46 protein-coding genes, 2 tRNA genes and 4 pseudogenes (2 of these 52 running past the window's edge) are annotated in these 57671 nt (G+C 66.3%); 27 read left to right on the top strand and 25 right to left on the bottom strand.

What is annotated here, in order from left to right; genetic code table 11:
• The 5 genes and pseudogenes from ABZX12_RS04360 to ABZX12_RS04340 all read left to right on the top strand — a co-directional run.
• A protein-coding gene (locus ABZX12_RS04360) for a LamG-like jellyroll fold domain-containing protein (protein WP_355689678.1) crosses the window boundary here: on the top strand, positions 1–1881 show its end. The gene continues 2139 nt to the left of window position 1, outside the view; 1881 of the gene's 4020 nt are visible here — the last part of the coding sequence; its start codon lies beyond the left edge, outside the window; the stop codon is at positions 1879–1881.
• A gap of 54 nt (positions 1882–1935) precedes the next feature.
• Entirely contained in the window at positions 1936–7920 is a 5985-nt protein-coding gene (locus ABZX12_RS04355) for an RHS repeat-associated core domain-containing protein (protein ID WP_355689676.1), read from the top strand.
• 50 nt (positions 7921–7970) lie between these two features.
• Entirely contained in the window at positions 7971–8669 is a 699-nt protein-coding gene (locus ABZX12_RS04350) for a DUF6624 domain-containing protein (RefSeq protein WP_355689674.1), read from the top strand.
• A 565-nt stretch (positions 8670–9234) separates the two neighbouring features.
• Positions 9235–10567, top strand: a pseudogene (locus ABZX12_RS04345) (IS1380 family transposase).
• 77 nt (positions 10568–10644) lie between these two features.
• Positions 10645–10809, top strand: a pseudogene (locus ABZX12_RS04340) (IS1634 family transposase); the annotation flags it as partial.
• A 601-nt stretch (positions 10810–11410) separates the two neighbouring features.
• Here the strand turns inward: ABZX12_RS04340 and ABZX12_RS04335 are convergent.
• From ABZX12_RS04335 to ABZX12_RS04305, 7 genes are all read right to left on the bottom strand, one after another.
• Entirely contained in the window at positions 11411–11707 is a 297-nt protein-coding gene (locus tag ABZX12_RS04335; RefSeq protein WP_355689672.1) for a hypothetical protein, read from the bottom strand.
• Positions 11708–12650: 943 nt separating this feature from the next.
• Complete coding sequence (locus ABZX12_RS04330) at positions 12651–13346, bottom strand: hypothetical protein (protein ID WP_355689671.1); 696 nt, start codon at positions 13344–13346, stop codon at positions 12651–12653.
• Positions 13347–13413: 67 nt separating this feature from the next.
• A complete protein-coding gene (locus ABZX12_RS04325; RefSeq protein ID WP_355689670.1) occupies positions 13414–13650 on the bottom strand; it encodes a hypothetical protein in 237 nt (78 codons plus the stop codon).
• Positions 13651–13731: 81 nt separating this feature from the next.
• Positions 13732–13878, bottom strand: coding sequence for a hypothetical protein (locus tag ABZX12_RS04320; protein ID WP_355689668.1), 147 nt, complete (start codon positions 13876–13878; stop codon positions 13732–13734).
• A gap of 50 nt (positions 13879–13928) precedes the next feature.
• Positions 13929–14570: a methyltransferase gene (locus ABZX12_RS04315; RefSeq protein WP_355689666.1), complete on the bottom strand. Its 642-nt coding sequence runs from the start codon at positions 14568–14570 to the stop codon at positions 13929–13931.
• A gap of 55 nt (positions 14571–14625) precedes the next feature.
• The gene (locus tag ABZX12_RS04310) at positions 14626–15069 is read right to left on the bottom strand and encodes a nuclear transport factor 2 family protein (RefSeq protein WP_355689664.1); all 444 of its coding nucleotides are present in this window, start codon (positions 15067–15069) and stop codon (positions 14626–14628) included.
• A 425-nt stretch (positions 15070–15494) separates the two neighbouring features.
• Entirely contained in the window at positions 15495–15788 is a 294-nt protein-coding gene (locus tag ABZX12_RS04305; RefSeq protein WP_355689663.1) for a hypothetical protein, read from the bottom strand.
• Between the two features lie 119 nt (positions 15789–15907).
• On the opposite strand from ABZX12_RS04305, the gene ABZX12_RS04300 reads away from it, so the two are divergent.
• From ABZX12_RS04300 to ABZX12_RS04290, 3 genes are all read left to right on the top strand, one after another.
• Positions 15908–16936 (top strand): response regulator transcription factor, encoded by a 1029-nt coding sequence (locus ABZX12_RS04300; protein ID WP_355689743.1) that lies wholly within the window; start codon positions 15908–15910, stop codon positions 16934–16936.
• 874 nt (positions 16937–17810) lie between these two features.
• Positions 17811–18185 carry a hypothetical protein gene (locus ABZX12_RS04295; protein ID WP_355689661.1) on the top strand — a complete coding sequence of 125 codons (375 nt, stop codon included), beginning with the start codon at positions 17811–17813 and terminating at the stop codon, positions 18183–18185.
• Positions 18186–20200: 2015 nt separating this feature from the next.
• A complete protein-coding gene (locus ABZX12_RS04290; RefSeq protein ID WP_355689660.1) occupies positions 20201–20710 on the top strand; it encodes a hypothetical protein in 510 nt (169 codons plus the stop codon).
• Between the two features lie 1455 nt (positions 20711–22165).
• On the opposite strand, the gene ABZX12_RS04285 is transcribed toward ABZX12_RS04290, so the two are convergent.
• Positions 22166–22402 (bottom strand): DUF4913 domain-containing protein, encoded by a 237-nt coding sequence (locus ABZX12_RS04285; protein WP_355689741.1) that lies wholly within the window; start codon positions 22400–22402, stop codon positions 22166–22168.
• Positions 22403–23845: 1443 nt separating this feature from the next.
• On the opposite strand from ABZX12_RS04285, the gene ABZX12_RS04280 reads away from it, so the two are divergent.
• The 5 genes from ABZX12_RS04280 (at position 23846) to ABZX12_RS04260 (ending at position 30257) form a co-directional block, all read left to right on the top strand.
• Positions 23846–25030 carry a histidine kinase gene (locus ABZX12_RS04280; RefSeq protein WP_355689659.1) on the top strand — a complete coding sequence of 395 codons (1185 nt, stop codon included), beginning with the start codon at positions 23846–23848 and terminating at the stop codon, positions 25028–25030.
• Complete coding sequence (locus ABZX12_RS04275) at positions 25027–25677, top strand: response regulator transcription factor (protein ID WP_355689657.1); 651 nt, start codon at positions 25027–25029, stop codon at positions 25675–25677. Before ABZX12_RS04280 ends, ABZX12_RS04275 begins: the two co-directional genes overlap by 4 nt.
• A 65-nt stretch (positions 25678–25742) precedes the next feature.
• Positions 25743–26318: a hypothetical protein gene (locus tag ABZX12_RS04270; RefSeq protein WP_355689656.1), complete on the top strand. Its 576-nt coding sequence runs from the start codon at positions 25743–25745 to the stop codon at positions 26316–26318.
• A gap of 84 nt (positions 26319–26402) precedes the next feature.
• Positions 26403–27848, top strand: coding sequence for a glycosyltransferase family 39 protein (locus tag ABZX12_RS04265; RefSeq protein ID WP_355689654.1), 1446 nt, complete (start codon positions 26403–26405; stop codon positions 27846–27848).
• Between the two features lie 1155 nt (positions 27849–29003).
• Positions 29004–30257, top strand: a complete 1254-nt coding sequence (locus ABZX12_RS04260) for an IS30 family transposase (protein WP_355689739.1) — start codon at positions 29004–29006, stop codon at positions 30255–30257.
• Positions 30258–30902: 645 nt separating this feature from the next.
• Here ABZX12_RS04260 and ABZX12_RS04255 read toward each other — a convergent pair.
• Complete coding sequence (locus ABZX12_RS04255) at positions 30903–31559, bottom strand: class I SAM-dependent methyltransferase (RefSeq protein WP_355689652.1); 657 nt, start codon at positions 31557–31559, stop codon at positions 30903–30905.
• Between the two features lie 791 nt (positions 31560–32350).
• Between ABZX12_RS04255 and ABZX12_RS04250 the strand changes: the two are divergent.
• The 6 genes and pseudogenes from ABZX12_RS04250 to ABZX12_RS04225 form a co-directional block, all read left to right on the top strand.
• A pseudogene (locus ABZX12_RS04250) lies at positions 32351–32788 on the top strand (transposase); the annotation flags it as partial.
• Positions 32789–32960: 172 nt separating this feature from the next.
• Positions 32961–33554 carry an IS110 family transposase gene (locus ABZX12_RS04245; protein ID WP_355689738.1) on the top strand — a complete coding sequence of 198 codons (594 nt, stop codon included), beginning with the start codon at positions 32961–32963 and terminating at the stop codon, positions 33552–33554.
• A gap of 180 nt (positions 33555–33734) precedes the next feature.
• The gene (locus ABZX12_RS04240; RefSeq protein ID WP_355689650.1) at positions 33735–34577 is read left to right on the top strand and encodes an EamA family transporter; all 843 of its coding nucleotides are present in this window, start codon (positions 33735–33737) and stop codon (positions 34575–34577) included.
• Positions 34578–35709: 1132 nt separating this feature from the next.
• Positions 35710–36168, top strand: a complete 459-nt coding sequence (locus ABZX12_RS04235) for a DUF296 domain-containing protein (protein ID WP_355689648.1) — start codon at positions 35710–35712, stop codon at positions 36166–36168.
• A gap of 96 nt (positions 36169–36264) precedes the next feature.
• Positions 36265–36702, top strand: coding sequence for a hypothetical protein (locus ABZX12_RS04230; protein ID WP_355689647.1), 438 nt, complete (start codon positions 36265–36267; stop codon positions 36700–36702).
• Between the two features lie 848 nt (positions 36703–37550).
• On the top strand, positions 37551–37703 hold the full coding sequence (locus ABZX12_RS04225) for a hypothetical protein (RefSeq protein WP_355689645.1): 153 nt from the start codon (positions 37551–37553) through the stop codon (positions 37701–37703).
• A gap of 486 nt (positions 37704–38189) precedes the next feature.
• On the opposite strand, the gene ABZX12_RS04220 is transcribed toward ABZX12_RS04225, so the two are convergent.
• Positions 38190–39269 carry a pentapeptide repeat-containing protein gene (locus ABZX12_RS04220; protein WP_355689643.1) on the bottom strand — a complete coding sequence of 360 codons (1080 nt, stop codon included), beginning with the start codon at positions 39267–39269 and terminating at the stop codon, positions 38190–38192.
• 379 nt (positions 39270–39648) lie between these two features.
• Between ABZX12_RS04220 and ABZX12_RS04215 the strand changes: the two genes are divergently transcribed.
• From ABZX12_RS04215 to ABZX12_RS04200, 4 genes are all read left to right on the top strand, one after another.
• Complete coding sequence (locus ABZX12_RS04215) at positions 39649–40449, top strand: SOS response-associated peptidase (protein ID WP_355689642.1); 801 nt, start codon at positions 39649–39651, stop codon at positions 40447–40449.
• A gap of 273 nt (positions 40450–40722) precedes the next feature.
• On the top strand, positions 40723–41115 hold the full coding sequence (locus tag ABZX12_RS04210) for a hypothetical protein (RefSeq protein ID WP_355689641.1): 393 nt from the start codon (positions 40723–40725) through the stop codon (positions 41113–41115).
• Positions 41051–41434, top strand: a complete 384-nt coding sequence (locus ABZX12_RS04205; RefSeq protein WP_355689639.1) for a hypothetical protein — start codon at positions 41051–41053, stop codon at positions 41432–41434. Before ABZX12_RS04210 ends, ABZX12_RS04205 begins: the two co-directional genes overlap by 65 nt.
• The gene (locus ABZX12_RS04200) at positions 41421–41804 is read left to right on the top strand and encodes a hypothetical protein (RefSeq protein WP_355689637.1); all 384 of its coding nucleotides are present in this window, start codon (positions 41421–41423) and stop codon (positions 41802–41804) included. The genes ABZX12_RS04205 and ABZX12_RS04200 overlap by 14 nt, the downstream gene beginning before the upstream one ends.
• 17 nt (positions 41805–41821) lie before the next feature.
• Here ABZX12_RS04200 and ABZX12_RS04195 read toward each other — a convergent pair whose 3' ends face one another.
• The 7 genes and pseudogenes from ABZX12_RS04195 to tenA form a co-directional block, all read right to left on the bottom strand.
• The gene (locus ABZX12_RS04195; RefSeq protein ID WP_355689736.1) at positions 41822–41950 is read right to left on the bottom strand and encodes a hypothetical protein; all 129 of its coding nucleotides are present in this window, start codon (positions 41948–41950) and stop codon (positions 41822–41824) included.
• Positions 41944–42189, bottom strand: a pseudogene (locus ABZX12_RS04190) (recombinase family protein); the annotation flags it as partial. The pseudogene ABZX12_RS04190 and the gene ABZX12_RS04195, both read right to left, overlap by 7 nt.
• A gap of 144 nt (positions 42190–42333) precedes the next feature.
• Positions 42334–42588: a DUF4913 domain-containing protein gene (locus ABZX12_RS04185; RefSeq protein WP_355689635.1), complete on the bottom strand. Its 255-nt coding sequence runs from the start codon at positions 42586–42588 to the stop codon at positions 42334–42336.
• Positions 42589–42816: 228 nt separating this feature from the next.
• Positions 42817–43611 (bottom strand): helix-turn-helix domain-containing protein, encoded by a 795-nt coding sequence (locus ABZX12_RS04180; protein WP_355689633.1) that lies wholly within the window; start codon positions 43609–43611, stop codon positions 42817–42819.
• Positions 43612–44489: 878 nt separating this feature from the next.
• Positions 44490–44562: transfer RNA gene (locus ABZX12_RS04175), tRNA-Lys, on the bottom strand.
• Positions 44563–44622: 60 nt separating this feature from the next.
• Positions 44623–46170, bottom strand: coding sequence for an NAD(P)/FAD-dependent oxidoreductase (locus ABZX12_RS04170; protein WP_355689631.1), 1548 nt, complete (start codon positions 46168–46170; stop codon positions 44623–44625).
• Positions 46167–46829 carry a thiaminase II gene (gene tenA, locus ABZX12_RS04165; RefSeq protein ID WP_355689629.1) on the bottom strand — a complete coding sequence of 221 codons (663 nt, stop codon included), beginning with the start codon at positions 46827–46829 and terminating at the stop codon, positions 46167–46169. Before tenA ends, ABZX12_RS04170 begins: the two co-directional genes overlap by 4 nt.
• Positions 46830–46921: 92 nt before the next feature.
• On the opposite strand from tenA, the gene ABZX12_RS04160 reads away from it, so the two are divergent.
• Complete coding sequence (locus tag ABZX12_RS04160; protein ID WP_355689628.1) at positions 46922–48646, top strand: aminotransferase class V-fold PLP-dependent enzyme; 1725 nt, start codon at positions 46922–46924, stop codon at positions 48644–48646.
• Here the strand turns inward: ABZX12_RS04160 and ABZX12_RS04155 are convergent, their stop codons facing one another.
• Together ABZX12_RS04155 and ABZX12_RS04150 are read right to left on the bottom strand one after the other, a co-directional pair.
• On the bottom strand, positions 48647–49735 hold the full coding sequence (locus ABZX12_RS04155; RefSeq protein WP_355689627.1) for an ankyrin repeat domain-containing protein: 1089 nt from the start codon (positions 49733–49735) through the stop codon (positions 48647–48649).
• Positions 49736–49848: 113 nt separating this feature from the next.
• Positions 49849–50814, bottom strand: coding sequence for a gluconolaconase (locus ABZX12_RS04150; RefSeq protein WP_355689625.1), 966 nt, complete (start codon positions 50812–50814; stop codon positions 49849–49851).
• Between the two features lie 143 nt (positions 50815–50957).
• On the opposite strand from ABZX12_RS04150, the gene ABZX12_RS04145 reads away from it, so the two are divergent.
• Genes ABZX12_RS04145 through ABZX12_RS04135 form a run of 3 tightly spaced genes read left to right on the top strand, consistent with a single transcriptional unit; the run spans position 50958 to position 53777 of the window.
• A complete protein-coding gene (locus ABZX12_RS04145; RefSeq protein WP_355689623.1) occupies positions 50958–52130 on the top strand; it encodes a sensor histidine kinase in 1173 nt (390 codons plus the stop codon).
• Positions 52127–52771, top strand: coding sequence for a response regulator transcription factor (locus ABZX12_RS04140; RefSeq protein ID WP_355689622.1), 645 nt, complete (start codon positions 52127–52129; stop codon positions 52769–52771). Before ABZX12_RS04145 ends, ABZX12_RS04140 begins: the two co-directional genes overlap by 4 nt.
• A gap of 13 nt (positions 52772–52784) precedes the next feature.
• The gene (locus tag ABZX12_RS04135) at positions 52785–53777 is read left to right on the top strand and encodes a cation diffusion facilitator family transporter (protein WP_355689620.1); all 993 of its coding nucleotides are present in this window, start codon (positions 52785–52787) and stop codon (positions 53775–53777) included.
• On the opposite strand, the gene ABZX12_RS04130 is transcribed toward ABZX12_RS04135, so the two are convergent.
• The 6 genes from ABZX12_RS04130 to ABZX12_RS04105 all read right to left on the bottom strand — a co-directional run.
• Positions 53774–54124: a hotdog domain-containing protein gene (locus tag ABZX12_RS04130; protein ID WP_355689618.1), complete on the bottom strand. Its 351-nt coding sequence runs from the start codon at positions 54122–54124 to the stop codon at positions 53774–53776. The genes ABZX12_RS04135 and ABZX12_RS04130 overlap by 4 nt on opposite strands.
• A 241-nt stretch (positions 54125–54365) precedes the next feature.
• Positions 54366–55142, bottom strand: coding sequence for a hypothetical protein (locus ABZX12_RS04125; RefSeq protein WP_355689616.1), 777 nt, complete (start codon positions 55140–55142; stop codon positions 54366–54368).
• Positions 55143–55157: 15 nt separating this feature from the next.
• Positions 55158–55646, bottom strand: a complete 489-nt coding sequence (locus ABZX12_RS04120) for a SigE family RNA polymerase sigma factor (protein ID WP_355689614.1) — start codon at positions 55644–55646, stop codon at positions 55158–55160.
• A 663-nt stretch (positions 55647–56309) separates the two neighbouring features.
• Positions 56310–56382, bottom strand: a tRNA-His gene (locus tag ABZX12_RS04115).
• Between the two features lie 79 nt (positions 56383–56461).
• Entirely contained in the window at positions 56462–57085 is a 624-nt protein-coding gene (gene orn / locus ABZX12_RS04110) for an oligoribonuclease (protein ID WP_355689612.1), read from the bottom strand.
• A 51-nt stretch (positions 57086–57136) separates the two neighbouring features.
• On the bottom strand, positions 57137–57671 hold the 3' portion of the coding sequence (locus ABZX12_RS04105; protein WP_355689610.1) for a class I SAM-dependent methyltransferase. Its footprint extends 383 nt past the window's final position; the window shows 535 of its 918 coding nt (coding positions 384–918); its start codon lies off the right edge, out of view; it ends in the stop codon at positions 57137–57139.

The following is a 57671-nucleotide window of genomic DNA, read 5'->3' as shown; positions in this document are numbered from 1 at the left end:
ACCAACGGCCCCGCGGTGCGGACAACCGACTCGTTCACGGTGGCTGCCTGGGTCAAGATTGACAGATATGACGGTGGCACTGACACAGCCATCAGCCAGAGTGGGACCACCACCAGTGGGTTCGCGCTGCAGCACCTATCGAGCGCAAAGCAGTGGACCTTCTGCCTGGCCAACGCGGACAGCGCGACGGCCTCGAGTATCTGCGCATCCGCTGGGACGACACCATCGATCACCGGTCGCTGGACCCATCTGATCGGCGTGTACGACGCGGGCCTGCGTCAAAGCAGGCTGTACGTCGACGGCGCGTTGGCCTCGACGGCCAACGTGACGATGCTGTGGGATGCGGCCGGCACGGTGGAGTTCGGCCGCGCCAAGCGGGCGGGGATCTTTACTGACTATTGGCCGGGATCGATCGACGAGGCGCGCATTTACGACCGCACTCTGTCGGCCGAGGAGATCCACGACCTGGCCGTCTCCCCGGCGTCGGAGGAAGCGTTTTTCCCGCTCGACGACGTGGCTGGTACCACTGTGGTGGCCGAGGTCTCCGGTAATCATCGGGTCGGTGTCGCAAATGGGGTGACCTCGGTGACCGGCAAGGTCGGGCCGCTGGCGCTCCGGTTCAATGGGACGAGCAGCTCGATCCAGACCAGCGGACCGGCGGTGCGGACGGACAGCAGCTTCACAGCCTCTGCCTGGGTAAAGCCCGATGCGCTCGGCCCTGGTGCCAGGACGGTGCTTAGCCAGGACGGTGTGAAGAACAGCGGATTCTACCTGCAGTACCGCGGTGACACCAATCGTTGGACCTTCCTGATGCTTGCCAACGACAACGGCCCGGCCTCTGGGGTGTCGGCGGCCTCACCGACGACACCCACCACGGACGAGTGGGTCCACCTCGGCGCCGTGTACGACGCTGCCGCGAAGCGGTTGCGGATGTACGTGAACGGCGCCCTTAGTGGCGAGACCGCTGCGGCCACCCCTTGGAATGCAGCTGGTCCACTGGTGATCGGCCGCGGGAAGTACAACGGGGTGAACACCGACTTCTGGAGCGGCACGATCGACGACGTCCATGTCTGGGCCGGTGTCCGCACCGCGGACCAGATTCGGGCAGAGTACAGGCGGCCGGTCACCTTTCGTACCAACTCCTACACAGGTCAGATCAGCCGCTACTGGAATCTGAGCGGCCACCATGTGGTGACCACCGCACCGGTCTCGCTGACAGGTGCGCACTACGAGGGGTCGCTGGGCCTCCCGGCACCCTCCGGTGCCACCGGAACCGTGGTGATCAATTCCTGCCGCAACGGCGAGACGGACTATTTCCTGTCCAGCCTGCCGGACTGCGCCGGGGCGACCAAACTCGGCCCGTCCTGGTCGATGTATAGCCAATGGCAGAAGGGCAGGGTCGCAGTGTTTTCCTGCCTGAACTCCGTCGGCGGCAACCACTTCGCATCGGTCAGCCCGTCCTGCGACGGCAAGATCGTCGAGGGCCTACTCGGGTACGCCCGTGACCTGACGTATCTCATTCGCAGTGTCTCGAGAGGCCGCGGCGACCGGATCAGCAGCAACCTCCGGACCGCCAGTGACTACGATCCCGATGTCGGCCTGGGCATGGTGCCGATGATGTCCGGTACCGGCCGGGTCGCGCTGCGGATTTGCCAGGACGGCGATGACGCGTTCAGCTCGACCGACCAGGCCTGCGAGGGTAAGACGTTCGTTCGGATCACTGGGTACGTCTGGACCGCGCCACCGACCGACCTGCCTTCGAGCGCCGAACTCTTCCGTTGCCGGACCGGTCCGGCCGGGGATCGGTTCGACTCGCTTGACCCGGACTGCGAGGGCCAAATCATGGAACGCTCGCTCGGTTTCGTAGCGACTGGCGTCTGAGTTTCGCACAGGGCAAACCTCGAGCACTTTCGTTTCACCTTTGAAGGGACATCTATGCGCACGCAGCGACTCACCGGTCGGGCAGCAACCGTCGCGATCACGGGCGTGTTGTCGATCGCCCTGCTAGTTACCGTCGGCGCAACATCCGTGGCAGCATTGCCACCCGCCGTAGTGGCAGGCGAGCGGGATACGGAGCCGCAGGAGGTTAAGTCCGTGCCCGGCCACGACGCGAGGCTGGTGATGCCGGCGAGCAAGTCCTTTCCGGAACGCGGGCCGGCCAAGGTGGATTGGCCAGCCGCGGAGACGGCCGAGGTGACGATCCCGGCCGGTCAGACGCGATCGGCGATCGGCACCCAGGCCGGCAACCTGCCGGTCTGGCTCGCGGCTGGCGGTGAGCGGCCGGCCGAGAAGGCCATGAACGTGACTGTAGAGCTCCTGAGCCGGGCAGAATCGGAACGCCGGGGCGTTGATGGGGTGGTATTGAAACTTCGGCGCGGCGATGGCCTCACCTCGCCGGTGCCGGTGCGGATGACAGTTGGCTACAACTCATTCCGCGACGCGTACGGCGGTGACTGGTCCTCCCGTCTGCGGCTGCGCCCCGCGGACAAGGCGGACACCCTCCCGGTCACCGCCGTACGCAATGACCTAGCCACCGGTCGGCTGACCGCCGACGTGATGGTCGGTCAGACCGACCGGATGGTGGTGCTCGCCGCGGCGTCCGAAGGCTCGGCCGGTGACTACAAAGCGACCTCATTGTCTCCTGCGGGCAGATGGGCGGGCTCCATCCAAGGCGGTGAGCTGGCCTGGAACCAGGAATTCCGTACGCCTCCGGTGCCGGGCGGGCTCAAGCCGAGCGTCGCTGCCTCCTACTCGTCGTCTGCCATCGACGGCAAGGTTGCCACGACCAACAACCAGCCATCGTGGATTGGTGAAGGGTGGGGGATGTCCACCGGATTCCTCGAGCGCGCCTACAAGCGCTGCGCCGACGACCTCGGCGGCAACAACGGGCAGAACACCGAGATCGGCGATCTGTGCTGGGAGACCGACAACGCGACTCTCTCGCTCGGCGAGCACTCCAGCCAGCTCGTGTTCGAGAATGGCACCTGGCGGCTCAAGAATGACGACGGAACCCGGATCGATCGGCTCGAGGGGGCCGAGAACGGTGGCAAGAACGGTCAGTACTGGAGGGTGACGACGACTGACGGGACGCAGTACTTCTTCGGCCTGAACCGGCTGCCGAACTGGACAGAGGGCAAGCCGACGACGAACTCGGCCTGGAACGTCCCGGTGTTCGGGAATGACCCTGGGGAGCCCTGCTACGAGAGCACGTTCGACGCCTCACAGTGCACCCAGACCTATCGATGGAACCTCGACTACGTCGTCGACCCGCAGCAGAACGCGATGGCCTACTTCTACACCCCCGAAACCAACCGGTACGGCGTCAACCTCGCCGTGCGAGGCGTGTTCTACACGCGCGGCGGCACGCTGGCCCGGATCGAGTACGGATTCCGGCGTGGCGCGGAGTACGCCGCGCCGGCTCCGGCACGAGTGGTATTTGAGTCCGACGACCGATGTAAGGCAGGAACGACGTGCACCATTCACAACGCCGAGTCCTGGCCTGACGTCCCCTGGGACACCGAATGCACCACGGGGACATGCCCAGGCAAGTACTCACCGACGTTCTGGTCGACGAAACGGTTGTCGAAGATCACAACGCAGATCTCGACCGGCGGCGGATACCGTGGCGTGGACCAGTGGACGTTCGCCCACGCGTGGCCCGAGCCAGGCGACGGTACCACCGCGGGGCTTTACCTGACGGGGATTACTCACACTGGCCTGGCCGCGGGGTCGGTAGTTCTGCCGGCCACAACCTTCGAAGGCATCATGATGGCCAACCGGGTGTACATGGCCAATGGTGACAACCTGCCGGCGTTGAACAAGTACAGGATCACCACGATCAAGACCGAGACAGGTGCCGCAATCAACGTCAACTACCTCGCGCCGGATTGTACGCAGCAGTCGCTGCCGGCCTCAGCCGACCAGAACACGAAGCGCTGCTTCCCGGTCCGCTGGAATTTCCCGCCGGCAACCACTCCCATGAACGACTGGTTCCACAAGTATGCCGTTGCCCAGGTAGTCGAGGACGACCTGGTCGGCGGCAACAAGGACATGGTCACGAACTACGAGTACCTCGGCGGCGCGGCCTGGGCCTACGACGACGATCCACTGGTCAAGGCCGAGAACCGCACCTGGTCACAGTGGCGCGGATTCGAGAAGGTTGCCGTTCGCAAGGGAGATCCAACCAACGATGCCAACAAACCGGAGTCGAGGGTGCTCTACCAGCATTTCCGAGGGATGAACGGCGACCGCACCGCCATGGGCGGAACCAAGACCGTGAACATCATCGACTCTGCCGGGACGGTGCTGCCCGATGCCGAGCCGTTGAGTGGATTTCTCCGCGAGCAGATCGCCTACGACGGTACCGATGGCGGGGAACAGACCGGGACGATCAACGATCCCTGGTACCGGCTCACGGCGACGCAGGGCAGCGTCAAGGCTTACCAGGTGGAGACCGGCCGGACGACGGAACGAGTCCGGCTGACTGGTGGCAACTATCGCCGTACGCAGGTGGACACGACGTACGACGCACACGGGAACGCGACCCAGGTGAAGGACTTGGGCGACCTGGCCGACGTCACGGACGACCGTTGCACAACGAGCACCTACGTGAAGAACGAAGACGCCTGGATCATGAATCTGGCCAGCAGGGTCCAGACTGTCGCCGTACCCTGTGGAACGACTCCAAACTACCCCCAAGACGCGATCACCGACACCCGGCTGCACTACGACGACCAGCCATGGGGGAGTGCGCCCGTGCGTGGCTCCGTCACCAAAACCGAGACGGCCAAGGACTACTCTGCAGGGCAGGCCGTCTACCTGGCCACCTCGCAGCGCAGCTACGACGACTACGGCCGGATCACGGCGACGGTCGATGCCAAGGATCGCCGCACCACTACCGAGTACGTTGAGATGAACGGTCTCACCACCACGACGAGGCTCACCAACCCGCTCGGTCACACGACCACCACGACGTTGGACCCGGCCTGGTCGCTGCCGACCTCCACGGAGGACGCCAACGGGCGCACAACGACGATGACGTACGACGGTCTTGGCCGACTCCTGGCGGTCTGGAAGCCGGACCGCAGCAAGGCCGGTGGCGACGGCCCGAACATCCGCCACACCTACTCTGTCAGGCGCGACGGGCCGACCTGGGTCCGGACCGAGCGCCTGCGAGCCAACGGCAACATGGTCGGGAGCTACGTCCTGTACGACGGATTCCTGCGCGAGCGCCAGACCCAGCAGCCGAGCCCTCAGCCCGGTCGCGTCATCGCTGACACCCTGTACGACTCCCGCGGGCTGGTCAACGTTTCGCGAGCGCCGTACTACAACTCGGACGCCGAACCGGACACTCAGCTCTTTCTGCCGGAGCCCGGCCGCGTGCCGAGCACGACCGTTGCCGTGTACGACGGAACAGAGCGTCAGACCGCCGCAATTCAGCTGGGCACCAACGATGTGGAGCGCTGGCGGACCACCACCAGCTACGGCGGGAACTCCGTCACCGTCACGCCGCCCGCGGGCGGGACAAAGACGACGACGATCAGCGATGCCCGCGGCCGCACCACCGAGCTGCGTCAGTACAAGTCGGACACCGCGTATGACCAAACGACCTATACCTACACCAATCGCGACGAGCAGGCGTCGATCCGGGATGCCGCCGGCAACCAGTGGACGTTTGAGTACGACCTGCTGGGACGCAAGGTTCGAACGGTCGATCCCGACCAGGGGGAGACGCGGATGGCGTACGACGAGGTTGGGCAACTGCTGACGACCACCGATGCCAGGGGCAAGGTCGTGGCCGCAAAGTACGACGACCTGGGCCGCCGGACCGAGACCCGGCAGCAGTCCGAAACGGGTCCACTGATCGCCCGCTGGACCTACGACACCTTAGCGAAGGGACAATTCACCTCCTCGACCCGGTTCGTCAACGGCAACGCTTATACGCGCGCCATCACCGGCTACGACAGAGCGGGTCGGCCGACCGGCGAATCGGTGACGATCCCAGCGTCCGAGCCGGGTCTGAACGGCACGTACACCACCTCGACGATCTACTCGGCCGATGGCAGCCCATCGTCGGTGGCCCTGCCCAAGCTGGGCGACGTGCCTGCCGAGACCCTCAACTACGACTACAACGACCTCGGCGCGCTCGACAGCCTCACCGGTGCCACGACCTACGTGGCGTCGATCTCGTACACCGCGCTCGAAGAGCGGTCACAGGTCGAGTTCGGTATGAGTGGGAAGCGGGTCTGGGAGAAACTGTTCTACGAGGAGGGAACACGGCGGCTGGTTCAGCAGCAGGTGGATCGGGAGTACGCCAGCCAGCGTGTCGTCAACGTTCGTCAGTATGCCTACGACCCGGTCGGCAACGTCATGAAAGTGAGCGACCAGGCGACCGGGACGAGCATCGATATGCAGTGTTTCGGGTACGACTATCTCCGGCGGGTCACCCAGGCGTGGACTGCGTCCGGGGAGTGCTCGGTGCAGCCAACGGCGACCACGATCGGCGGCCCGGCGCCCTACTGGCACCAGTACGAGTACGACCTGTCCGGCAACCGCACCAAGCAGGTCTCGAAGGGCGTCGCGGGCTTAGCCGACGTGGTCAGCACCTACACGTACCCAGGCGCCGGGTCGCCGCGATCGCACTCGGTGCAGTCGATTACCACGGGGGCAAACGTCACCGATTTCAGCTACGACGCGGCCGGTAACACCACCGCCATGCCCGGGCCGGTCGCGCAGCAGTCATTGACCTGGACCGACGATGGGCTGCTCGACTCGATCGGCACCACGGCGGGCGCGACGCAGTACGTCTACGACGCAGACGGGACACAGCTGGTGCGTCGTGATCCAGGACGGGCGACCCTGTTTCTCGGTGGCGGGGAGCTGACGGTGGACACGGCCACGGGCGTAAAGAAGGGCACCAGGCACTACGAGGGTATGGCGATCCGATCGGGCGGAAAACTCAGCTGGATCTCGGCGGACCGGCACGGCACCGCGCAGCTCGCAATCGACCAGTCGACTCTGGCCGTCACCATGAGGCGCCAGGACCTGTTCGGCAATCCGCGCAACTCCGCGACCTGGCCCGGCGGCACCGTCGGCTTCGTCGGCGGTCTGACGAACACGGGCACCGGCCTGACCAGGCTGGGCGCCCGCGAATACTCCGCCCAACTGGGCCGCTTCCTCTCGGCCGACCCGATCCTGGATCCGGAGAACCCGCAGCAGCTCAATGCCTACGCCTACGCCGGCAACAGCCCTGCGACGTGGAGCGATCCCTCCGGCTTGATAGCCGACTATGACGACTGCCGCTGCAACTACAACGGCAACAGGGCCAAGATCGATGCGGCGGCCAAGAAGATAAAGGGAGGCCTGAACAACGCGACCTGGCGAGAGGAGAAGAGGAACGTCAAGGAACATTCCAGGGCGGTCCTGGCCAAGCGTCGCGGGGAGCTGAGGGAGGCGGCCGCAAAGGCTGCACTGCAGCGGGCGATCGATAGGGGGCCAGGGTTCTGGGAGACGATGGGCATCGTGGCCGATGTCGGGTTGACGCTCGGGGCCTGCGCGGCAACTGCAGGTGCAGGATGTGTAGTTCGGGGCTTGGTCTTTGTCGCGGCCACCACTATTGCGTCCGAAGTGCCACCCCGCGCGGTCACGCCGGCCGCAGCGTCGCCGAACTACCGGGTCAATTGGCCTGAGGGGCATGGTCCGGTCGACCTGAGCAAGACTTACAGCGAGGTTGGGATGCCGAGAGAAGGAACCTCCTTCACCGGCGAGATGACGACCTGGTACAAGTACCAGGGCCACGTCCATGACCCATGGGAGACCCGAATCTACGACGCCAACGGCAAGATCGTCGAGTCCAACTCCTTGAGGTGGAGATCACGCGCCCTGGGGGTCTTGCGGGTCTTCGGAAGGATTTTTGGATGACAGAGAGAACCTTCTGGCCGCCTCGTCGGACCCGCATCCCGCTGTGCCTGGTGGCGACGGCCGTCGCGGCTGCTGGATCAATCACTGCGTGCTCCGCCGACGGCGTCTCAGGATCGAGTTCCGGCCGCGATACGCCGGCGATGACCTCTCCCTCCTCGACGCGGAGGGTGTTGGCTCCGGCTCCGGTCAAGATCGACAAGCCTCCGCTCGGCGCATCGGTCGGCAGGCCCGAGTTGCGCGCCGAATTGCTCGCGATGCTTGCGCAGGACCAGGCGGTTCGGACCGGCACGCCGCCTCCGGGTGATAAACGCACGCCGGAGGAGCTCGGCGCGGCGTGGGAGGCGACAGATCGAGCTAACGCTCAGCGGATGGCCAAGATTCTTGATGAGCACGGCTGGCCGGGCTGGAATGCCGTCGGGAGCAACGGTGCGCAGGCGGCGTGGGTCTTGATCCAGCACGCGGACCTCGACCTTCCATTGCAGGAGCGTGGTCTCGCACTGATGAAGGACGCGGTGGCGGCTGACGATGCTGACCCGAGCGACCTCGCGTACCTGGTCGATCGGGTTCGGGTGGCCAAGAACGAACCGCAGGTGTACGGCACCCAGTGGGGCAGGAACCCGGCGGGTAAACTCGAGCCGCGAACGCCGATCGAGGACGAGGTGATGGTCGACATTCGTCGGGCCGCAGTCGGACTGGGCACGATCGACGCCTACCTGAAGGAGCTCGCCGCGGCCTTTGGAGAACGGTAACCGCTCGCGAGCCGATTAAGGCGTCGGGTGGTGGATTGGAAGTGTCAGAAAGCCAACGGCGAACCCAGGTTTCCGGGGGAATCGGGCTCAATAGTCTGAGATCTGCATTTGGCTGACCAGTACGCGCCTCGGCGCGTTTGTCAAGCTGGGGAAATAGCGCCTGCTGGCGGATCCGGCGCCGGTGCGAGCCACGGCGTCAACGCCAGCGCCGCGTTGCCGCCTATGATGCGCGCTGCTAATTCAGCAGCCCGGAGGTACGCACGCAGGCCCGCAAGGCGCTCGGGTGGGAGGTTCCAGTCGAGCGCCTTGTGCGCACCCGGTTACTGTGTAGCTGCGATATTCGGGGTGTGCCGCATCTTAGCCTGGATCCACGGATGGACCAGGGTGAGTTGGGTGGGGTGAGCGTGGCTTGACGCGAGAATACCCTTGCGTGGCGGGAGGATTGGACTTGCTGAAGGTTCAATCTGACCGCGCCGAAAGGGCATCTCGGAGATGCAAACTGTCTCACACTCCCCGGGCCGTTCGTGCGGCGTTCGATGATCCGAGTCTGGTGTCGTCAGGCGGGCTGGTGCCGGCGATGGCGCTGGCGGGGTCGGTGGGCCTGTGTGGCCTGGCGGATGAGCGTTTGAGTGTGTGCCGACGGACATGGGCGCGAACGCGGGGTTGAAGGTGTCGTCGCTGGTGGCGGGGATGGTGGCCGACGCGGGCTCGATCGATGACATGGCGTTGTTGCGGCATGGCCGGACGGGGCGGGTGTTCGGCCGCGCGTATGCGCCGTCGACGCTGGGGGTCGCTCCTGCGCAGGTTCACCTTCGGTCACGTGCGTCGGCTCGACGCGGTGGCGTCGCGGTTCCTGACCGGGCTGGCCAGCCAGACGCCGCTGGTCGGCGGGGCCGGTGGTGTCGCCGACGGCGAGTTCGTGCTGGTCGGTGTCGATGACACGATCGTCGAGGTCCACCGCCGTGCCAAGCAGGGCGCGGGGTTCGGGTACTGCGGGGTGCGTGGGCTGAACGCGCTGCTGGCCACGGTCACCACCACCGGGACCGCGCCGGTGATCGTGGCGCAGCGGCTGCGGAAGGGATCGGCCGGGTCGCTGCGCGGCGCCAAACGCCTGGTCGCCGACGCGTTGAAGACCGTGCGCGGACTCTGGCGTGGACTGTCGGGCGGCGCGCTGCTGGTGCGGGCCGACTCGGCGTTCTACGGACGCGGCCTGGTGCTGGCCGCGGTCCGTGCCGGTGCCGATGTCTCGGCCACCGTCCGCCTCGACAAGCGGGTCAAAGCCGCGATCGCCGCCATCAGCGAAGCGGCGTGGACGCCGATCGAGTACACCGACGCGATCTACGACGAGCAGACCGGTCAGTGGATCTCGCGCGCCGAGGTCGCCGAGGTGCCGTTCACCGCGTCCGCGTCCCGCAAGAAGACAGAGCGGGTGCCGGGCCGGCCTCAACACCGGCAAGAACACATCGTCCGGGCAGATGCGCTGTTCGACGTCTGGCGATTCCACGCCTTCTTCACCACCGTCGACACCGACACCATGGACACCGTCACCGTCGACAAGACCCGCCGCGGGCACGCCATGATCGAACAAGTCAACGCCGACCTGAAGAACTCCGCCCTCGCCCACCTGCCGTCCGGGGTGTTCGCCGCGAACGCCCCTGGCTGGTGCTTGCGTGATGGCGTTCAATCTCACCCGCGCCGCCGCCACCCTCGCCGGCGGTGAACTGGCCAAAGCCACCACCGGCACCATCCGACGCAAACTCATCAACGTCGCCACCCGGACCGCCTCATCAGCCCGGCGCATCACCCTCCACCTGCCCACAGGCTGGTGGCCCTGGGTACACGCCTGGACACGGCTGTTCACCCGCCTATGCGGACCGCCCGCCACCGCCAGGCCCTGACCACCACGCCGACACCGGCCCTGATACCCCTCAGTGGAACACTCCCGCAGCAAAGCGGGACACTCCACCACGCCCACCTGCACTCCAGGCCGATCTATCACCACAAACGCGAGTCCATCGAGGCGCACCTGACCATCATGTTCGCAGCGCTCGCGATCACCCGGCTGATCGAGAACCGCACCGGCTGGTCGATCAAGAAGTTCGTCCGCACCGCCCGAGGCTGCCGCACCGTCCAGATCCGCGGCCGGGCAACAGATCCTCACCGCCGCAGACCCCTCCCACGCGACCTACGCAACGCACTCGCGCGCATCAACTGGCCAGGCCTTGCGCACTAACTTGAGCCAAGTCGGGTTGTCAGGCACGGCCGGCCGGTCGGTCGGCCTCAATGATGTCCTGCGCTTCCGCGACCAGGTCGTCGAGGTTTGAGTAGCCATCGACAACCTCGGCGACGTATGCGCGGCGAGCGCTTCGTCGGCTGACGACGGAACTCACAGCTCTCGCTGTCGCCATGAGCGGACTCACCTGCATGGTCGTGTCCTACTGGCAAAGGTGACCGGTCTCGGAAAGTGAAGCTGCGTGCAACGCCATACCGCGCGTATGGTAGGCCCGGGATGGTGAAATCAATCCTTCTGGGTGATGAACGCGAGAAACCGCTTGCCCAGTTCGGTGGTGTGACCGAACAAGTACTCTCCATCCAAGGACACGACCTCCCCACGGGAGCGCGGTGGGCCATCGATGAGGTGGTGACTCACGAGGTCGGTGATCAGGAGATCGCGAATGCTGCAATGGGCGGCATACTCGGGCGCGCTTCCGTCGAGCGGGTATCCCAAAAACCAGACGCGTTCACACCTCGCTGGTCATCGACCTGCTCGGCTGTACCCCAATGATCGTCAGCCGGCGGAGCAGGAGCAGATGACCCGCCGTGAACCCATCGGCCAGCCGCAAAATCGGGCCTCGCTCGTCAGCGTTCGGGCTGTCAGGAGCGACCGCGTTAGCGACCGCGCTCCGCAGGGCATCTCTCTTCTCCTGCGGGTCTGTTGCTTGGGCCGCCCGCGTCGCCTCCACGAGCGCGGCCAGCAGTACCTCGTCATGAGGAAGTGTGTTGTATCTCTCGACGAGCTCGTTGATGACCTCTGTCATCACCCGAATCCAGTAGTCCTCCTGGTTCCTCTATGGGGCGTCCACATAATGCTCGAACCAGGCCTGTGCGATTCCGCCACCAGGAAACTCGCTGATCAGGCCCGCGACGAGCTTGGCGACAAGTGCCCTCTTTGGTTGTTCCGGTGGCTCGGGGAGGTCGTAATTCGAGTCTAAGTCAGGCGCAATTCATCGGATACAGAATCGCGAACCCCAAAAAAGAGAATCCGGAGCATTTCGCGCCTCCCGTGTTGCTGGCGCCAACTTGGTCGTCCGAGACTTGCTCAGCAACCAAACGCCTGGCCAAGGGCCTTCCTGGCACGGGATTGTAATCCAGCCACGCACGAGGCCATCCGTTGCACGATCTATGGATCGAGTGCGCCGCGGTGCCCCGCCCGGGGGCGTACGCCGGTGCGTTGAGGTCGTCGTTGCGGTGGCCAGGTGTGGGGCGAACAGTTTTGTCGACCTGCCCCGTCAGCGCCTCGAGCCCATACGCCGGGCCGTATCGCTGCAAGTCAGCAGCGCAACTCGCGGGCTCGCAGTGGTCAAAGTGTGCCGCTCTGGTCGATCAAGTGGTAGTGCAAGGTCTCTGACCGGATCTCCATCGACCGTCCGCGAGGGTCTGCGGACGCGGAGGACCCTCCGACCACGTCGGAAAGCCGTTCACCTTCAGCCTCCCGCTCGTGCCCCATGCAGCCACCATTGGGCGACCCGGCCAACGGACACCCCAACGGATGCTGCGGCGCGGCCCGGATCTTGCCGGTATTCCTCGCATCGTGCGCCTGATGCCTGCGCCGGCCCGCGCAGCGCCGTCTTTGATCCACTGAACAGCCAAAAGTAGGAGGTAGCCAATCAGGTGTGACGCGGGGACGATGGTGAAGAACAGGTACGCAGCTGCGCCGGCCTGCCCGAAACAGCGAGGGTCCGTGCAGGCCATCAGGCTGGGTCAGGCGGCCAAAGCGATGATCCAATCCGCGTCGCGGACTATATAGCCGTGCGCATTTCGCAGGTAATCGACGATGCCGGGCATGTGCCGGGCTCCATACACGACGGCCACTGTGATCTGCTCGTCCGATCGATCTCGTACGAGGTCACCAAGCAAGCTGAACAGTCCTGTGTCCCGCTGATCGACAAGCACGTTCTGCAGCGTGACCTCGTCGCCCGCGAGCTCTTCCGCGCGGGTCGGCAGATCGGAGACCTCCACACTCGGGCAGAGCAGTCTTCTGCGTCCGCCCACCAGTTGCAGCAGCATGACGTATGGGATGAGCAGCCAAAGCAGCAATCGAAGCCGCCACGGCATGGAGCGCCAACACTTGCCGACCTCCTCGGCGGTGGCGTCTGCGTTCACCACCTGGACATCCAGCTTCTCGTAGTCGACGGTGTCCGCAACCAGGCCGCTGCGTCGGTTCGCGGGGATGATCCGGTAGGTCATGGTCAGAGCCGTGACGATGGCAGACGAGCCACGAACACCCTCCTGGACAACCAGGTCGGCGTCGGACACCAGGCGCTTGACCTCGCCGAAAAACTCCGGATCTGCGATGTGCAACATGGGGATCAGCAGGAACTCCATGGCGGTGTCCCGCCGGCGCACCCGCAGGGCTGCTGAACGAGTGCCGATGATGCTGTGTTCGATGATCTGCATAGTGCCTCCTGACGCGCCTGCGCCGGTCGATTGGTTGCACAGGAGTGCCCTGGCGACCTTTGCGGTGTCAGCCGAAGTAGGCCGCGAGTCCGCCGAGGACGAACATGGTGGCCGAGGCGCCTAGGACGACCGTCGGATCGGAGTAGCCCTTACGGTGGCCCCAAACTGCCCTGATGAAGTTTGTGAGCATGCTTGCGGCCGCGGCCGCGCAGAGGGCACATAGCCAGCTGAACGCAAGCTCGTTCAGGTCGGCACGCACGGCCGGATCGCGGGGGCCGTTGCCGTACGGCTGAAGGAGCAGCACACAGGTGACGACCCAGAGGGGACCAGATCCAGCCCATGTCTCTGGACCACTTGCGGCGGGCGGCGATCAGGGGGACGCTGATCAGCCAGGGGAGGGCTCCCAGGCGAAGCCCACCAGGCGCAGCGAGGTCAGGCCGTGATCCAGATGCTTCCCGATCGCACCGATGACCGCCGGGGCCGCGAGCGTCCATGCGATCAGGATCGGCACCGCGAGGATCATCGCGAGCACGCCGCAGATCCTGTAGAGCCGCTCAAGTCCTCCTCCAGGAGGTGCCGTGCTCACGCCTCACGCCTGCACAGGAGAGTGCGCCAGACGTCTCCGACGCAGTCTTCGTAGCGTCCGGTGCCCTCGATGACGAAGCCGGCGTCGAGCGAGAGCCGCTCGAACTCGCCAGGTCGCCACTGCGAGGTGAAGCAGATAGATGAGATCTCGTCGCCGACACCTTCACGCATGCTGACCAGGAAGAGCCCGCCAGGACGAAGTGCTGCCAGGATCTTGGCCAGGACATCGGGCAGGAGCGGGCGGTCAACATGGACCAGGACACACATCGCCACGATCGCGTCGTATCTGGGCTGCCCTGCGAGGACCAGGTCGTCCGCAATGACATCGAGCAGGTCAGCCTGATGGCCACGCTGGCTCTGGATGTCCACGAAGGCTTGCGTCGCGTCGGTGCGACGTACATGGCACCCCAGCGACTCGAGATAGTCGGCATCGCATCCGGAGCCGGATCCCACCTCGAGGACGCGGGCGCCGTTTCCGACGGCGCCGCGCAGCCGTACCAGCCATTGGCTGCGGTCGGGGTCGGGGAGATCGCCGATGAGAAGGGCGTACTCACTCGCATAGTGCTCGTACATCCGCAACGTGCGGGCGTTGAGCGTTGTCGCGGCTGCATCCGGGCTACTCATGCCGACTACGCTCATGCTAAACCTGCCGAAATCGCATGGGGTGTTCGCCGTATTTGGCCCAGTTCCGCGGTCACGCCCAGCCGGCGCGGCGATACGCGGCCATCTGCTGTGCACCGTCCACGTACACATCCTTGCGAACGACTTGTCCGTCCGCATTGACGTCGACGACATCCAGCAAGTCGATCCGTGCTGTGAAGGGAAGGCCTTCGATGCCCTGAAGGTCGACGACCATCGTCCACTCCAGAACCCAGTGACCGTCGCCCAGAAGCAGACGCTGCACCTCGGCGCGATACCCGGCGAATCTGTCGAACACCGCGGCGAAATGCGCGCGTAAGGCGGTGCGGCCCTGCACCCGCTCTTCGCCTCCGCGCAGTACGAAGGTCGAGTCCTCGGTGTGGAGGGCAACGATTGCGTCCGGATCCTTCGCTTCCCACGCCTGGTGGTAACGATCGAAGATCCGCTGCAGATCGGTGCGGTCCAGGCGCGCCTCGCGCTCGGTGGTGACGTCAGACATTTGATCCCGCTCCTCAGGATTCCGAAAGAGTCAACCGGACAGTGGCGCCCCCGCCATCCTCCAAGGCGCGAGTCTTCGGCTAAGCCGTCGTCGTTGGAATGGGGCAGACGCCGTATTCGACTGCGCTGGGCCGGCCTGTCGACTGACCACCCATCGCGGTCGTCACCTGTCGCCCTGTGTTGATACGGCGAGTTGGCGGGTGGCTTCCTGGTTTCTGCCGCGCAGGCCGGTGGCATGGTACGAAGCTCGAGATCACGCCGACCGTCGGCGGCCCGCTCCGGTTCCGGAGTCCCTGGACGGGCGAGGTCGTTGGCTGCGACGCCGACGCCGTGGTCAGGGTGACTGCCGATGCCTCGGGCGTGGTTTCCGCGGGGTGAGCTGGTACGGGACCGCGGTAGCGATCCCGTACCAGCTCGGAGTCGCGCCTACTTCGTCGGCGCCACGATCACTTCGTCGAGGCTGGCCTCGCCGGGAACTTCCTCGAGGGTGATGCCTCCGTCCTCCGGTTCGACGACGATCACCGGGCCGATGTCCTCGCGTTGGCCGGGCTGGATCTTGGTGAAGTCCGGCTGGACGCCATTCCCGGCCGGCGTCAGCTGGATCTGAGCCGGATCGATTTGGATCTGATCACCTCCCGTGGAGGCGAGAGCGTTGGTGGTGCTGGTGGCGGCGATCGCGACCGCGGTGATGGCGGTGATGAGGATGGCCTTGACCTTCATAGCTGGTTCCTTTCGTCAGTTGCTGTCTGCCGGATTCGACTCTGGCGAATGGAGGCTGAAGCCAAGCTGAAGTCTGAAGATTGTTTCAGGCCTGCACGAGCCATACTGATGTGGTGCGGATGCTGATCGTGGAGGACGAGCGTCGACTGGCGGTGTCGCTCGCGGGGGGCCTGACTGCCGAGGGCTTAGCCGTCGACATCTGCCATGACGGTCGCGAGGGGTTGCTCAAGGCAAAGACTGTTGGCTACGACCTCGTCGTACTGGATGTGAATCTTCCGTACGTCAACGGATATCGCCTGGTCACCCAGCTCCGGTCGGACGGTATCGACGTACCGGTGTTGATGCTGACGGCAAAGGACGGTGACTACGATGAGGCCGAAGGATTGGATGCCGGCGCGGACCACTACCTGACGAAGCCGTTCTCCAACATGGTTCTCCTGGCCAGGATTCGGGCTCTCTTGCGGCGTAACCGCGGCGGCCCGACAGTGGTGCTGCTGGAGTACGGCGAACTCCTTGGCGGTGAGCTCGACCTCCGCCCCGCCGCGGTGCACCCGCCGGGCACCGAGATCCATCGTCAGCTCACCGATCCTGATCGCCCGTCCCGGCGACGTGGTGTCGAAGGCGGCGATCTCGCGCAGGTCTGGGATCAGGCGTACGACGGTCATCCGAACATCGTCGAGGTCTACGTCAGCGCACTGCGGCGCAAGGTTGGCTCTGAGATGATCCGAACCGTCCGCGGCTCCGGCTACCGGCTCGTGACCGACGATGCGGAGGTTGCTCGCATCCGTGCCGGTCGGACCGCGCTCGGTGCGACTGGGATCGTCGCTGTCGCGTTGGTGGCAACCGGGCTGACGTTGCTGCGGGGCAAGAACTACCTCGCAGCGCAGCACGCCCGGTTGTCCAAACGTCGTGGTCCGGGGCGAGCGCAACTCGCGGTCGCGCACTCCATCCTCGTCTCGGCCTACCACATGCTCAGCAAGAATGAGCCCTACCGCGATCTTGGCGCGGATTGGCTCGCTCGCCGCAACGACGAGGCCCACGCGCGCCGGCTGGTCGCACAACTCGAGGCTCGGTCATACCGTGCAGCTCGCCCCCGTCGCCTAGCAGCACCCATCAAAGAGCGTGTCGGGCAGAGCCAGACGCGCTGACGCGCCTGCGCACCAACAGGTGATTCACGGGTCTGTGCCAGGAGTGGCTGCTCCAGTTTGTCGGGCTTGATCGCTTCGGCTCGGTTCCGTGGCGGATACCCCAGGTGGTCGGCTCGGGCTGACTGTCCGGTCGGCGGTCTAATGGGCCCACGAGCGTCGCAGATCGGCGGGAACGAGAGCACGGCTCGAGCGAGCGGCACTTGCTCCTGAGGGCCTGTGTCGCTTCAGACCAGACCTTCTCGCCGTTGACCAGGATCGGGAGGCTCGGCCCCGGGTTCCGGCCGCCTCGCCACGGCGTTGCAGCGGTGGCCCACCGAGCGTCGTGGATCAGGGCGAACCTCCCCCGGCGCGCGCCTGTTCGAACGCGCTCAGGGATGTCCGCGCAATAGCCCACCGCGGCAAACGGCCGTAGCAAGCTGCCGTGGCCGTGATCGTCGGCGGCGGAGTCGCGATCGCAGCTACTTGTCACGCGGGCTGAAAGGATCGCGGTCGCCGGTGGGTGTGGCCGCGCCGACGGCACTGGCTTGCACGGCTCGCGGAACCTGTCGGGGCAACGCCTGCCGGCCCTGAGCCGAGCTACTTGCCAACAAGCCCCGGTCGTCGCAGCCGCGCTGGTAGTTGATTCCCAGCGAACCTCGGCCGCGCTGGTATACGGCGGATGCCCCATTGCTCGAGCAGTGGCTTACCTGGAGATTCGCGTCATGGAGGACGTCGGGGACAACGCGTACAAGCCGGTTGGCAGGCGCATGTAGCCGGCACGGGTTTAGGACGCTCGCATTTCGACATGGATCGAAGAGATCGATGACTAGCACCACGCGGTCTTCCGCGATGCCTAAGCCCTCGCGAGCAAGATGAACCGACGAAGGGAATCAGGATGGGCCGATGGGGAAGGAACAGCGCGGCGGACAGGCTCGAGGCTGCTCAGGAGCAGTTGAAGGCCGCCAAGCAGCACCAGAAGGACCTGCGCGAGCTTGTGGGCATGCCGGGCTACAAGGAAGCGGTCAACTACAGCGCCCGCAACATCGCCAAGGCTGAAGAAGCGGTGAGGGCAGCCCTGAAGGCTGTCCGGATCGAGCAGCTCGAGGCTGCTCAGCAGCAGTTGGAGGCCGCCAAGCAGCACCAGAAGGACCTGCGCGAGCTTGTGGGCATGCCGGGCTACAAGGAAGCGGTCAACTACAGCGGCCGCAACATCGCCAAGGCTGAAAAAGCGGTGAGGGCAGCCAAGAAGGCTGCCCGGAACGAGCGCTGATCTCTTACCCACCGTGGCGGACCGCCCGAACCCGGTATGAGCGATGCCCGACGCCGATGAATCCATCGCGCAGCGAAGCGTCGGGAGAGATGGTCCGCCACAGCTGGAGGGTGGCTGGCATGATGCGCGACCCACCATTTGTGCACGCGACACGCCGCAGATCCTGCTCCGATCCGGTTCGATCGGCGACGGCGCGGACGCGGACCTTCGGATGTAGGCACCAGTGTCCGCCGGCGACGACCCGCTCAGCCCGTCCGTACTGTTCCGGGGTAGGTGTGACGGCGACTGCTGCCCGCTACCTGCCACCATCCAGGTTGCTAATCGGTTGCCCGAACAGATATTGACCCTCTCCGTAGTTGCCGCAGGCAAGGTCGAGCCCCTGGTTGCCGACCATCGGGTTCTGATTTGTGCCACTCAGACATGGGAGCGGGGGAGGGCCGCTGCGCTACGACAAGCGCGGGCGCGTCGGGCGAAAGCAGGTGCGACCGCCACTCGGTCAGGGCACGAGAGTCGCTCGACCGCCCACCTGGACCGGGAAGTCGCAAACATGCCGCCGACGCAAAGACTGTGTTGGCAGTTGAGGCAGTCGAGCTGCAGGCGAGATCTTCGGATGGTTGATGTCATGACTCCACCGGTCGTGAGGGTCCGACCGAGAGCGACGTACGGTTGTCGACGAGCGCTTGCTGGAGGCCACGATGCGGGCGTGTCTGACTCAGGATCCGATCTGGGCATCGATGGGGCCGTCGCGTACCTGCGTACGCGGAAGCGAAGCTGCCGTGGCGGAGGCTGGTCCTGCCGCCGCTTCCCCTGTCGATGGCAGGGCCACAACCATTTGGATGCGAGGAAGGCCTCTGGGAGCTCCGATGACAAGCAGGCAACCTGGTCGGCAGCGATGGAAGTCCGACTCCGACGCCCTGCAGTGGAGTGGCTTCGAGAAGGGCGACAGAGTGCACCACTTCGACTACGGGCCAGGCACCGTAGACGCTACGGGACCGCTCTGGTTGTGGATCACCTGGGACGATCCGGGCGAGTACCTCTGTTACCACGCGTCCGAGATCACGCGGTTCCTGACTCGCCTACCGCTTCCTGAATGGGTAGCACCTCCATGGGACCGCCCAACCAACCCTGCCGTGAGTTTGCACGTGGACGCGGCCGCGGAGCCGCTCCACTAGAGAGGATCCGACGTCCCGCTCCGAATCGACGAGAGCGAACCCATGGCGGTATTCGCACACGATGGTCGGCTATCACACGGGGAAGCTGAACCACATCGATCGCCTGCTCAAGGCGCAGGCACGAACCGTCCCGGCCCGATCTGGGACTTGAGTCATTGCGGACCTATCGAGGATTCGGATACACATCCGGCGCATCGACCTCGACGAGCGACGCCAGTACGGATGCCCACTGGTTCGGTTTCAGTGAGCTCCTGCACCGGCGCCGATGACATGCCGATCGCGCCGGCATGACCCGCAGAGCGCGGTTTGGACCTACGCGTCAAGGACGAGATGCAGCCGTCGAATGTTCAGTTATCAAGCACGCCAAGAACCGGCGTCTTGGGCGTGGGGAACCCATCGTCGACCCAGATTCGCAAGGAGACGGCATCAAAAGTTGTCTGTGGCATGCGTTGAGTTGCTGTGGCCTCGGGCGGCGGTCGTCCGGGGAACCAGGACTCGATCGGAGGGCTTCAGATGCAGGAGAAGGCGGCGGAGGGTGTTGGTGATCGGCGGCGGGTTGTTGAGTTGGTGAGTCGGGTTGAGGCGATTGTTGAGGGGCTTGAGGCAACAGCCTGTGATGGGCGGTGGGCGATGACCGCGTTCAGTCGGTATCGGCTGTGTGAGTTGCTCGGGTTTTGCCGTACGTGCGGTACGACGGTGAGCTTGACGGGGATCCCGTAGGACTGCTGGATGAGGCTGTCCGGGTGGCGGGGCGGATCGACGTACCTGTCGAGGATCTGAGTTGGAGGCTCGCGCTGGGGGATGCCTTGCGTTCAACTGCGGCTGACATCCGGAGCGTGCGGGATGCGCGCGACGTATGAGGATCTGCTGTGTACGGCGCGGCGGATCGCTGTCGGTGCGCTGCGTGGGATCTATCCGAACGAGTCTGAGGTGATGGCTGACTGGAATGGTCTTCTTGCGGCGACGAAGAACCACATGCGCTGGCTGCGGGGAGGGATGAGGACGGAACCGAAGGCATTGGACCCAGTCGTCTGTTCAGGCAACGGGCTGGGTCGGTTGGCGCAGGCGATTGGTGCTGCTGCGGACCTGCTGGCGGTTCAGGATTCGGGCGCCGCGGCCGCGCTCGATGTTCGCGAGGACCTTGTTGCCGCGAGGGCTGAGGTCGCGTCCATCGCATTGATGGGCGCGCGAGTTGTCGTACGCAACACCAGGGCGCGAACTCCGGGGAGGACTCATCTCACCGTTGTGATGAAGGAACTGGAGCAGGGATCATCGAGCAGTGGCCGCTCACGCCGGGGACCCACCCCGCCACATCGCGAACTACGGCTGTCGTACTGGGCACATTCCGTATAGACAATCCCCGCACCGTAGGCGTGATGTCCGGTTAAGCCAGAGGAAACCGGATGAGCACTAGTCGTGGCGCAATGGAGGGCGCGCCGCGAGATACAACACGTGCCTGACCGTTGAGAACGTGGAAAGCGCTGATCATGACCTGGTGAGTCGAGTATTGTGACGGTACGTTGCTCAATCCGTGCGACCGGACTGACTCTCAGGAAGGGAAAAGTATCTGACAATGGCGAAGGGGATGAGTGTCGATGAGATTAGGAAGCTTCAGCAGCTGAACAACGAGGCGCATGCAAGGGCTGGAGGCAAATCGAATAGCCCGGAAGTGGAGAAGCGCAAGGAAAATGCGAGGAAGGGAATTCAGCCGCCTTCGACGGAGAAGTGTGTACGCGGGAACGGGAGAGGGTAAAGAAGGGGCGCGTTAAGGTGGTTGTCAGCGGTGAGCATTTGTAGAGCGAGATATTGCGGGACCCCTGGCAGTCTGTGGACTCTTGCGTAGTCACGTGTCGCCGTCATCTCGGCAGTGCAAGTCTCGGTACCTGATCAAAAGGGTGAAATCAGCCGGTCTGCCAGATGACGGCGTTGCGTCAGGCTGTGGTTGAGCGTGTTCGCAAGTCCGACTGACCCGCCTTTCTGGGTGGTTGGCGGCCGCCATGAGGACGTGGTCTAACGACGACGGTAGCCACCTGCCCAGCCGGTCGAACATCGTCTACGACGCCACAATTGCTCCCTCCGCTGTTGCCAGAACCATGTCACTCGGTGGAGGGAAAGGTTCGCCGTCGATGTGGTGTCAGTTGTCGGATGGTGCCGCAATCGTCTCGCGTGAGGTCATGGTACTCGCGATGTCTGACCGGGGGAGGGCTATATACGCCGCCCGCGGTCCAGTCTGGCGCATCGCAGGCGCGCCCCTGAACCGCCAGAGTCAATGCGGCTCGAATAATCAAGCCCAACATGCGTTACGCATCGGAGGCGAGCGCAGTCGGATTGGGCTACACCATCGATGGGCGCAGCCGCACAGTCCTGCGCGACGGCTGAAACCACGACGGTCGCCGAGGTGTTCGGCGTCCACTCGTTTGCCCTGTGGACGATCCCGTCGCCCTGGACTGGCCGCGTACGACATTCGCCGCTCTGGCATGCTCGCACTCCCCTGCGGATCGGGTTGCATCGCGAGGCGTCGCAGGATTTCGGCGGGTCGCGGGTGCCCAGCCGACGTCGTAGTCGGCCTTCGGCCAGTCACAAATCACGCTTTCCTTGATGTCGGGACAGGCCTACCTATGCTCCTTCGCCCGCTGGACCGGCGCCTGCCGAGTTCGCTGCCGGCTCAGAGTCGTCTTCGTCGATATGCTCCTTGGCCAGACCAGACCGCGTTCGCCAGAGTCTGCTCATAGTACTCGGCCTTACTGCGACATTCGCAACGCAGGACGTGCGCTTTTACAGCTTCTGCAGCTATAGAGTGAAGAGGGTTCATGCCGCCGAGCCATCCTCGTCCTCGAAGACGCCTGCGGGCGGCACAGCGTTTGGCACGGGTTGATTCGGGACCTCGGCGTGCTGGTCGTTCCGGCATGACCGAAATGGACCATCTGGGTCGAGCAAGTAGGTCATATGGTGGTCGGCGTGTTCCCGCCACCACACAGACATGCCCAGACCTTCATCCTGGCGGAGGTATTCCCAGGCCCGCCAGAGGGCGTCGAGTCGGCTCATTGCCTCGAAGTGCTGCCACCACTCCAGCACCAAACATGGGAATGACCGAGGTTGCGCGCAAAGCCTTCACCAGCCATTCTTCAACGAAGACGGCGACGTTGGGAAAAATCGCCTCAGCGATGGCTCGATCCTCAGCCATACCATTCTCCCACCGTGCCGCGGACCCCTCGGTCCGCCGCCCGCGGTTCCGAAGGGTCCGCGTGTCTACCCGAATTTAGCGTCCGCGGCGATCGGCCCTGCGGATCTGACGATCCAACTTGGACAGTTGGCGGGCTGTCGTCTTCAAAGCATCGGTTCCAGCCGAGGCTCCCATCTCCCGATTGAGAATGCGCTGCGACGCCTTGACGCCCTCGTACTCCGCCCGCAATTCCGCCGCGGTTTTTTCGCCATCCTCGTACGTCCCTATCTGTCATAACTGGTCGATCTGTCCAGAGTGGGCGGCGCCACCAGCTTAGAGGAGTCAGCTCCTTGCGTCTGAGGTGTGATTCGGTTAGGCAACTCAGCCGGTTCGATAGCCAGCAATCGATCTGTCGACTGTCTGGTCGTACTACGTCCGACAGGCAGCTAATCGCCCTCCCACCTGGACCGCCTCACTTGCCGATGGATCATTTCAGAACACGCCTTCAGATCGCCTTCATGGGGACCAGGGGCCGCAGGTGGTAGCTCCGCGTGCCGTCAGAGACGGTCCGAACGTCGCGAGCACTGGTCTAGTGTGTTCTCTCGCCAGCAGTTGCGGCAGGGGATCTGCCAGCATGACGCATGCAGCTCTGTCCGGTCAGCGTGCCGTACGCGGCTAGCATGCCGTCGGTCCTGTCCACAGCTTGGCTGGCTCGGCCGGCCTAGTGAACCGTGCCGGTCATGCCCCAGTTCAGTCACCTTGGCGAGGACCGTAGATAGGGCGTATGCCCGATGTGCGAGGAGGCGGCTTACGGACACGCTGCTGTTGTCAGGCCAACGCGACGAGTAACGGCGTGCCGGTACCGATTGTGAAACGGGTAGCGTTGTGGAACCAGGTGATGCATCTGTTGTCCCCTGTGGAGGCAACTGGCCGGGCGTTGCGGGTCGAGGTGATGACGGGTGAGTGCAGGACCAGGGTTTCAGTGGCTGTGGACGGGATCGGCAGTGCATTCGTTCGAATCCGAGGTTCCTGACTCGCCTCACGTGCTGCTCGCAACGGTCACGCATTCAGCGAGTCCAGAAAAGTTGGGATTGCTTCGCGCAGCTCAGCTCCTCCCCTCCAGTTGGCGACTGTACCGATCGAGGGCAGCGCGATGGTCGACTTCGGTCGGGTCGCGGTCGGTCGGGATGCGATCGACCCCTACCTCAAGGAGCTCGCGCCAAGGTCTGGCAGCGATGGCCGCCCGCGGACACAGTAAGGGTTTCCGGATCAGTGTGCTGAACTGCGCCCGCAACTCTGCCCGAATCTGAGCCAGACTCAGGGAGATGGACGGACTGGTGGTGGCTGCTGAGCGGTGGTTGGCGTCAGCGAAACGCTGGCTCGCGAGCCTGGTCAGTCCTGAGCTCCGCCTCCAAGATCGCGAGGTCGATGTTCTCCTCGTGATCGCGGTTTCCGTCGCATCAGCCGTGGCCTTCATCGCTCCTGCACCTGGCTCTGTCACGGCGCTCGGTGTGATCCTGAACCTCGGCACGATAGTGCCGCTGCTGTGGCGGCGCCGAGCGCCATTCGTGGTGATGGTGCTCGTCGGCATGAGTGCGACCGGCGTATCGATCTACCACCGCCCTGGGCAGAGCCTGCAGTATGGAGGGCTGTTGGCGATCTATACCCTCGCGAGCCGCGGTCAGAAGCGCTGGCAGCGAGTCGGATTACTGGTGGTCATCCTGGTCAGCTTCCCGCCGGCCTCCCTGTTGCTCAAGCACAACAACCTCGACGAGTTCATGTTCACGGTGTTGCTCCCGGTCGCTGCTTACCTGCTGGGCTCCCTGGAGCGCAGCCGCCGGGAACACGCGCAATTCCTCGAGGATCGGGCTCGCCAACTCCAACGTGAGCGGCGCGCCGAAGCCGCACGCGCGGCGGCCGAGGAGCGAGCGCGGGTCGCCCGGGACATGCACGACATACTGGCGCACGCGGTCAGTATGATGGTCGTCCAGGCGGAGGCAGGGCCGATCGCGGCACGTATCGCCCCTGAGCAGGCCGAGCAGGTTTTCGAAGCGATCGCGGACGCAGGACGGGACGCCATGGTGCAGCTTCGGCGTCTCCTTGGCGTGCTGAAATCAGACGAACAGTTGCGCGGACCGCAGCCGACCTTAGCGGGGCTTTCGGATTTGGTTGGAACTACCGCGTCTCTCGATGTGACCGGTATGGTCCGCCCGATTCCGGCCGACACTGAAGTCGCGGTGTACCGGATCGTGCAGGAGGCGCTCACCAACACCGTCAAGCACGCGCGCGCCCAGCAGGTCCGGGTACAGTTGAAGTGGTGCCCCCAGGAGCTCGTGGTGTCGGTGACTGATGACGGGCAGGGGCCGCTGGCAACTATTAACGAGGGCTACGGGTTGATCGGGATTCGAGAACGCGCGGCTGCCTGCAGTGGAACCGCGGAGGTCGGTCCGCGAGTTGATGGCGGGTTCGAGGTTCGAGCGCGGCTGCCTTACGGGGAAGGCATTCGATGATCAGAGTGGTGTTGGCCGACGATCAGGAGCTGGTTCGTAGCGGGTTCGCCATGATCCTCGACGCTCAGCCGGACATCGAGGTCGTCGGCGAGGCCAATGACGGTGCTGGTGCCATCGACTTGATCCGGTCGTTGCGGCCTGCGGTGGCGCTGCTCGACGTTCGGATGCCACTCACGGACGGACTGGCAGCGGCGCGGACGGTCTGCGCCGATACGGAGACCAAGGTGTTGATGCTTACTACGTTCGATTCCGACGAATACGTGTACGACGCGCTGTACGCCGGCGCGAGCGGTTTTCTGTTGAAGGATGTCCGCCGCGACGACTTGGTGCACGCCGTGCGAGTTGTAGCTGCGGGTGAGTCGCTGCTGGCGCCGAGCGTTACACGGCGACTGATTGCCGATCTGACTCGCAATCGGCCACGCACCCGTCCGTCGGCCGGACTCGACGCCCTCACGGTGCGCGAGCAGGAGACGCTGCTGCTCCTGGGCCGCGGCCATTCGAACGCGGAGATCGCGGCGGCGATGACGGTGAGCGAGAACACGGTGAAGACGCACGTCAGTAACACGTTGACCAAGCTCGGCCTCCGCGACCGTGTGCACGCCGTGATTGCGGCATACGAGACTGGTCTCATCACCCCCGCGAACTAGCTCGCCGCCGAATCTCACTCGTGCCGGCGATGGAACATGCGGCGCGGAGCTGCCAGGATGACGCCATGAAAATGGCCTTCATCGGAGCACCTGTGCTCTTCATTGCCTACGGCATCGTTCGTTGGATGGACGGCGTCGACGGCGAGTATGGCCCCGGCCTTGCGTGGACCGTTGGTCATCTGCTGTTCCTGACAGGCTTCTTGCTGTTCGCTGTCGTGCTGATTGCCATGCACCAGATGGTCAGCAGGCCGCGGGTCATCGCGTCGATCGCGCTGCTGGTGGCCTTGGTAGGCGTGCTGGCATTCATCCGGGTGATCGTGATCGATCTGCTCGTCGGCTTCCGGGCGAGCGATCACGACACGATGTCCGAAGTCGGTGATACCTACGATCGATGGCCGGGTGACCTGAGCGTCTACGATTCGCTCTACTCGGTCGGGCCGATCTTCTTCCTGGTCGGGCTCCTGACACTCACGATCTTCCTCGTGCGGCTGCACCGGATGCCAATCTGGTCCCCGGTCGTTCTTGCGCTCGGCTTCGCGGCGATTATCGCCAGCCTCAGTCTCATGCCGCTAGGCGGCGCGTTTCTGCTGGCTGCCCTCTTCCCCTTGCAAGGCTCCAGCAGAATCTTTCAGCCGCTGTAGATGTCGACAAATGCTGCATGTCGACCGAAAGGATGCCAGGACGTGGAGGTATACAGCGCCACCTTGTGTGTGACGCGTCTTTCGGTGCCTACTTTCGCTACTGCTCCGGCGTTCGCCGTGGCTGGTGTCGTGGCAGTCGTACTGACCGCGCTCTCCGGGCGGTATGGGTACCACCGCGACGAGCTCTACTTCCTGGCAGCCGGCCAGAACCTGGACTGGGGGTACGTCGACCAGCCGCCGCTCACTCCGTTGCTGGCACGGATCTCAACCTTCCTGTTCGGCGACACTCCGATGGGGCTGCGAGTGGTGTCGACATTGGCCTCTGCGATCACCGTGGTCGTAGTGGCGTTGATCGCGCGGGAGTTCGGCGGCTCGCGCGCCGGGCAGATGGCCGCCGCGGTATGCGCGGCCGTGTCCGGGTTCGTACTGGGCGTGGGGCATCTGGTGTCGACGGCGACGTACGACCTGCTGGCGTGGATGCTGATCGTCCTGTTTGCGGTGAAATTGCTGCGGACGGGCGAAGGGCGGTGGTGGCTCGCGCTCGGTCTGACCGCAGGCATTGCCCTGCAGAACAAGTACTTGGTCGTGTTGCCTGTCGGCGCATTGCTTGCGGCGGTGTTGATCGTCGGGCCTCGCCCTGTACTGCGATCCTGGTGGCTGCCTGCCGGCGTCGCGGTGGCCGGGTTTGTAGCGCTTCCGAACGTCCTATGGCAGTTCCAGCACGGCTGGCCGCAGCTCACGGTGGCAGGCGGCATCAGCTCCGACGACGGGATCGAGAATCGGATCACGTTTGTCCCGCTGCAGTTGCTGCAGTTGTCGCCGTTCCTCCTCCCCGTCTGGGTGGCCGGGTTCCGGCAGCTGTGGCGGACGCCGTGGGCGCGGTCCGTGGCGTTGGCGTATCCGCTGTTGTGCGTCGTCGTACTGGCTGTCGGCGGGAAGTCGTACTACGCCTTGCCGCTGCTGCTCCCCATCGTCGCGGCCGGTGCTACGCCTGCGGCCGATTGGCTGGATGGGCATCGCCGGGCTGGTGTCGGCGCTTTGGTGCTGACCGCTGTGACGTCTGCTGTGTTCGCCTTGCCGATGCTGCCCGCGTCCGCGGTCGGCTTTGTGCTCCCGATCAATAAGGAGCAGGGCGAGCAGCTCGGCTGGCCGTCGTTGGCATCGGCGGTCGCGGATCAGTGGAATCGCATTCCAGCAGAGGAGCGCTCGTCGGCCGCGATCTTCAGCATCAACTACGGCGAGGCCGGTGCCCTCCGCCGCTACGGGCCTGCACTCGGACTGCCCCCGGCGTACTCGGGTCACATGAGCTTCGCCGACTGGGGACAGCCGGCGGACATCCAGACAGGCCCGGTGCTGCTGGTCGAGATCGAGCGGACCCTGACGCTCGAGAGGTACTTCCGCAACTGCTCCGAGGTCGGGACGATCGACAGTATCGTAGCGAACGACGAGGACGGCGCCGCACTTGTCCGGTGCGATGCGCCCGCTGATGAGTGGTCGACGCTGTGGCCGAAACTCCGCCGCTACTACTAGGGCGCTCGCCACTGGATCGGCAACACCGGGCAGCCGGGACCGTAGAATGACTTGTTCATCGGTGGGCGATGGGCTGGTGCCATGCCGACCGGTGCCTAGCGCGTTGCCCATCAGCGGTGCAGAAATATCCCGCTCAAGAGCGCCGCCCAAGAAGCGTTGAGCGGAGGCGGGACGCAGCCGTCGACCCGGCATCAGCGTTCACCTGATGCCGGCAGCCGCTGAGAACCCGGGGTCGCCGCTTGTTTGCAGAGTTGGATCGAAGGAATCAGGCAGTGTCAACGCCGGTCGAACCTTGACCCAGCTGTTGTTCCGGGCCGGGTTCAAGTCATCGTTGTAACACAGTGTGCGTCGGCGAGATAGCAGTGCGGTGAACAGCTCGGCGGGTGAGCCGTCTCCCGATCGCGCTCGGGTGCACCGAGTGATCGTTTGAGTCCAGATGCACATAGTCATCGCACGGCAGCCGGGTCGTCAGCCGCCAGCCAACCCCCGGATCGACCGGCGGCAGAGCAAGCATCGCGGCCCGATCAGCCTCCCACCGATCGATCGGGCGGCAGCCCAGCCGCCGGAGCTGGGGGGTGTTGGCGCGCGTCAGCCAGCCGGCAGTTGCGTGTTGAAGTCGGCCGGCGAGGCGAAGTTGCGGCCGGCCCGCTCGACTAGGCCCTTGGCTTCCGGGGTCGGCGGGTCGGCACTGGATCACCTTGATCCCGAGCTTCCGCGGAACGCGTTCATCGCCTCGGTCAGCTGCGGCCGCCCGCCCTCCACTGCCCGACCGCGGAATCGTGTCCCACACCAGCGCCCTCGGCACCCGCCCCACCTGCTGATGAGCGCCCAGTGTCCGGCCGACAGATCTGGTGACCGCGGCCAACTCTCCGGCCTGATACTCCGTGCGCGACGCCGGATCGGCCGGGGCGAACAGCGGCCGCAACTGCTGGACTCGTTCGACGAACACCGTCTTCCCGCGCTGCCAGCCGACCCGCTCCTGGAGATCCCCAGCCGGCGATGGCCCCAATCGCCATCCCCTCCGCCCGGTGCAACCGGCGGATCTCCGCCCAGTCCTCCACGTTCAACACCTCACGATCGTCAAGGAGGTGGGTCAACGTTCACCCGGGTGGTTTCCACTGACGGTTGCAACACTTCGTCCTGGACTGGGAGGTTGTGTTGTCGTCTCGTCGTGTGAAGAAGGGGCCTGGCAGGCGTCCGCTGTCGTTGGCTCGGCAGCGGTTCGTGGAGTTGCGAGCTCGTGGGTGGAGCATCATGGCCGCGGCCCGAGAGGTCGGGGTGTCGAGGACGACCGGTGCGAATTGGTCGCGCGGCTACAAGACCTACCGCAAGGGCGAGGTGGTCGGCTTCGTGGCGCCGCTCGACCGGCTGGCGGTGCGCGAAATCAGCTCGCGGTTCCTGTCCGAGGATGAGCGAATCGAGATCGCCGATCTGCGGCAGGCGGGTATGAGCATTCGTGGGATCGCTGATCGGCTGGGTCGTGCGCCGTCGACGATCTCGCGAGAGCTGCGTCGCAACGCGCATGTCGGCGGTGGCTACCGCCCGTTCGAGGCCCACCGGCAGGCGACCGCCCGCAGGGCCCGTCGGCACCGGCGGCGCCTCGAAACCAACCGGCAGCTGCGCGACCTGGTGGGAGAGCTGCTGGCGCAGCGGCGGAGTCCGCAGCAAGTCAGCCGGCACCTGCGACTGCGCCATCCCGACGAACCGGCGATGTGGTTGTGTCACGAGACCATCTATCAGGCCGTCTATCAGCCCGGAACGACGCTGCTGCGGCCATCTCGGCTGGCGCCGCACCATCGTTCACCGCTGCGGACCGGACGCGATCACCGGCGCGCGCACCAAAAGAACGAGCGGCGCCGGCCACGGTTCGAGCGGCCCATGCTCACCATTCACCAGCGACCGTTCGCTCCCGACGATCGTTCCGAGGCCGGGCACTGGGAAGGAGATCTCATCATCGGCAAAGAGCAGGCCTCCGCGATCGGAACCCTGGTCAAGCGGACGACCAGGACGATCCGGCTGCTGCACCTGCCGCGGCGCGACAGCGACCACCTGCACGCCGCGCTGAAGGACCGCATGAGCGACCTGCCACCAGCTCTGCTGCGCTCGGTCACGTGGGATCAGGGGACCGAGATGGCCCGCCACACAACGATCGCAGCATCCCTCGGTGCGCCGATCTACTTCTGCGACTCCCACTCACCGTGGCAACGCGGCTCGAACGAGAACGCCAACGGACTCTTACGCCAGTACTTACCGAAAGGCACCGACCTCAGCATCCACAGTCCCGTGCACCTGCGGGGCGTCGAACACGAGCTCAACCACCGACCCCGCCACGTCCTCGCAGACCGCTCACCCGCGGAACTGTTCACCGCCCTGCTAGGGTCGCCGACGCATCCCGTGTTGCGACGTTGACTAGAACCCGCCCCGGAACCACAGGGTCAGTATTCAGGCGGAACCGACAGGCAGACGCCCAACGCATTGCGGGGGCTTAGTGCGACCGTATTCGGGATGAGGACCCGAGCACACGGATCTCGCAACACCGGGAACACGGTGGCAGTGTGGCGTGTGCGAGCGCTCGGCGATCCCCGCTTCCGTGGTAGTCGAAAGTGGTCGAAGCAACGACTTCAAAGGTGATCCGTGGCAGACCTTGGCGTGCCGGCGGGAACGCCGACGTGTTCACTCGTGCGCGTTCCTCCGATCAGCGTCATCGCGGCCCGGCTGCTCGTCGCCAGCCTCGTTTACACACCAGCTGCCGCGATCGCGTGGCGGCCGATGCACCGTCGCGTCAGCTGCGTCGATCATCCTGCTTGGGGGGTTGTGCACTGGGATCGCATTCGTTCTCTTTTTGTGCCTATCGCCGAAGCCGATCCGGCGCGCGCCACCGCATCACCTGATCGCAGGGCGGTACTGGCAATCCGCCAGCGTGGTTTCTGGCGATTCTCCGCGAATAGCAGACTCTCCGGTGGGTGGGTCCCGGGGGGAGCGCGAATCCAACCATCGCAGATCGAGTTTCGCGGTCTCCTCGGGCAAGGTCCGCACGGAGTTGGTGGTTCAGCGTCACGCTGCGGAGGAGTCGCTGCTGTCGGGATGCACTCGAGTCTTGCGCGCGATAAACGTGCACCACGCCCCTTCCTCGTCCAGGCTGTGAGCCCTCCGGAACGGTTCGAGTCCTGCATCCCGTAGGCGTTCCTCGAAGGTGAGGACATTCCAGAGGGTTACGTGGTAACGGTTTCCGGAGGCTCTGCCCTCCCAGCGGTCCCCGATCCCCTCGCGGACGGAGACCAGGAACACTCCATCTGTTCGCAGGGCCGCGGCGACCTTTTGCAGGACGATGTCGGTGGCTTCACGCTCAATATGGAGCAGGACGCACAGCGCCATGACCCCGTCGAAGGCTGGCCAGGCCGCATTGGTGTAGTCATCCGTGATGGCGTCGAGTCGTTCGGCATGCTTGCCGCGCGACCTTTGAAAGGCGCAGAAGGCGGCGGTGGCATCGGTACGGCGAACCCGGACGCCCAGAGACTCCACCCAGTCCGCATCCCAACCCGGGCCAGATCCCAGTTCGAGAACGGTGCCGCCCGTGGGCAGCGAGTCAGCTAGTTCCTTCAGCGTCGCCTGGTTCACCCCAGTCGGCGTGCCTTTGGTCGATGACGCGTACTCCAAGGCGATGGCCTCGTAGGCGGCGAGCGTCCGCCGGTTCCTGGACAAGTCGAGCATGTGGGCCCTCCATGGTTTCGTGACTGGATCTCACCCTGCCTATAAAGCGGCGTGATGCGCATCGGGCACTCGCCTTAGGTAGTCGCCTCGACAGCACAAACGGGCGACAAGGTGTAGTCCTCGGTGAATAGCCGCCGGCGTGGCTGTCAGCGGGCTCGCCGGCCTCTCGGAGTTCATGCGTGGTCCGAGGCGGACTCGGGCATACTCCAAGATCGATGAGGTGGTGGATCTTGTGCATCGCTGTCAGCTCGCCGGACTGTTGCTTCTGGAGCAGTGCGCTCAGCTGTCGTCTTGTTCTTGCCGAAGGCACTCACCGGACGAGGCCCGGCCAGCAAATCACCCCCTCCTTGACCGGCAATCACCGCAGGCGGTGTCCAAGACCGGTCCGACCGCGAGCTCGTAGGCAACGCCACGCCGGCCGCACCTCCATCAACTATTGGATTTCCACATCCGAAAATCCGTGACCGTTAGACGCGATCCTTTGCCCGGTTGGCCAGCGGGACCTCAGCCCAGACACCGCCTTCACCCTCGGCGTCGAGCATTGAGCCGGCAGGCGCGGATCGCGGCTGCTTGTTCCATTGACCCAGGACCGGTGCCTGGCGAGGCTCGGTCCAGGCGCCGGGCTGTCGCTCTCATCGCGGCTGCCCACGCTGGTCGTGTGGCTCTCATTTGGCCTGCGTAGCCCGGGCGTCGCCAGGGCCAGGAGAGGCTCGAGAAGGGTTTGTCGCACTCGAAGCAGCGTTGCCCTCCCGGCTCGACAACCGCCACTGGATCGAGCATCGGAGGACCCCATGCGCTCAGCGCCACAGGGAACAGGTCGCGTGGTCGTCGGGATGGACCCGCACAAGTGCGCGGCGACGATCGAGGTGATGATCGCCGACGAGACCATCGTCGGCGGTGGCCGGTTCGGCACCGACCGGGATGGCTACGCCGCGATGCTGCGCTACGTCCGGCAGTGGCCGGACCGGGTCTGGGCGATCGAGGGGTGCGCCGGGATCGGCAAGCACATCGCGCTGCGGCTACTGGCCGACGGTGAGGAGGTCGTCGACGTGCCACCGAAGCTGTCGGCCCGGGCCCGGGTCTTCGCCACCGGTCAGGGCCTCAAGACCGACGCCACCGACGCCCACTCCGTCGCGCTGGTCGGCACCCGGATGGCCGGCCTGCGCCCGGTGGTCAACGACGAGCAGCTGGAGGTGCTGCGGATCCTGGTCGACCGCCGTCGGTCGCTGGGCGAGGAGCACACCCGCAAGGTCTCCCAGCTGCACCAGTTGCTACTCGACCTGATCCCCGGCGGCGCCAAGAAGTCGCTGTCAGCCGCGCAGGCCAGGGCCCTGCTAGCCAAGGTCCGTCCGCCCCCGGGACGCGGCCGGCAAGACCCGCCGCCGCGTCGCCGCCGAGCTCATCGCAGACCTGGAACGGATCTACCAGCGCAAGAAGGCCGCGGACAAGGAACTCACCAGCCTCCTCGCCGCCACCGGCACCACCCTGCTCGAGCTGCCCGGCATCGGACCTACCGGCGCAGCCCGGCTGCTGGTCGAGGCCGGCGACATCACCCGCTTCCCAGACAAGGCGCACTTCGCCTCCTGGAACGGCACCGCACCCATCGACGCCTCCTCCGGCGACCAGGTCCGCCACCGGCTCTCCCGCGCGGGGAACCGACAGATCAACCGCGTCCTGCACACCATGGCCCGGGTCCAGCTCCGCAACCCCAGCTCCGGCCGCGACTACTACGAACGCAAGAAAGCCGGCGGCAAAGCGCCCATGGAAGCCATGCGCTGCGTCAGACGCAGACTCTCCGACATCGTCTACCAGCAGATGCTCAACGACACCGTCCGCACCACCGCGGCGCAGTCGAGGACAGGCCCGGGAGGGCAACAGGGAAACGACTCTGACTCCAGCGCGACCGGCTCACATCCCAACACCGGCTCTTCGGACAAGCCACTTCCCGGACCCGCCGAACAACAGCCTACGACCCAGCTCCCGACCGCCTCTTGACACAGAAGGGAGCCAATGGGGCAAGATCCCGGCGCGGCAGCACTCAACCGGCCGGCAATCCAAACATGGAGGACTGTGTGGTCGAGCGCGGTCGCTAGTGGGGCCGCATTGATAGTGTGCGGCGTCGTGTGTCCCAGACCTCGCTTGGTTGCATCCGCCCGCGCCGCTCGCTGGATTCCGTTGGCAGCCATCGTCGGAGCGACTGGGCTGTGGGGTTGCTCAGGTGGCGTCATCGCGGGGCTCGACGTGAACGGTCTCGCCGCCGCTGCCATCGTTGAGCTGGTCACCGGTGTCGTGCTCGTAGCCCTCGGTCTCGCGCAGGGAGGGCGGCCGGTGGCGGCGATCGCGGGGCTCGGGCGGTTGTTGCCTTTGCTGGCCGTCATGGAGACAGCCAACGTCGCGCTCTACTACGTCGCCCTCCAGTTGGCGCCTGTCGGCCCGGTGATGGCGCTCCATCTCACCGCTCCGGTGATGCTCACGGCCGTCGAGCTCGCCCGCGGAAGGCGCCGTCTGACCCCGGCTCAGGTCGGCTCGCTTCTACTGATCTGTGCCGCCCTGGCTGTACTCGGCCTCGGTGGCCGGTTCGTTGGGAACCGGCCGCACCTCGTCGTCGGGCTGCTGCTGAGTCTCGTTAGTGCTGGATGTATAGCGGTGTTCATCACGATCGTCAGCAAGGTCGCCGGAAAGACATCGCCGACGATGGGCGCTGGGGTGCAGATGCTGTGCTCAGGCCTGGTGCTTGCCCCCGCACTGTTTGTCATTCGGGTCGCCACGGACGACCTGGTGTCCCTGGTTATGACTGCGGCAAGCCTGTTCGCGCCAGCATGTCTGTTGTACTGGCGGGCGATGCGTGATCTCGCTCCAATCACGGCAGGCAGGGTCCAGCTCGCCGAACCGCTGTTTGGCGCGGTCGCTGCGATGGCCATATTTGCGATCCGGCCGAGCGGGTTCGAGGCATTTAGCGCCGTGCTCGTCCTGGTGGCGGTCCTTCTCGAGCTCCGCGCGCCCCTCATGGAGTCTTGACGTGGGCGTCGCCGATTTAGGAACTGATGCAAGCCGCGGTCCGGAGACCGATGCCGGTCCTGAGGTCAGGACTTGGTTGGGCAAGCGGGTGGCAACGGCGTCGAATGCACTGGCCGCCCCCGAACGGTGAGGGGCAGACCAGAGAGCTCGGTGGCGAGTTGCCTCTGAACCGTAGAGTTCCGCCGCGATCGGCTGTGAGTAGCACCAGACGGGATCGCGGCGACGACGCAGGTGTTGCAGGAAGCCGGACTGCGGGTCGTGACACTGAAGCTGGCGTTCGCCCACCGCGGCACCACCTCGCGGCTGCCATGGTCCCGCCGCGTGCCGTACTCGTACCGTGTCGACATTTGCGCGCGCAGGACAGCCATCGCGGTCGACCGGTTGTTGTAGCTCAGGATCTGCCGGTACCGCCTGAGTTCGGCCGCGTCCCCGAAGATCGTCCGGTTCGCCGAGTAGTAGAACGAGCTCGAGTCACGCGTACGAGTTCGAGCGCAAGCTGCATTGGGCCTACGTCGAGCCGACCTTGAACACTGATTGCACATGCTGACGAACGGCGAGCTGGGCTCGGCGGTCTCGGATGTCTGGCTGCTGGCGGGCCGGCGGCTTGGGTGAGCGGAGTCTCGCGTGTGGCACCGCTGGCGGCCAGGTGGGAGCGTGCGCACACGTCGGTAGCCCCGGCTGACGTCCTGTCGCGTGACTTGCGTTCGACGACGGCGCAGTTCCGAACCGTCGGCGGCCAGGTCTGGCACTTGGCGAGGCATTGCTGCCAGCGGCCGGAACCGACGCTGGCCAGCGTCGAGATCTAGGGATCATCCTGAGTGCGCTGCGAGGATTCGACGCCAGCGACCGCGGAGCGGAGGAGGCGCTGCGCCGACGTGTTTCGGACCTGAACGGGTGGTCTGACTCGCTGGGCGAGGTCGCATTCCGAGACCTGAAGGATTCGGTCGACGAGCTCCTCCGAGATCATGACGGGTCTCGTGGTCCGCGAGACCCGATGTCGATGCATTTCTCGGCCGGCAAAGTGGTCGAGGCGATGGACGAGCTGCTGTGGTCAACGGAGCAGGTTGCCACAAGGCATGAACACCGCGATTCGGTACGTTGCTTACATCAACGACATCTGAGGAGCTGAACTTTGCGCGCGGCTGAACTGACGATGGGACGGACCTTCGCGGTCCATTTCGACCATGGTGACGATTTCTACCCGGCGCTGGCAGATTTCTGCGCGGAGTACGGCGTACGGCAGGGCTTCATCCCGATGTTCATCGCAGGCATGCGTGATGTCCAGCTCGTGGGAACGTGCGAGAAACTCGAGGATCCGGATGCACCGGTGTGGAGCGCAGTACATCTGGAGAACGTGGAGGCGGTCGGTGGTGGCTCGCTCGCGTACGACGAGGAGTCGGGCACCGTCCTGCCGCACATCCATGTATCGGTTGGCCTGAAGGCCCACTCGGCTACGGCTCACACCAGTCATCTTCTGGGGGCGAAGATCCATTTCCTCACCGAGATGTATCTGGTCGAGGTGAAGGCGCCAGGATTCTCGCGGCCGCGGCAACCGGACCTGTACAACGTCCCGTTGCTGGCTTTCGACTGAGTCCTGGATTCTCTTCGCCGGGTTCAGGGAGTACGCGCTGCTGCTGACTCTCGTTCTATGGGCAGCAGTCACGGGGGAGCAGGCAACAGATTCCGGGTGACCGTCGAAGACCTCCGCAGAGCGGTTGATGCCGAGGTCCGGCGAAACTGGTCCGATCATCAATGGACGCGATGGCTTGATGCGGCAGGGGATCTGCGTGGCCAGACGTTCAGGAACGTGGTTCTGATCAAGTTACAGATGCCTGACGCCGTGTGGGTCGACGGAAGGTCAGGGTGGCAACGCCAGGGCCGCCGCGTCGTGCGAGGCGCATCCGGCATCAGGATTGTCGCGCCTGGGCGGGATGTTGATCGTCATTCGGAGCCCGTGCAGGGGCACGGGGTCGCGCCAGTCTGGGACTTTGCGCAGACGGAGGGCCGCATCCCGCCGTGGACAACGGCCGCGAGTATGCGGCTACCAGATGTCTACGCCGCGCTGACGCGAGTCGCGGCCGAGGCGGGTATCGCGTCGAACGAGGACCGCTGCCGGATGGATTGAGTGGTGCAATCACGGACCGGCGAAGGCAGCGAGTGACGGTGGGTGACGAGCTAGACGGCTCTGTCGCCGCCATGAGCCTGGCTCACCAACTCGCCCACCTGCGTATGCACAAGCTATCGCGTGGCTCCGGGTGCCATGGTCTGGTGAGGCTCCCGAGGCGGAGTCGGTTGCGTATGTGACGCTCGCACGGTTCGGTGTACTGCCGGTCCACCACATGGCGAGTGCCGCAGCAACTCTCGGCCGCCGGCCCGCGGCGCGGCTCGTCGAGACGCTAGGTGGTCGAGTCGTGGCTGCTGCAGGACGGTTGATCGAGTCCACGGAGCGGCAGTTGCCTACACTGCAGACGCTCCGCCACGTGTCGCGCAGCGGGCCGACCGCTTCCGAGATGGAGGACCTGAACTCGACCGTGGCCTCTGAGTTGTCCTTCGTCGCGGTTGGACACTGCACGTTCGTTGCCCGATACAACCAGTGATTGACGGACGCCGGAGAACGGCTCCGGGTGGGCATTTTGGCCTCGCCGATCGGCCATCGTTGCCCATGCCTTGTAGATCTGCGCATGGTGGATGGGTGGACACAGGCGAGGTGGCGCTGAAGCTGTACGGGTTGGAGCCCGAGCAGTTCACCGCGGCTCGTAACAGGCTTGCGCGCGCAGCAAGCGACGAGGCCACCGCCGCGGCGATCATGGCGATGCGGAAGCCGACCGTCACGGCGTGGCTGGCCAACCAACTTGTCCGCACGGATCCAGACGGCATCCACGCCTTGACCGAACTGGGGGAGGACCGAGCTCATCGCTCTCGACGATCCGGACCAACGCACACTGGAGACGCAGAACGAGGAGGACCAGGCCGATGACTAAGAATCTCCCGCCCGGCCGCGGCGGCTACCGGGCGAAGACCGTCAACAAGAAGACCTCGAGCAAGAACGAAACGCGGGACGGGCAGAAGTCCGTCGTGCCGCCACCTCCCAAGCCAAGCAAAGGTGGTCCCACCAGTGCCGAATGACGACCGTAGACGAGTGATCGGTGTCGGGCCGACCGAGGAACGGGGCTGGAAGCCCAAACCCGTGATCCGCCCGGTGCAGCCGCGGACTCCTCCGCCCCCGCCTCCGAGCGGCGGAAGGCCTCCGAAGCAGACCAAGACCCGGTAGCGCCACCCGATCAAGGAATAGCCCAATGCCCAACGACAACCCGTCGCGCCCTCGGACCAGCGAAGGCTGGAAGCCGTGACGACTCCGAAGATGACACCGCAGCCGAAGCCGCCACCCCCGCCTCCCACCAGCGGCGGGGCGCCTGCCAAGCAGTAGGCCCCCGCGACAGACCGCCAGCGGCGCGACCTGGCGATAGAGCACTTGGCTTCCTAGAACCATGGTTCTTCGTGCAGGTCCCAGAGGCGACGACGGGGAAGAACCAGGGACACGCACCGGATTGCGTCCTGGATGGTGATCCCTGCGGTGCCGAGCCCCGTCGATAACGGCTGTTACAGCCGGGGCTACAACCAGCCCGGTAGCTTCAGACCCTCGATCGGGTCTACAGGAAGTCCCTGCGGCCGTGCGGTAGCGAGGCTGCCGGAGAACTTCGCCTCGCCAAGGTCGACGGTGCCGCCGGCGAACTCCGCGTATCCAAAGTTGACGGTGCCGCCGGAGAACTCCGCGTATCCGAAGTCGACGGTGCCGCCGGCGAACCTCGCGCCGACGAAGTCGACGGTGCCGTCGGCGAACCTGGCGGCGAAGTTGACGGTGCCGCCGGAGAACCCCGCGCCGCCGAAGTCGACCTTGGCGCCGGCGAACCACGCGCCGCTGAAGTTGACCGTGCCGTCAAAGAACTCCGCGCCGCCGAAGTCGATGTTGCCGCCGATGAACGCCGCGTCGCCGAAGTTGACGGTGCCGCCGGAGAACCTCGCGCCCCGGAAGCTGACGCTGCTGCCGGAGAACTCCGCGCCGCCGAAGTCGCCACCGTCGAAGACAGACCCGGTGAAGTCGAAGTAGTGCCGATGCCACCCGGGCGGCGGCTTTGGTGGCGTATCGCGCTCAGGTTGCAGGTGTTGATTGATGAGCCGGATGACAGTGTGGCGAACCTCCCGCTCGCCGTGGCGCGCCCCTTTGCCGGCAGCCACAACCTGGGCGCGCCGCCGCTTAACCGAAGCCTGGGGTCTGGGTTCACTGGTGTCCGGTTCGTAGGGCAGGCGGAGATATGCGCACAGGACGTCGATGCACTGTTGCCGCTGCTCTTCCCAGTCGTCCGCGAGGCGCGCCATCGCGTAGATGCCGGCCAGCCGGACGGCGGCTTGCTCATGGCCGATGAGGTCGGCGGCGTCTTGGTATCGGCTGCTGAATAGCCGGCGATCGTCGCGAAAACTGGCCGACTCATCAACGCGCGCGCGCCGGTAGCCGACGATCAGAGCGACGGCCGCTCCGATGCCGGCCGCTAGTCCGAGGGCGATCTTCACCAGGTCTGCGAGCAGTTTCTGTTGCTCGGGTGTCGCCGTTTCGGGACGCGCGTCGATGCGGACGAGCCAGGCCAGGACGAAGTAGAGCCCGACGGCGCCAGCCGCCGCCAGAACCACAGCCACGGACGCCCACACGATGAGAGGCGCCATATGTGGCGTCCGCGCTCGATCGCGTGACGTCGGCACAGTTCCCCTCCCACAGCGCCAGCCACGGTCACCGCGGCATCCCCGAATCCCACCGTGCCCGTGCCGCGCCGAGATGTCTACCCATTGACGGCTCGCAGTTCGCGGACCCAGAGGAACTGGCTGGCGGTCCGGTGATAACCGCTCTTCTGGAACCGCCCTCCGGCACCCCAAACCCGGGCTGAGACCAGTCCTGTGCTCCGTCGCGATCCGGATCGCGATTCCGCCGTTATCACTGGCTCGCGGGGGAGCGTACGACGCCGGAGCGACGCGGAGGCTGTCATCGGCTGTTGTCGGTGTCACGTGGCAGGCTGCGGGAATGTGTGGTCGATACGCCTCCGTGGTCAGCCGTGCCGATCTTCTCGACCGTTTCGCCGTCGACGAGAGCAACGCTGACGAGCCGCGCGGCCAGGATTTCAACGTGATGCCGACGAAGGACGAGCCGGTGGTGATCGCCCGCGTTCCGAAGGACGCCGGCGATGACGCGGCTCCGGAACGCGACCTCCGTACCTTCCGCTGGGGCCTTCTGCCGTTCTGGGCCAAAGACATCAAGGTGGGCGCCAGGATGATCAACGCGCGTGTGGAGGTCGTGCACGAGAACCCGGCGTACCGGCGCGCGTTCAAGTCGCAGCGGGCGCTGATCCCTGTCGACGCGTTCTACGAGTGGCTCGAAACCGACCAGGTCGGTAAGGCCAGCAAGCAGCTCAAGCAGCCGTTCGTCCTGCGGCCCACGGACGGCCTAACGCTGCCGCTGGCCGGCCTGTACGAGGTCTGGTACGACAAGTCGTTGCCCGACGACGACCCAAACCGGATCATGCCGACGTACACGATCATCACCACCATCGCGACTGACAGCGTCGGCCGGATCCACGAACGCATGCCCATGGCGATCACCCCAGATCATTGGGACGAGTGGCTGGATCCCCGCAACCACGACGTCGATGAGCTCTGCGGCCTGATGGCGCCGCCAGTCGACGGCAGCCTGGACATGTACGCCGTCTCGAAGGCCATCAACAGCGTGAAGAACAACGGCCCCGAGCTCCTTGAGCCGCTGCCGGCCGAGCACGAGCGGACGCACGCGCCGGCTGGTTGCAGGCAGGGCACTGTAGCGGACCGCTGAGTCGACTCCCGAGACTTGCCAGGCGGAAGGGGTTAGTAGGTGGAGATGGTGCAGTACTCGCGGCCGCCGATGTTCGCGCAGGCTTTCCAGGGTCCGCCGTATGAACCCACGTACCCGCTGAACAAGACATTGCCCGTGCCCGCGGCGGTGCGCAGCGCAGTGATCGTGCCGGCTGCGCTTCGGAGGTAGACCTGGTTCCCCCTGTACAGAGGCCCCGTCAGGGTTCCGTGCCACTCGTCGCCGCCGCATCTTACGAGCTCTACCCTCCAGGCGATGGCGAAGTTTTTCGACGCCGCAGTCACGCAGGACGAGACGGCGCTGGATGAGTTCGAGGCCGTTGCTGCCTCGGAGGCGGAAGCCGCGGAGGCTGGTGCCATGGCGGTCGCCGTCAGGGCGATGCCTCCGGCCAACGCAGCAGCAATTCGGGTGCGCAGCATTGATGTCTCCTTTGTAGCTAGAAAAGTTCGGCAGTCCGGATCCCACCAAGCAACGCTTTCAATCGGCTTTCAGATGTTCCTCGCGCCCGAGGACCAGGGCGTACCGCGGGAGCAGCCGGGCGAGCCGCATCTGTCGGGAACGGTCGGTCGTGTCACCTACCGTGATGGTGTGGAGACCGAGGAAGGCAACCAGACCCCCGGCCGTCGAGCACCGGCACCGCAACGCTGACTGGACCAACACTCATTACCGGCAGCTCGTCGACGGCCTCCGGGCACGCCTGACCGTCGAGCAGCTCGCCGAGGACCTCGATCGCACTCCCGGTGCGATCCGGTCCCGCGGGAAACTCCTCCTGCCCGCGGGGACCCCACATGCCCGCGGCCAGCACGCGGTCGACGTACTGCGCGAACTACTCCTCGACGACCCCGACTACCCGTGGGAGTCGGTCCTGCTCGCTGAAGGGCCTGGGGCGGCGGTACTGGAACGCCGCAGACACCGAGCGGCTGCAGGACGCCTGGAACACCGCCGTACCGCTGATGGATCTGGCTGAAGAGTTCGACGTCGACGAACCGCAGTTGATCCGGCAGCTGATGTCGCTCGGGCTCGGGCACAACAGGACCGAGATCGTCGACCGGCTGGGATGCCGGCCCGGCGGCATTGTCGACCTGTGGCAGCGTCTCGCTGCCGACCGGGCGGCCGCGGAGATTTGGATCCTGACCATCCGCGGCGTGCCCGACGAGCCGGTCCACGTATCGATCCACTCCAGCGCTGACGACGCTGCCGCGCTGCGCGACCAGCTCTTGGCGCGGGCCACCAGCACCGACACCGGCGCGGCCCCCGTGTGGTGGTGCATCGCTGGCCGCTCACCCGGATTCGAAGGCGGTGAAACCACCAGCGGGATTGTCACCGTCGGCACCTGACGACGGATCCGTCGGTTTCAGACCGTACCGGAGCTGTGGAGTTCGTTCCGGTCCAGCAGCTCGGCACGAGCCAGGAGAACGTCGCGGTGGCAGGGCGATCCCAGCGGGCAGGTACACGCGAGAGGCCGGCCGACAAGTTCGTGCAGGTGGTCACGAATCCAGTCGCGGTCGACCCAGCGGGAGCCAGCCGGTCCAGCTCCGCCAGGTTCAAGACGTCGCCGGCGCGGATCCGGGGGCGGAGCTCATGCCAGTCCAGCCGGTTGAAGTTCGCCCCGGTGAGGTTGTCGACGTACAGCCTCTTCGCGTCGCCGGTCAGCCCGTCCGGGATGCCGTACGAGATCAGAGCGTGGACCTGGCGATGCAGGTCCTGCTTGCTGGTGGACACGCGCGCGTAACCCCACTCGCGCCCGGTAGCCACTACCGCAGGCCATGTCCCAGTTGTATCGAAACTGACGACATCACATGAGTGAGACTGGGACACCTTTCGCACGTGTCGCGGCGGTGTCGACGGATGTCTCAGAAGCCGGGATCAGAACCATACTTCTGACACAGCGCAGAGACAGGAGCGCGGTCCGCGCACAGCCAGCGGTACCCGTGTCATCGTTGGCAGCGGGTCGAGGCCCTGGCCGCTCTCGTTGTGGCCGTCGAGGGTGCACTTGCTGAAGGTGCCGTCGGACCTCATCAGGCTGTTCATGTGGGGGTAGCACACGGACACGCCGGTGCCGGGTTCGAGCCGGAGGGCTTCCCAGGAGCGCCAGAGCGCGGACAGGACGCACGTCGGCAAGTGACGCTCAAGATCGCGAAAGGGTCTGCTCAGTGATGTTGGGTGGCTCGGGATGCGAGCCGCCCAACATCGGGGTCACTTCGTCGTGGCGCGTAGCTCGTCTTGGTGCAGGTTGAGCCACGTTTCGAAGGACTCCAGGTCCGGGTTCAGTTCGCGGACCTTGGTGAGGTCGCGGTCGCCGGTGAAGTCGTCGTGGTTCTCGGCGTAGAACTGGCTCTTGTTCGCTGGCTATAGAAGGTCGGGGTCGTCGAAGGCGTGTTCGAGGGCTTGGGCTGCGGCGGGGTTGGCGGATTGGCGGCCCATGTAGATGTCTTGGGTGATGGAGACTTTGGCTTGGCCTAGTTGGTCGGCGATTTGGCGGGCGGTGTGGCCGGCTTGGTCGAGGGCGGTGGCGGTGGTTTTGCGGAGGGCGTGGGAGCGGATCCAGGCGAGTTTGTCGGATTCGGCTGGCTGGACGGCGTCGTGGATCTGGGCGAGGAGCCCGTGGAACTGCTCGAGGTCGACGTTGTAGGTCGCGACTAGGGTTCTGACCAGTTCGTGGTCGACCTTGATGCGGCCGGTCTCCACTAGTTCGACCCTGTTTTGGGGCCAGTTCAGGTGGTTGGCGACTTGTTTGCGGGTCATGCCGGTTTCTCGGCGGAGGGTTCGGAGGCTGAGGCCTAGGTCGCGGCGGGCGGTGTTGCCGACGGGGGAGAGGGCGGTGCGGAGGGCTCGGCGGGTGTTGGATGGGTCGCGGTAGCCGCCGCGGGTGTCGGCGAAGACGGGGTCGTTGAGGATGCCGGCGGCATGGCGGGCGCGGAGGACCGCTAGGGCCCAGTTGGGGAGGTGGAGGAGGCGTTCGCCGGCTCTCGACTTGGTGACCTTGCGGATGAGGCCTTCGCCCCTGACACGGGCGATGGTGTGGGTGATTTCGACGGTGCCGGCTTCGAGGTCGACTTCGTGCCAGTGGACGGCGAGGGCTTCGCCGATGCGGACGCCGGTGCCGAGCATGAAGGCGACCAGATGAGGTAGATCGGCCTCCACAGCGCGCTCGTCGGCTGCCAGGCTCTTGCGGAGGAGGGTGACCTCCTCGCCGGTCAGAGCGCGGGGGTGGATTCTTGGGCGGGGCTTCGATGGTGTCGACCTCGCGGACTGGATTGACGGAGATGGCTCCGTAGCGGACTGCGAGCTTCATGGCGCCGGAGATGGTGGCGCGGCAGGTCTTGGCGGTGGCGGCGCCAGCGGTGCTCTTGACCTTGGCGAGGACGGTGTCGATGCGCGGGGTGGTGGCTTCGCCGATGCGAAGCTCGCCGAGGGCGGGGCGGACGTGATTCTTGAGGGCGCGCCGGTAGGTGTCCAGGGACGTAGGGGAGCGTCTGCCGTCGGCGACCAGTCCCTCGAATCGCTTCTCCCAGAGGTCGAGGAGGTGGTTGATCTTGTGCATCGCAGTCAGTTCGCCGGACTGATTCGTCCTGGCGCGGTCCTGGAGCTTCCGCTTCAAGGCGTTCTCGGCACCTGTCTTGGTCGTGCCGACTGCGCCGACTTGGCGGACGTGTCCGTCGTGGTCGCGAAACTTGGTCTGCGACTGATGCTTGACGGCCTTGCCGTTCGTGTCTGTCTTGATGACCTTCGTGGAGATGCTTCCCCACGTCCCGATGGGCAGCGGTGGTCTCGACATGTCAAGCTTCCAACCTGGGGGATGGTTGGCAACTCAACGGTGGCCGCGGCGGCACATCACCGAAGTTGGCAACGATGCAAACCGATGTGATGTGACGCACAGTTACGAGCAGATCGGGGCTTAGCTGGTGACCCGGGAGGTCACGGCCGGAGGCCGACGTGCGGTCGGCTCCCGCAAAGAGATGGGTTTGAGATGACCTATCGACATGACAAAACCCAGGACACTCGCGTGACCTGGGCTGTTGTGCGCCGCCAGGGACTCGAACCCCGAACCCGCTGATTAAGAGTCAGCTGCTCTGCCAATTGAGCTAGCGGCGCTTGGTGTTGCCTTCGAACGAAGAGGATCGTAGCAGGGGGATCGGGGAGATGCGAAATCGGTTAGCGGGTGAGGATGGTCATGGCTGCGTTGTGGCCGCCGAGGCCGGAGACGGCGCCGCCTCGGCGGGCGCCGGAGCCGCAGATCAGGAGGTTCGGGACGTCGGTCTCGGTGCCCCAGCGGCCGGCGTCGGCGGGGTCGGTGGCCCAGGGCCATTGGAGGTCGCCGTGGAAGATGTGGCCGCCGGGCATGCCGACCGATTCCTCGATGTCGTAGGGCGTCTTGGCCTCGATGCACAGGTTGCCGTCGGCGTCCCGGGCGATGCAGTCGTCGAGGGGTTCCGCGAGGTACGACTGGAGTCCGGCGAGCACCCGGCGTACGGACTCGGCCCGGGCCGAATCGTTGTCGGCGGCAAACAACCGGGCGGGGAAGTGCACGCCGAACACGGTGAGGGTGTGGTGGCCGGAGGCAATCAGGTCGGGGGAGAGGATCGACGGGTCGGTCAGCGAGTGGCAGTACACCTCCGACGGCGGTACGGCGGGCAGCTCGCCCGCAGCGGCGGACCGGTACGCGGCCTCGAGTTGGCTGTAGTCCTCGTCGATGTGGAACGTGCCGGCGAAGGCCCGCGCCGGATCGTCACCCGACTTGAGCGCGGGGAGGTGCTTCAGCAGCAGGTTGACCTTCAGCTGCGATCCCTCCGGCTTCTCGACACCGGTCTGACCGCGCAGCGTGGCCAGTGTCGACGGGGCGACGTTCGAGAGCACCCAGGAGCAGTCGACGGATCGCTCACCGTCACCACCGAGCCAGGTGACCGATCCGCGGGTCCCGTCGACCTGGACCGAGGTGACTGCCGCATCGGTGACCAGGGAGGCGCCGGCGCGTCGTGCTGCTGCCGCCAGCGCGTCGGTGACCGCTCCCATACCGCCGACCGGCACCCGCCACTCGCCGGTGCCGTTGCCGATCAGGTGGTACAGGAAGCACCGGTTCTGGATCAGTGACTCGTCGTGCAGCCCGGCGAACGTGCCGATGATGGCGTCCGTCGCGACAACCCCGCGGACGGTGTCGTCGGTGAAGCGCCGTTCGATGGTCTCGCCGAGCGGCCGCTCGACCAGCTCGTCCCACAACGCGCCGTCGACGCGGGAGCGGAGGTCAGCCGCCGTCCTGAGCGGCTCCAGCAGCGTGGGAGCGACAGCGGCGGCCACTGAGCCGACCGCGCCGTAGAACGCCGCCCACGCGTCGTACTCCGCGTCACCGCCGGTCAGCGCAGCGAACGAGGCACGGGTGGCCGCCCCCTCGCGACGCTCGACCATGAGGCCGACGTCGCGCCCGTCACGGCGCACGGGCGTGTACGACGCGACTGTCCTGGACCGGAGCTCGAGACCAAGGCCCAGGTCGGCCACGATCTTGTCGGGCAGCAGGCTGACCAAGTACGAGTAGCGCGACAGCCGGGCGTCCACGCCCGGAAACACGCGCTGGCTGACCGCGGCGCCGCCGGTGTGCGGCTGCTGCTCGAGGACGAGGGTGGAGAGCCCGGACTGGGCCAGATACGCGGCCGCGACGAGCCCGTTGTGCCCGCCGCCGACAATCACGACGTCGTAGAAGTCCTTCATCCCACCGGCCAATCGAGTTTGTTGTACGCGGCGTCCCAGAACATCCATTCGTAGCGGCACGTCATGGCGAAGTGCTGATGACAGCGTTCCCGCTCAGCTGCTCCGACGTCCAGTCCGTCCGTGACGGCGAGTACCGACTCGACGACAGCGTCGAACTCGGCCGAGCCATAGGTCTCGATCCACTTCCGGTACGCAGGGTCGGGGGACGACCGCTTGAGCAGCTCACGCCCCACGTCGCGGTAGATCCAGTAGCAGGGCAGGACAGCGGCCACCGCCTCGGCGTACGTCCCGGTGGCGCACACGGCGGTCAGATACGACATGTACGCCGTGGTGGTGGGACCCGAGCCGGCTGCGTCGACGTCCGCCGCCGTCAGCCCCAGAGACGCCAGCAGTGACGTGTGGAGCTCACGCTCGACAGCTATCGCGTTGGCGGCGTGCAGCGCGAACATGCTGACCGCGTCCTCGTCCAGGGCGCGTCCGGCGACCAGGCTGAGCGCTCGCGAGTACGCCCGGAGGTAGTGGCTGTCCTGGATGATGAAGTACCGGAAAGCGTCGTGGTCGAGGGTCCCGTCGGTCAGGCCGGTGATGAACGGGTGCCGGACGATCTGGTCGTACACAGAGGCGGCCCCGCGGTCCCACAGCTCGCTGGAAAACGTCATCCCCACTCCTCGCCGTCGACTGCACCGACCTTATCCACGAGGCGCGCAGCGATCACCGAGACGCAGGTCACGTCCGCGCCATACTCTGAGACATGGGTATCCAGGGGGAGCAGGCGGAGATGCCGCCGGAGTCGCCGTTGCTGCGACAGATCCGGGCGTCGGTGATCGGTGACGACCAGGTGATGCCGGGGCCGTACGGCCCGCGGCGCGTCACGTACGCCGACTACACCGCCTCCGGGCGGGCGCTGACGTTCCTGGAGGATTTCATCCGCGAGGAGGTCCTCCCGCGGTACGCGAACACGCACACCGAGTCGAGCGGGACCGGGCTGCAGACGACCCGGCTGCGCGAGGACGCCCGGCGCATCATTCACACCAGCGTCGGCGGTGACGACGAGACCGCGCTGATCTTCTGCGGCTCGGGCGCGACCGGGGCGATCGACAAGCTGATCGGGATCATGGGCCTGCGAATCCCCGCCGAGCTCGACGACCGGTACCACCTGACCGACCGGATCCCGCGCGAGGAGCGCCCGGTCGTCTTCATCGGCCCCTACGAGCACCACTCGAACGAGCTGCCCTGGCGCGAATCGATCGCCGACGTCGTGGTGATCTCGCAGGACGCGGACGGCCACATCGACATCGACCAGCTCGAGTCGAGACTGCGGGAGTACGCCGACCGGCCGCTGAAGATCGGATCGTTCTCCGCGGCGAGCAACGTGACCGGCATCGTCAGCAACACGCAGCGGCTGTCGGCGCTGCTGCATCGCTACGGTGCGCTCTCGTTCTGGGACTGTGCCGCGGCGGCGCCGTACGTCGAGATCGACATGTACGGCGGGCGCGACCAGGACCCGTTGTCGTACAAGGACGCGATCTTCCTCAGCCCGCACAAGCTGATCGGCGGCCCGGGCACGCCCGGCGTTCTGGTCGCGCGCCGCGAGCTGCTCCACAACCGGGTGCCCGACGTGCCGGGCGGCGGCACGGTCGCCTACGTGAACCCTCTCGAGCATCGCTATCTGGACGACCCGGTGCACCGCGAGGAGGGCGGTACGCCGGCGATCATCGGCTCGATCCGCGCCGGGCTGGCCTTCCAGCTGAAACAGGCGGTCGGGATCGACATGATCCGCGCCCACGAGGATGCCTACCTGCGCCGCGCGGTCGCCGCCTGGACGGCCGAGCCGAACCTGCAGATCCTCGGCAACCTGGACGCCGAGCGGCTGTCGATCGTGTCGTTCGTGGTCAAGGCGCCCTCGGGGCGGTACCTGCACCACAACTTCGTGGTCGCGCTGCTGAACGACCTGTTCGGCATCCAGTCGCGGGGCGGCTGTTCCTGCGCCGGGCCGTACGGGCATGCGCTGCTCGGGATCGATCTGGACCGGTCGCACGAGTTCGAGCACGAAATCATGCACGGCTGTGAGGGGATCAAACCCGGCTGGGTGCGGGTCAACTTCAACTACTTCATCTCCGAGGCGGTGTTCGCCTACGTCGTCGAGGCCGTGAAGCTCGTCGCCCGGGACGGCTGGCGGCTGCTCGGCGACTACCGCTTCGACCCGGCCAACGGCCTGTGGCGGCACCACCGCGGCCCGGTCGAGCCGCCGATGCGGCTGTCCCAGGTCGGATACGACGCCGACGGCAAGCTGCGGTATCCGCGCCACGACCACACGGCACCGGAGTCCGCCCTTGACGACTACCTCGCCGAGGCCCGCGACCTGCTGTCCACCTGTCAGCAGGACAGCACCGACTCCGAGGGCAGTGTCAATACCGATTTCGATCACCTCCGCTGGTTCGATCTCCCGTCCCGCTGTCTGACCCGAGACCGCTAGCTAGCGGGCTCCGGCGGCGCGGAGAGTCTTGGCGATCTCGTCGTACCCGCGGGACTCGGCGTGCCGGAGTGGGCTGACGCCGTCGGCATCGGCCAGGTTGGGATCCGCGCCGGCGTCGACGAGGATCTCCACGATCTCCTGCCAGTGCTTCGTGCCCTTGCCGAGGATGATCGCCTCCAGCAGGGCGGTCCAGCCGAGGTTGTTCACGTGGTTGACGTTGATCTTGGTCTGGACGACCCGCCGGACGTAGTCGACGTGACCGCGTTCGCCGGCCGGGATGACCGAGATGCCGCCGAACCGATTCCGCAGGGTCAGATCCGGGTTCGCGGGCAGCAGGGTCTCCAGCATCGCGACACTTCCGGTGACGCCGGTGACGAGCCAGGCGGAGTCCTGCCGGTCGTCCTGGGCGTCGGGGTCGGCGCCGAGCGCAACGAGCAGCCTGGCCACGTCGACCCGGTCGTTGAGCGAGGCGAGCAACAGGGCCGTGCGGCGGTGGTCGTCGCGGGACTCGATCGGAGCACCTGCAGCCAGCGCCGCCGCGACCTTGTTCGCGTCACCGGCCGCCGCAGCGTCCAGCAGCGCGTCAGCCTTCGTCTGGGTGTCGAGGACGGCGCTGACGGCTGTCTGGCCGCGGTCCTCGGCGGCCTGGATCGGTGTGACGCCGTCGTTGACGGCAGGCTTGGCGCGATCGGCGCCACCCGCGATCAGCAGCCGGACGGTGTCGACATACTGCGGGGTGCCCTTGCCGAGCAGCACCGCCTCGTGCAAGGCGGTCCAGCCGAGGTTGTTGACGTGATTGACCGCTACGCCGGCCGTGATCAGCCGGCCGACCACGGCGGCGTGCCCACGCTCGGCGGCCCGGATGAGCGCCGTGCCGTGATAGCTGTCGAGGCTGCGGACGTCGGCACCGTGGGCCAGCGTCAGGTCGAGCAGCTCCAGGTAGCCCTCGCTCGCGGCGATCAGGAACGCGCTCTGGACGGTGTCGTCGACCGCGTTGACGTTCGCACCCGCGGCGATCAGGCGCTTGGCCTCGGCCACGTCGTTCTTCCAGGCGGCGGCGATCAGCTGACTGTCGAGGGTTGACGGCACGGTTGCGCTCCTGGAAGGCGAGGGGGAGGTCGTAGGCGCACTGCTGGGCTCAGTGGAACACGCTGTGGTCGCCGCCATCAGCAGGACGGCGGTCACAGCGATCGGGCGGCGGTTCATCGACGCGGATCGAGCGTGATGACCTGGTACGGCGGGACCGCGGTCGCCTCGTCGAACTTGCTGTCGACGACCAGCAGCCGGCCCTGGGCGAGCTTCGCGGTGGTCAGCACCCGGTCCGGGTCGGTCGGCGTCGCGGACACCAGCCGCGCGGCGCGTCCATCGGCCGACAGCCGCAGGGTGCTGAGCACCTTCGAGAAGTTGCGCACGACCCAGAGGCTGTTGCCCTCCTGGACGAGACCGTCGGCGTTCACCAGCTCGGCGCCCGCGGTGTCGACCGCGGTGGCCTGCGCGGTCCGCAGGTCGAACCGCCACAGCTTGCCGACGTTGCCCTGGGCCACGACCAGCGCCTTGCGGTCCGGCGACAGCACGATCCCGCCGAGGTTGAAACCGGTCGCCGTGTCGATCGTCCCGGTCGCGTCGGCCCAGGTCGTGACGGTCCACCGGCCGTGCTGCTCGGCGACCCGGAAGATCTGTGGAGCGTTCGAGTTCGTGAAGTACGCCGCGCCGTCCGGACCGATCACCAGATCGTTCAGGAACGCGTTCGGTACGCCGGTCCGCAGCGCGGCCAGCAGCTGCCCGTCGCGGTCATACACCCACAGGTCGGGTGCGCCTGGGTGGTCGATCCCGTTCGGCCCGCCGGCGACATACACGCGGCCCTGGGAGTCGACGTTGACGCCGCGGGCCGTCCAGCGGCCGTCGGTGCCGTCGCCCTGGAGCCACTCGGTCGCCGCACCGGAGCGCAACTGCCCGCGGTGGATCTCTCCGCCGGTGGTCTCGGACACGTAGTAGTTCTTCGTGCGCGCGTCGAACCCGATGCCCTCGAACTTGGAGCTGCCGGGGTCACCGGGGAGCTCGTAGGTGCTCGGCCGGGTGTTTGCCGGCGAGGCGAGGGCAGCCGATGCTCCGGCGCCGAGCAGGGTGGCGGACAGCGCGAGGGTGGCGGACAACGAACGGACAGACATCTGAACCTCTCAGGACGGTCGGTGGATCGAGCTGCCTCCAGCCTCCGTCGGCGGGACCGGGCCGCACGACGGGTGTTCGGCCACCGATGGATAGCCGAACGGATGATTCGGATCCGGGCTGAGCGGCCTACGATCGGCAGAACATGTCCACTGCGCACACGCCGTCGATCCTGAGTCACGCGACGCGACTGGTGACCGCACTGCACGCGGCACTGGTCGTCCTCGTGCTGGCCTCCGCGATCCGGTACCTGACTGGGCACGGCCTGGGCGACCGCGCGCCCTGGGTGCTGCTCGGTGCAGCGGTGTTGCTGGCGACGTACGGCGCCTACCGATTGCTTCCCAGCCGGGTCTGGCTGGCGCTGCTGGTCGTGGAGTGGTGCGCCCTGGTCCTGCTGGCGCCGTCGTTCGCCTGGTGCGCCGTGCCGCTCTCTTTTGTTGCCCTGCGCATCCTGCCGTTCCGCCCGGCCTGTCTGGTCGTGGCCGGCATGGTGGTGGTCACCGTGGTTCAGTGGACCCGCATGACCGACCGGCTGGACCCGACAATCGTGCTGGGGCCGGTCTGTGTCGCAGTGCTTGCCGTGGGCGCGTACCGGGCGCTGGAGCGGGACGCGCTGGCCAGACAGGCGCTGCTGGACGAACTGCATGCTGCGCAAGGCGACCTCGCCGACGCACAGCTCCAGGCCGGAGCCATGGCAGAGCGAGCGAGGCTGTCGCGGGAGATCCACGACAGCGTGGCGCAGGGTCTGTCGAGCATCAACCTCTTGCTGCAAGCCGCCGAGCGCGAGTGGGACGCCCGGCCCGCTGCCGCGCGCGAACACGCGGCCCAGGCGGCCGCCACCGCCCGCGACGGACTGGACGAGGCCAGGAGAGTGGTCCGCGACCTTGCCCCGGCCGAGCTGGCCGCGGGCCTGCCGGAAGCACTGCGCAAGACCTGTGAGCGGCTGGCGGCGCACAGCGCCCTCGACGTCCGGGTGCAGGTGCACGGTGAGCCGGTGACTCTCGACTCGGAGGTGGAGACCGCACTGTTACGCACCGCTCGCGGCGCACTGGCCAATGTGCTCGAACACGCGCACGCGGAAACGGCCTTCGTGACTCTCACGTACCACCCCGACGCGGTGGTCCTCGACGTTGTGGATAACGGCCGGGGTCTTCCGCGATCTCATGTCACCATCGATTCCGACCGCGGCCACGGCCTGGCCGGAATCCGGGAACGACTGAGACAACTGGGAGGAACGCTGGTGCTGGAGAGTGAACCGGGAGACGGTACGGCGCTCGCGGCGTCGATCCCGCTGCGGGCGACGGCGGAGCATCCATGACGAGCGACGCCCCGGCCCCGGCGATCCGCGTTGCTCTGGTCGACGACCATCCCGTCGTGCGCGCCGGCGTCCGCGCGCTCGTCGAGGCCCAGGACGATCTGATCGTCGTCGGCGAGGCGTCCGACGCGCACAGCGCGGAGCAGCTCGTCGCGGGCCTGCACCCGGACGTCGTGCTGATGGACCTCAATCTCGGCCCCGGCCCCGGTGGAGCCGAGGTGACGGCGCGGCTGCGGGCACTGCCCGAGCCGCCGTACGTGCTGATCCTGACCACCTATGACACCGAAGCCGACATCATGAGCGCGATCGACGCCGGCGCCTCCGGATACCTGCTGAAGGACGCGCCGCCGGAGGATCTGTTCCGCGCGATCCGCGGCACCGCGCGTGGCGAGACCGTGCTCGCACCGGCCGTGGCCGCACGGCTTGTCCGGCGCTCCGGCCCGATGCTGACCGAGCGCGAGGTGGAGATCCTCGGTCTGCTCGCCACCGGCAAGTCGAACCGGGACCTCGCGAAGAAGCTGTATGTCAGCGAGGCCACGATCAAGTCCCACTTGGCGCACATCTACTCGAAGCTGGACGTCGACACCCGCGCGGCCGCCGTGGCACGCGCGATCGAGCAACGCATCATCCGGCCGGTCAGCTGAGTATGGTCGGACTGTGAGCAGCTCGGACGACGAGGCGACCGGTGGCGAAAGCCTGTTGACCGTCCTGGTCGCACTCAGCGCCAACCTGCTGATCGCGCTTGCCAAGACGGTGGTCGCGGTCATCACCGGATCCGCCTCGATGACGGCGGAGGCCGCGCACTCGTGGGCCGACACCGGCAACGAGGTGTTCCTGCTGATCGGGGAGCGCCGGGCACGGAAGCCCGCCGACCGGTTGCACCCGCTCGGGTACGGGCGGGTCGGCTACATCTGGTCGATGTTCGCGGCGTTCGGCCTGTTCACGGTCGGTGCAGCGGTCTCGGTGTGGCACGGCATCCAGTCCCTGCAGCACGGCGACGCGGAAGCCACGTCGTACGGCTGGGCGTATGCCGTGCTCGGGATCTCGTTCGTGCTCGAGGGGATCTCGTTCGCGCAGGCGCTGCGGCAGACCAAGGCGGGCGCGCTGGAGCGGATGCTGCGCCCCTGGCGGTATGTCCGGCTGACGTCGAACCCGGTGCTCCGGGCGGTGTTCGTCGAGGACCTGTCGGCGCTGATCGGCATCCTGATCGCGGGAGTCGCGATCCTGCTGCACCAGCTCACCGGCAACGCGGTCTGGGACGCGATCGGCTCGATCGTGGTCGGCATCCTGCTCGGTGCGGTCGCACTGTTCCTGATCAGCCGGAACATGGACTTCCTGACCGGTGAGGCGGTCACCCCGCTGGCCCGCAACCGGGTGCTCCGCGCGCTGCTCGCGCACGAGGACATCGAGCGGATCAGCTTCCTGCACATGGAGTGGGTCGGCGCGGACCGGATCTTCCTGGTCGCCGCGGTCGACGTTGCCGGCAACGACGTCGAGTCCGAGGTCGCCGCCCGCCTGTACGCGATCGAGGACGCGCTGAACGCCCGCCCGGAGATCCAGCAGGCGATCCTCACGTTGTCCCGGCCCGGCGACCCGACGAGCCTGGAGCCCGGCGAGCTGCCGCGCTGGTACGTCGAGCCGCAGGTTTAGGGCACGTTCGCGAGGAAGCGTTCGCGGTCGACGACGACCCGTTCGAGCTCACCGTCCGCGACGAGCTGGCCGGCGGAGTTGGTGGCGCGCACCTGGAAGCGCAGGTGCCGGCCGTCCACCTCGGGGCCGTCCGCGGTGATGTCCACGGTGTCGCCGACGCGGGTCGGGAGACGGTGGTGGATGCGGACCGACGTACCGACCGAGGTCTGGCCGGGCTCGAGCGCGGTCAGGGCGAGCTGTGCGGTCGTGTATTCGAGCCAGGTGATCAGGCGGGGTGTGGCGAGGACCTCGACATCGCCGCTGCCGACGGCGAGTGCTGTGTCGGCGGCGGTGACCTCGTGGCGCACGGTGGCTCCTCTCAGAGGCGCGTAGGCTCCCGACCGTGGAGCCGGTACACGTTGCGGTTTCGGCACTGGCTGCATTGTTGCCGATCATGAACCCGATCGGTGCGGCCGGCCGCTCTCACCGGCATCATCGGCTTCGTCACCCTCGCCGTCGGCGTCGAGTTGGTCACCCAGGCGTACTCGCCGAGAACTGAGCCCATCGCGATTGCTCCTTGGGAGCAGTCGCGATGGGCTCGGGGTGTGCCTACTTCGTGGGCTTCGCGCCCTTGGTGCCCTTCCACGCCTTGGTGGGGGAGACCGGGGGGAGCTTCCAGGCCTTGCTCTTCGCGAGGGTGGTCAGGGCCTCGGTGGAGAGCAGCGGCTTGGGGCGCGTGTGTTGCTTGCCCTTTTCCGCGGGGCCGTTGTAGCTCGTGAGGCTGATGACGCGGCCGTCGTGGCGGTACAGCATCACGTAGTTGCTGATGACGCCGTACTGCGACTGGCGGCTGTCGCTGTACACGGGGGACTCCTTGGACACGTACACGACCGAGCCGTCGGGGAGGGTGCTGCAGCCCTGGCGGACCGGGACGCACGGGTTCGCCTCGCCGCCGCCGGACAAGAGTACGTCGACCCGGGAGGCGCCGTGCCCGTCGTCGACGACGTACGCTGCGCCGGCGTAGTCGCCGCCGCCCCAGGTCTCGGGGCTCGAGAGTGTCCGTCCGGGCGCCGTGACGAGCGTCTTCAGCGTCGCGAGCGTCTCTTTCGGGTTGACTGCGGGCGGCTTGGCGGTCGGTGTCGGCTTGGCCGACGGCACCGGGGAGCCGGCGACGGCGGCGTTGGTCGGGGACCCGGCCAGGTGGATCCCGCCGGCGATCAGGCCCGCGGTTGCGAGTACGGCCCCGGCGCCGGACGCGGTGCGCAGCGCCGTACGCCGGCGCCGCAGGCGTAGTCCGTGCGCGACGGAGCGTTCAAGCAGGTCGGGTGTGACCGGCTCGAGGTTCTCGGTGGCGCGGTGCATCAGGTCGGTGAGTTGGGTGTTCATGGTTCTCCTCGCCTTTCAGAGCGCGATCAGCTGGTCGGCGCCTTCGCCGAGGACGGCGCGGAGGCGGTCCAGGGCGCGGGCGGTGCGGGTGGTGATCGCACTGGTCTTCTTGCCGAGATCGAGCGCCACTTGTTCGACGCTGCGATCTTCGAAGAACCGCAGCACCAACACGGCCCGATCCAGCGGCGCGAGCTCGGCCAGGGCGCTCTGCAGGGCCATCCGCAGCTCCGGATCCCCGGCCCGCTCCGCAACCTCGGGCACGTCGGCGGTCGGCCGCTCCGACCAGCTCTTACGCCGCCGCTGCGAGATGTACGTCCGCACCAGCGCGGTCCGCGCGTAAGCCCCCGGGCTGTCGATCCGCTGCCAGACTTTCAGCAGGTTCGCCAGCGTTTCCTGCACGAGATCTTCGGCGTGATGCCGATCGCCCGCCAGCAGCCAAGCAGTCCGATAAAGCCGCGGTATCTGTACCCGCGCAAACTCCTCGAAGTCCCCGGTCGTACCCATCCACACCTCCTGTAGATGCCTCTGCCCCACAAGACGCACCCACGGCGGGCCTGGGTCACACCCAGCTCAGAAAACCTTCGAGAGAACCCAAACGGCGAACGCCAAGAACCCCACCACAAACGTCACCACAACCACGACGCCGTACCCGAACCAGGCACTCCCACTCAACTTCACCAGCGCATCCTCCCACGCCACGAGCCAACCCACCCCCAACCAACTCACGCCCCACCCGAACCCAGTGCCGACCGCGCCCCACCCCAAGACCCGCCGGCGACCGCGCTCCCAACCCAGGACCCGAGCCAACCGCGAACCCCAGCCCCCGACGGCGACCGCAAAACCCAACCCCAGCCCCGGCGGCGACCGCGAAACCCAACCCCAGCCCCGGCAGCGACCGCGAAACCCAACCCCAGCCCCGGCAGCGACCGCGAAACCCAACCCCAGCCCCGGCAGCGACCGCGAAACCCAACCCCAGCCCCGGCGGCGACCGCGAAACCCAACCCCAGCCCCGGCGGCAACCGCAAAACCCAACCCCAGGAGCCGAGCGAAGCGAAGGCGCAAGGGGGTGCGGGTGGCGGAGCCCCCGCCCGCGGCAAGCGAAGCGCAGCCGCACAAAATGACGAAGCCGACCAAGCCTGCGCTCTCCGCAGGCATGGCCGGCCATCGGGTGAGTGACGGGACTCGAACCCGCGACCACCTGGACCACAACCAGGTGCTCTACCAGCTGAGCTACACCCACCATTGCCGTCCGAACCGCGACGGCTGAGCAATCATAGCGATGAACTGTCAGGACCAGAAATCGAGGGTGGATCCGCAGGTCAGGCGCCTGTTGGACTGTCCTCGGGGGTGCCGTCGACGATGAGGCTGGCGGCGGCCCGGGCGGTGGTGGAGTCGGGGCCGGGCTGTGGCACGAAGACGGTTTCCCGGTAGTACCGCAGTTCGTCGATGCTTTCGGTGATGTCGGCGAGCGCCCGGTGGTTGCCGGTTTTCGCGGGCGTCGCGTAGTAGACCCGCGGGTACCAGCGCCGGACGAGTTCTTTGATCGAGCTGACGTCGACGTTGCGGTAGTGCAGGTGGGATTCGACGCGCGGCATGTCGCGGACGAGGAAGGTCCGGTCGGTGCCGACGGAGTTGCCGGCGAGGGCGGCTTTGCGGGGTTCCTTGACGTACGACGTGATGTAGTCGAGGACCTGCTGTTCGGCGTCGGCGAGCGGGATGCCGTGGGCCAGTTCTTCGAGCAGCCCGGACCCGGTGTGCATGTCGCGGACGAAGTCGCCCATCTGGTCGAGGGCGGCGGGTGGGGGCGCGATCACCACGTCGATCCCGTCACCGAGCACGTTCAGTTCGTAGTCGGTGACGAGCACCGCGACCTCGATCAGGGCGTCGTTCGCCAGGTCGAGGCCGGTCATCTCGCAGTCGATCCACACCAGCCGGTCGTTCATGGGCACCCACCTTACGGTGGAGCGCCGACAGCGCGGTGACGGCGTGCCTTGTCAGCGCGGCGCGTGCCCCAGGTGGACGCTGCGGACGGACAGTACGGCGAGGTCGGAGCGCCGCCCGAGGTACTGCGGCCCGTCGGGGTCGAGCAGCTGCCGCCACACCGCGACATCGTCGGGCGTCAGCCACTCCTCGTCACTCACAACATGCCCATGCCCATGCCCATGACCGTGCCCCTGACCGTGCCCCTGACCGTGCCCGTTGCCGCCGCCGGTCAGCCGCTCGATCCGCGTCCGGAACGCCTGTACGACGCCTTCCAGCCGCTCCGGCGGCAGCGGTGCCGGCGTCTCGGTCAGCACGCTCCGAGTGGTGGCTCCGGTCAGCCCGGCGCGGGTCAGCGCCTCGGTCCACCCGTACGGCATCGGAACCGATCCCGGCAGCGAGTCGCGCATCACCTTGAACCACCGGTCCTGCGCCAGGTCGAGCCGCAGTTCCAGTCCGGGTTCGCCGACCCCGAGGTCCCACGGCAGGTACCGCGCCGGCAGACCGCCTTCGGCAAGCGCCAACCGACCGCCGGGCGCGAGCAGCGAG

It is taken from the genome of Kribbella sp. NPDC003505, assembly GCF_040610875.1.
Taxonomy (GTDB): Bacteria; Actinomycetota; Actinomycetes; order Propionibacteriales; family Kribbellaceae; genus Kribbella.
Note: the sequence above shows the minus strand (reverse complement) of the source record. Positions and strands in the feature narration are given on the sequence as shown.

What these genes read in the sequence shown, in the direction of transcription:
- ABZX12_RS04275 (WP_355689657.1), top strand. Translation starts at nt 25,027, where the DNA reads ATGATCAGAGTGGTGTTGGCCGACGATCAGGAGCTGGTTCGTAGCGGG.
- ABZX12_RS04140 (WP_355689622.1), top strand. Translation starts at nt 52,127, where the DNA reads ATGACGAGCGACGCCCCGGCCCCGGCGATCCGCGTTGCTCTGGTCGAC.
- ABZX12_RS04200 (WP_355689637.1), top strand. Translation starts at nt 41,421, where the DNA reads ATGGATCTGGCTGAAGAGTTCGACGTCGACGAACCGCAGTTGATCCGG.
- ABZX12_RS04145 (WP_355689623.1), top strand. Translation starts at nt 50,958, where the DNA reads ATGTCCACTGCGCACACGCCGTCGATCCTGAGTCACGCGACGCGACTG.
- ABZX12_RS04285 (WP_355689741.1), bottom strand. Translation starts at nt 22,402, where the DNA reads ATGAGCCGACTCGACGCCCTCTGGCGGGCCTGGGAATACCTCCGCCAG.
- ABZX12_RS04315 (WP_355689666.1), bottom strand. Translation starts at nt 14,570, where the DNA reads ATGAGCGTAGTCGGCATGAGTAGCCCGGATGCAGCCGCGACAACGCTC.
- orn (WP_355689612.1), bottom strand. Translation starts at nt 57,085, where the DNA reads ATGAACGACCGGCTGGTGTGGATCGACTGCGAGATGACCGGCCTCGAC.
- ABZX12_RS04330 (WP_355689671.1), bottom strand. Translation starts at nt 13,346, where the DNA reads ATGCAGATCATCGAACACAGCATCATCGGCACTCGTTCAGCAGCCCTG.
- ABZX12_RS04205 (WP_355689639.1), top strand. Translation starts at nt 41,051, where the DNA reads ATGGTGTGGAGACCGAGGAAGGCAACCAGACCCCCGGCCGTCGAGCAC.
- ABZX12_RS04305 (WP_355689663.1), bottom strand. Translation starts at nt 15,788, where the DNA reads ATGAAGGTCAAGGCCATCCTCATCACCGCCATCACCGCGGTCGCGATC.
- ABZX12_RS04255 (WP_355689652.1), bottom strand. Translation starts at nt 31,559, where the DNA reads ATGCTCGACTTGTCCAGGAACCGGCGGACGCTCGCCGCCTACGAGGCC.
- ABZX12_RS04215 (WP_355689642.1), top strand. Translation starts at nt 39,649, where the DNA reads ATGTGTGGTCGATACGCCTCCGTGGTCAGCCGTGCCGATCTTCTCGAC.
- ABZX12_RS04280 (WP_355689659.1), top strand. Translation starts at nt 23,846, where the DNA reads ATGGACGGACTGGTGGTGGCTGCTGAGCGGTGGTTGGCGTCAGCGAAA.
- ABZX12_RS04210 (WP_355689641.1), top strand. Translation starts at nt 40,723, where the DNA reads ATGGCGAAGTTTTTCGACGCCGCAGTCACGCAGGACGAGACGGCGCTG.
- ABZX12_RS04150 (WP_355689625.1), bottom strand. Translation starts at nt 50,814, where the DNA reads ATGTCTGTCCGTTCGTTGTCCGCCACCCTCGCGCTGTCCGCCACCCTG.
- ABZX12_RS04270 (WP_355689656.1), top strand. Translation starts at nt 25,743, where the DNA reads ATGAAAATGGCCTTCATCGGAGCACCTGTGCTCTTCATTGCCTACGGC.
- ABZX12_RS04295 (WP_355689661.1), top strand. Translation starts at nt 17,811, where the DNA reads ATGGGCCGATGGGGAAGGAACAGCGCGGCGGACAGGCTCGAGGCTGCT.
- ABZX12_RS04335 (WP_355689672.1), bottom strand. Translation starts at nt 11,707, where the DNA reads ATGACAGAGGTCATCAACGAGCTCGTCGAGAGATACAACACACTTCCT.
- tenA (WP_355689629.1), bottom strand. Translation starts at nt 46,829, where the DNA reads ATGACGTTTTCCAGCGAGCTGTGGGACCGCGGGGCCGCCTCTGTGTAC.
- ABZX12_RS04120 (WP_355689614.1), bottom strand. Translation starts at nt 55,646, where the DNA reads ATGGGTACGACCGGGGACTTCGAGGAGTTTGCGCGGGTACAGATACCG.
- ABZX12_RS04160 (WP_355689628.1), top strand. Translation starts at nt 46,922, where the DNA reads ATGGGTATCCAGGGGGAGCAGGCGGAGATGCCGCCGGAGTCGCCGTTG.
- ABZX12_RS04290 (WP_355689660.1), top strand. Translation starts at nt 20,201, where the DNA reads ATGCGCGCGACGTATGAGGATCTGCTGTGTACGGCGCGGCGGATCGCT.
- ABZX12_RS04125 (WP_355689616.1), bottom strand. Translation starts at nt 55,142, where the DNA reads ATGAACACCCAACTCACCGACCTGATGCACCGCGCCACCGAGAACCTC.
- ABZX12_RS04310 (WP_355689664.1), bottom strand. Translation starts at nt 15,069, where the DNA reads ATGTCTGACGTCACCACCGAGCGCGAGGCGCGCCTGGACCGCACCGAT.
- ABZX12_RS04225 (WP_355689645.1), top strand. Translation starts at nt 37,551, where the DNA reads ATGACTAAGAATCTCCCGCCCGGCCGCGGCGGCTACCGGGCGAAGACC.
- ABZX12_RS04170 (WP_355689631.1), bottom strand. Translation starts at nt 46,170, where the DNA reads ATGAAGGACTTCTACGACGTCGTGATTGTCGGCGGCGGGCACAACGGG.
- ABZX12_RS04300 (WP_355689743.1), top strand. Translation starts at nt 15,908, where the DNA reads ATGCTGATCGTGGAGGACGAGCGTCGACTGGCGGTGTCGCTCGCGGGG.
- ABZX12_RS04355 (WP_355689676.1), top strand. Translation starts at nt 1,936, where the DNA reads ATGCGCACGCAGCGACTCACCGGTCGGGCAGCAACCGTCGCGATCACG.